56 protein-coding genes and 1 tRNA gene (2 of these 57 cut by a window edge) are annotated in these 57,032 nt (G+C 68.9%); 24 read left to right on the top strand and 33 right to left on the bottom strand.

Translation table 11 applies throughout. The annotated features are described in order from the left end of the window. Positions 1-695 carry the 5' portion of a serine hydrolase domain-containing protein gene (locus ACZ5Y0_RS22700; protein WP_469130502.1) on the bottom strand. Its footprint begins 691 nt before the window's first position, so the window shows 695 of its 1,386 coding nt (coding positions 1-695); it begins with the start codon at positions 693-695; the stop codon falls past the left edge of the window. A 59-nt stretch (positions 696-754) separates the two neighbouring features. Then, positions 755-2,230 carry a replicative DNA helicase gene (gene dnaB / locus ACZ5Y0_RS22695; protein ID WP_469130501.1) on the bottom strand — a complete coding sequence of 492 codons (1,476 nt, stop codon included), beginning with the start codon at positions 2,228-2,230 and terminating at the stop codon, positions 755-757. A 460-nt stretch (positions 2,231-2,690) separates the two neighbouring features. Here dnaB and ACZ5Y0_RS22690 point away from each other — a divergent pair, with 460 nt between their 5' ends. Further along, entirely contained in the window at positions 2,691-4,028 is a 1,338-nt protein-coding gene (locus tag ACZ5Y0_RS22690) for an MATE family efflux transporter (RefSeq protein WP_469130500.1), read from the top strand. A gap of 140 nt (positions 4,029-4,168) precedes the next feature. On the opposite strand, the gene rplI is transcribed toward ACZ5Y0_RS22690, so the two are convergent. The 4 genes from rplI to rpsF all read right to left on the bottom strand — a co-directional run bounded on the left by rplI (position 4,169) and on the right by rpsF (position 5,928). Further along, positions 4,169-4,615: a 50S ribosomal protein L9 gene (rplI, locus tag ACZ5Y0_RS22685; RefSeq protein WP_469130499.1), complete on the bottom strand. Its 447-nt coding sequence runs from the start codon at positions 4,613-4,615 to the stop codon at positions 4,169-4,171. An 18-nt stretch (positions 4,616-4,633) separates the two neighbouring features. Then, a complete protein-coding gene (gene rpsR / locus ACZ5Y0_RS22680; protein WP_020130672.1) occupies positions 4,634-4,870 on the bottom strand; it encodes a 30S ribosomal protein S18 in 237 nt (78 codons plus the stop codon). Between the two features lie 81 nt (positions 4,871-4,951). Beyond that, positions 4,952-5,557: a single-stranded DNA-binding protein gene (locus ACZ5Y0_RS22675; RefSeq protein ID WP_469130498.1), complete on the bottom strand. Its 606-nt coding sequence runs from the start codon at positions 5,555-5,557 to the stop codon at positions 4,952-4,954. 80 nt (positions 5,558-5,637) lie between these two features. Next, a complete protein-coding gene (rpsF, locus tag ACZ5Y0_RS22670; RefSeq protein WP_359463672.1) occupies positions 5,638-5,928 on the bottom strand; it encodes a 30S ribosomal protein S6 in 291 nt (96 codons plus the stop codon). Positions 5,929-6,214: 286 nt separating this feature from the next. On the opposite strand from rpsF, the gene ACZ5Y0_RS22665 reads away from it, so the two are divergent. The 3 genes from ACZ5Y0_RS22665 to ACZ5Y0_RS22655 all read left to right on the top strand — a co-directional run bounded on the left by ACZ5Y0_RS22665 (position 6,215) and on the right by ACZ5Y0_RS22655 (position 8,983). After that, positions 6,215-6,526 carry a hypothetical protein gene (locus tag ACZ5Y0_RS22665; protein WP_469130497.1) on the top strand — a complete coding sequence of 104 codons (312 nt, stop codon included), beginning with the start codon at positions 6,215-6,217 and terminating at the stop codon, positions 6,524-6,526. A gap of 213 nt (positions 6,527-6,739) precedes the next feature. Then, positions 6,740-7,861 carry a peptidoglycan bridge formation glycyltransferase FemX gene (femX, locus tag ACZ5Y0_RS22660; RefSeq protein WP_467509526.1) on the top strand — a complete coding sequence of 374 codons (1,122 nt, stop codon included), beginning with the start codon at positions 6,740-6,742 and terminating at the stop codon, positions 7,859-7,861. Between the two features lie 90 nt (positions 7,862-7,951). Further along, entirely contained in the window at positions 7,952-8,983 is a 1,032-nt protein-coding gene (locus ACZ5Y0_RS22655) for an alanine racemase (protein ID WP_469130496.1), read from the top strand. Between the two features lie 77 nt (positions 8,984-9,060). On the opposite strand, the gene ACZ5Y0_RS22650 is transcribed toward ACZ5Y0_RS22655, so the two are convergent. Together ACZ5Y0_RS22650 and ACZ5Y0_RS22645 are read right to left on the bottom strand one after the other, a co-directional pair. Beyond that, positions 9,061-10,560 carry a glycosyltransferase family 87 protein gene (locus ACZ5Y0_RS22650; protein ID WP_469130495.1) on the bottom strand — a complete coding sequence of 500 codons (1,500 nt, stop codon included), beginning with the start codon at positions 10,558-10,560 and terminating at the stop codon, positions 9,061-9,063. Between the two features lie 131 nt (positions 10,561-10,691). Beyond that, the gene (locus ACZ5Y0_RS22645) at positions 10,692-13,382 is read right to left on the bottom strand and encodes a transglycosylase domain-containing protein (RefSeq protein WP_469130494.1); all 2,691 of its coding nucleotides are present in this window, start codon (positions 13,380-13,382) and stop codon (positions 10,692-10,694) included. 384 nt (positions 13,383-13,766) lie between these two features. On the opposite strand from ACZ5Y0_RS22645, the gene ACZ5Y0_RS22640 reads away from it, so the two are divergent. The 4 genes from ACZ5Y0_RS22640 to ACZ5Y0_RS22625 all read left to right on the top strand — a co-directional run bounded on the left by ACZ5Y0_RS22640 (position 13,767) and on the right by ACZ5Y0_RS22625 (position 17,635). Beyond that, positions 13,767-14,450: a PadR family transcriptional regulator gene (locus ACZ5Y0_RS22640; RefSeq protein ID WP_469130493.1), complete on the top strand. Its 684-nt coding sequence runs from the start codon at positions 13,767-13,769 to the stop codon at positions 14,448-14,450. Between the two features lie 44 nt (positions 14,451-14,494). Further along, positions 14,495-15,577, top strand: a complete 1,083-nt coding sequence (locus ACZ5Y0_RS22635) for an inositol-3-phosphate synthase (protein WP_469130492.1) — start codon at positions 14,495-14,497, stop codon at positions 15,575-15,577. Between the two features lie 163 nt (positions 15,578-15,740). Then, positions 15,741-17,003, top strand: a complete 1,263-nt coding sequence (locus ACZ5Y0_RS22630; protein WP_469130491.1) for an MFS transporter — start codon at positions 15,741-15,743, stop codon at positions 17,001-17,003. 125 nt (positions 17,004-17,128) lie between these two features. Then, positions 17,129-17,635, top strand: a complete 507-nt coding sequence (locus ACZ5Y0_RS22625; protein ID WP_469130490.1) for an LppU/SCO3897 family protein — start codon at positions 17,129-17,131, stop codon at positions 17,633-17,635. A 103-nt stretch (positions 17,636-17,738) separates the two neighbouring features. On the opposite strand, the gene ACZ5Y0_RS22620 is transcribed toward ACZ5Y0_RS22625, so the two are convergent. Continuing rightward, the gene (locus ACZ5Y0_RS22620; RefSeq protein ID WP_469130489.1) at positions 17,739-19,205 is read right to left on the bottom strand and encodes a CCA tRNA nucleotidyltransferase; all 1,467 of its coding nucleotides are present in this window, start codon (positions 19,203-19,205) and stop codon (positions 17,739-17,741) included. A gap of 257 nt (positions 19,206-19,462) precedes the next feature. Here ACZ5Y0_RS22620 and ACZ5Y0_RS22615 point away from each other — a divergent pair, with 257 nt between their 5' ends. The 7 genes from ACZ5Y0_RS22615 to trxA all read left to right on the top strand — a co-directional run bounded on the left by ACZ5Y0_RS22615 (position 19,463) and on the right by trxA (position 29,197). Next, a complete protein-coding gene (locus ACZ5Y0_RS22615) occupies positions 19,463-21,850 on the top strand; it encodes a DUF6049 family protein (RefSeq protein WP_469130488.1) in 2,388 nt (795 codons plus the stop codon). A 44-nt stretch (positions 21,851-21,894) separates the two neighbouring features. Beyond that, on the top strand, positions 21,895-24,186 hold the full coding sequence (murJ, locus tag ACZ5Y0_RS22610; RefSeq protein WP_469130487.1) for a murein biosynthesis integral membrane protein MurJ: 2,292 nt from the start codon (positions 21,895-21,897) through the stop codon (positions 24,184-24,186). 136 nt (positions 24,187-24,322) lie between these two features. Continuing rightward, positions 24,323-26,038, top strand: coding sequence for a protein kinase family protein (locus ACZ5Y0_RS22605; RefSeq protein ID WP_469130486.1), 1,716 nt, complete (start codon positions 24,323-24,325; stop codon positions 26,036-26,038). Positions 26,039-26,066: 28 nt separating this feature from the next. Beyond that, entirely contained in the window at positions 26,067-26,792 is a 726-nt protein-coding gene (gene sigM, locus ACZ5Y0_RS22600; RefSeq protein WP_469130485.1) for an RNA polymerase sigma factor SigM, read from the top strand. Beyond that, positions 26,789-27,688: an anti-sigma factor gene (locus ACZ5Y0_RS22595; protein WP_469130484.1), complete on the top strand. Its 900-nt coding sequence runs from the start codon at positions 26,789-26,791 to the stop codon at positions 27,686-27,688. The genes sigM and ACZ5Y0_RS22595 overlap by 4 nt, the downstream gene beginning before the upstream one ends. Positions 27,689-27,855: 167 nt before the next feature. Beyond that, positions 27,856-28,824, top strand: coding sequence for a thioredoxin-disulfide reductase (trxB, locus tag ACZ5Y0_RS22590; protein WP_469130483.1), 969 nt, complete (start codon positions 27,856-27,858; stop codon positions 28,822-28,824). 43 nt (positions 28,825-28,867) lie between these two features. Beyond that, positions 28,868-29,197, top strand: coding sequence for a thioredoxin (gene trxA, locus ACZ5Y0_RS22585; RefSeq protein WP_073491213.1), 330 nt, complete (start codon positions 28,868-28,870; stop codon positions 29,195-29,197). A gap of 138 nt (positions 29,198-29,335) precedes the next feature. On the opposite strand, the gene ACZ5Y0_RS22580 is transcribed toward trxA, so the two are convergent. From ACZ5Y0_RS22580 to rpmH, 9 genes are all read right to left on the bottom strand, one after another. Beyond that, complete coding sequence (locus ACZ5Y0_RS22580; RefSeq protein WP_469130482.1) at positions 29,336-29,953, bottom strand: GNAT family N-acetyltransferase; 618 nt, start codon at positions 29,951-29,953, stop codon at positions 29,336-29,338. Between the two features lie 326 nt (positions 29,954-30,279). Then, positions 30,280-31,380, bottom strand: a complete 1,101-nt coding sequence (locus ACZ5Y0_RS22575; RefSeq protein WP_469130481.1) for a ParB/RepB/Spo0J family partition protein — start codon at positions 31,378-31,380, stop codon at positions 30,280-30,282. Then, positions 31,377-32,447: a ParA family protein gene (locus tag ACZ5Y0_RS22570; protein WP_469130575.1), complete on the bottom strand. Its 1,071-nt coding sequence runs from the start codon at positions 32,445-32,447 to the stop codon at positions 31,377-31,379. The genes ACZ5Y0_RS22575 and ACZ5Y0_RS22570 overlap by 4 nt, the downstream gene beginning before the upstream one ends. Positions 32,448-32,709: 262 nt before the next feature. Continuing rightward, positions 32,710-33,426, bottom strand: a complete 717-nt coding sequence (rsmG, locus tag ACZ5Y0_RS22565; protein WP_469130480.1) for a 16S rRNA (guanine(527)-N(7))-methyltransferase RsmG — start codon at positions 33,424-33,426, stop codon at positions 32,710-32,712. Between the two features lie 118 nt (positions 33,427-33,544). Further along, a complete protein-coding gene (locus tag ACZ5Y0_RS22560; RefSeq protein WP_469130479.1) occupies positions 33,545-34,057 on the bottom strand; it encodes a Jag family protein in 513 nt (170 codons plus the stop codon). Between the two features lie 15 nt (positions 34,058-34,072). Next, on the bottom strand, positions 34,073-35,332 hold the full coding sequence (yidC, locus tag ACZ5Y0_RS22555; RefSeq protein ID WP_469130478.1) for a membrane protein insertase YidC: 1,260 nt from the start codon (positions 35,330-35,332) through the stop codon (positions 34,073-34,075). Positions 35,333-35,335: 3 nt separating this feature from the next. Next, positions 35,336-35,689, bottom strand: a complete 354-nt coding sequence (gene yidD / locus ACZ5Y0_RS22550) for a membrane protein insertion efficiency factor YidD (protein ID WP_469130477.1) — start codon at positions 35,687-35,689, stop codon at positions 35,336-35,338. Continuing rightward, positions 35,686-36,057 (bottom strand): ribonuclease P protein component, encoded by a 372-nt coding sequence (gene rnpA, locus ACZ5Y0_RS22545; RefSeq protein WP_073491208.1) that lies wholly within the window; start codon positions 36,055-36,057, stop codon positions 35,686-35,688. The genes yidD and rnpA overlap by 4 nt, the downstream gene beginning before the upstream one ends. A gap of 21 nt (positions 36,058-36,078) precedes the next feature. Next, positions 36,079-36,216 carry a 50S ribosomal protein L34 gene (gene rpmH, locus ACZ5Y0_RS22540; RefSeq protein WP_018846094.1) on the bottom strand — a complete coding sequence of 46 codons (138 nt, stop codon included), beginning with the start codon at positions 36,214-36,216 and terminating at the stop codon, positions 36,079-36,081. Positions 36,217-36,594: 378 nt separating this feature from the next. On the opposite strand from rpmH, the gene dnaA reads away from it, so the two are divergent. From dnaA to ACZ5Y0_RS22495, 9 genes are all read left to right on the top strand, one after another. Beyond that, a complete protein-coding gene (gene dnaA / locus ACZ5Y0_RS22535; protein WP_469130476.1) occupies positions 36,595-38,544 on the top strand; it encodes a chromosomal replication initiator protein DnaA in 1,950 nt (649 codons plus the stop codon). 869 nt (positions 38,545-39,413) lie between these two features. Then, positions 39,414-40,544, top strand: a complete 1,131-nt coding sequence (dnaN, locus tag ACZ5Y0_RS22530) for a DNA polymerase III subunit beta (RefSeq protein WP_469130475.1) — start codon at positions 39,414-39,416, stop codon at positions 40,542-40,544. A 189-nt stretch (positions 40,545-40,733) separates the two neighbouring features. Further along, positions 40,734-41,609: a phosphogluconate dehydrogenase (NAD(+)-dependent, decarboxylating) gene (gene gnd, locus ACZ5Y0_RS22525; RefSeq protein ID WP_252544939.1), complete on the top strand. Its 876-nt coding sequence runs from the start codon at positions 40,734-40,736 to the stop codon at positions 41,607-41,609. Between the two features lie 78 nt (positions 41,610-41,687). Then, positions 41,688-42,809 carry a DNA replication/repair protein RecF gene (recF, locus tag ACZ5Y0_RS22520; protein WP_469130474.1) on the top strand — a complete coding sequence of 374 codons (1,122 nt, stop codon included), beginning with the start codon at positions 41,688-41,690 and terminating at the stop codon, positions 42,807-42,809. After that, complete coding sequence (locus ACZ5Y0_RS22515) at positions 42,806-43,336, top strand: DciA family protein (protein WP_469130473.1); 531 nt, start codon at positions 42,806-42,808, stop codon at positions 43,334-43,336. Before recF ends, ACZ5Y0_RS22515 begins: the two co-directional genes overlap by 4 nt. Before the next feature lie 426 nt (positions 43,337-43,762). Next, a complete protein-coding gene (gene gyrB / locus ACZ5Y0_RS22510) occupies positions 43,763-45,847 on the top strand; it encodes a DNA topoisomerase (ATP-hydrolyzing) subunit B (RefSeq protein ID WP_469130472.1) in 2,085 nt (694 codons plus the stop codon). Between the two features lie 42 nt (positions 45,848-45,889). Beyond that, complete coding sequence (gene gyrA, locus ACZ5Y0_RS22505) at positions 45,890-48,484, top strand: DNA gyrase subunit A (RefSeq protein ID WP_469130471.1); 2,595 nt, start codon at positions 45,890-45,892, stop codon at positions 48,482-48,484. Between the two features lie 18 nt (positions 48,485-48,502). After that, positions 48,503-49,393 carry a DUF3566 domain-containing protein gene (locus ACZ5Y0_RS22500; RefSeq protein ID WP_469130470.1) on the top strand — a complete coding sequence of 297 codons (891 nt, stop codon included), beginning with the start codon at positions 48,503-48,505 and terminating at the stop codon, positions 49,391-49,393. A 122-nt stretch (positions 49,394-49,515) separates the two neighbouring features. Then, positions 49,516-49,592: transfer RNA gene (locus tag ACZ5Y0_RS22495), tRNA-Ile, on the top strand. A 55-nt stretch (positions 49,593-49,647) separates the two neighbouring features. On the opposite strand, the gene ACZ5Y0_RS22490 is transcribed toward ACZ5Y0_RS22495, so the two are convergent. The 15 genes from ACZ5Y0_RS22490 to ACZ5Y0_RS22420 form a co-directional block, all read right to left on the bottom strand. After that, a complete protein-coding gene (locus tag ACZ5Y0_RS22490) occupies positions 49,648-50,805 on the bottom strand; it encodes a tyrosine-type recombinase/integrase (RefSeq protein ID WP_469130469.1) in 1,158 nt (385 codons plus the stop codon). Further along, on the bottom strand, positions 50,805-50,993 hold the full coding sequence (locus tag ACZ5Y0_RS22485; RefSeq protein ID WP_366058292.1) for a helix-turn-helix domain-containing protein: 189 nt from the start codon (positions 50,991-50,993) through the stop codon (positions 50,805-50,807). Before ACZ5Y0_RS22485 ends, ACZ5Y0_RS22490 begins: the two co-directional genes overlap by 1 nt. After that, a complete protein-coding gene (gene repSA / locus ACZ5Y0_RS22480; protein ID WP_469130468.1) occupies positions 50,990-52,381 on the bottom strand; it encodes a replication initiator protein RepSA in 1,392 nt (463 codons plus the stop codon). Before repSA ends, ACZ5Y0_RS22485 begins: the two co-directional genes overlap by 4 nt. Next, the gene (locus tag ACZ5Y0_RS22475) at positions 52,378-53,043 is read right to left on the bottom strand and encodes a methyltransferase domain-containing protein (RefSeq protein WP_469130467.1); all 666 of its coding nucleotides are present in this window, start codon (positions 53,041-53,043) and stop codon (positions 52,378-52,380) included. Before ACZ5Y0_RS22475 ends, repSA begins: the two co-directional genes overlap by 4 nt. Next, positions 53,040-53,210 carry a hypothetical protein gene (locus tag ACZ5Y0_RS22470; protein WP_469130466.1) on the bottom strand — a complete coding sequence of 57 codons (171 nt, stop codon included), beginning with the start codon at positions 53,208-53,210 and terminating at the stop codon, positions 53,040-53,042. Before ACZ5Y0_RS22470 ends, ACZ5Y0_RS22475 begins: the two co-directional genes overlap by 4 nt. Before the next feature lie 5 nt (positions 53,211-53,215). Beyond that, positions 53,216-53,395: a hypothetical protein gene (locus tag ACZ5Y0_RS22465; RefSeq protein ID WP_469130465.1), complete on the bottom strand. Its 180-nt coding sequence runs from the start codon at positions 53,393-53,395 to the stop codon at positions 53,216-53,218. Between the two features lie 94 nt (positions 53,396-53,489). Then, positions 53,490-53,726 carry a hypothetical protein gene (locus ACZ5Y0_RS22460; RefSeq protein ID WP_469130464.1) on the bottom strand — a complete coding sequence of 79 codons (237 nt, stop codon included), beginning with the start codon at positions 53,724-53,726 and terminating at the stop codon, positions 53,490-53,492. Between the two features lie 18 nt (positions 53,727-53,744). Beyond that, the gene (locus ACZ5Y0_RS22455; RefSeq protein WP_469130463.1) at positions 53,745-54,290 is read right to left on the bottom strand and encodes a GGDEF domain-containing protein; all 546 of its coding nucleotides are present in this window, start codon (positions 54,288-54,290) and stop codon (positions 53,745-53,747) included. Positions 54,291-54,293: 3 nt separating this feature from the next. Then, positions 54,294-54,602, bottom strand: coding sequence for a SpdD protein (locus tag ACZ5Y0_RS22450; RefSeq protein WP_469130462.1), 309 nt, complete (start codon positions 54,600-54,602; stop codon positions 54,294-54,296). 18 nt (positions 54,603-54,620) lie between these two features. Continuing rightward, entirely contained in the window at positions 54,621-54,776 is a 156-nt protein-coding gene (locus ACZ5Y0_RS22445; RefSeq protein ID WP_366058296.1) for a hypothetical protein, read from the bottom strand. 10 nt (positions 54,777-54,786) lie between these two features. Beyond that, positions 54,787-54,975, bottom strand: coding sequence for a mobile element transfer protein (locus tag ACZ5Y0_RS22440; protein ID WP_469130461.1), 189 nt, complete (start codon positions 54,973-54,975; stop codon positions 54,787-54,789). Between the two features lie 18 nt (positions 54,976-54,993). Further along, positions 54,994-55,653 (bottom strand): DUF2637 domain-containing protein, encoded by a 660-nt coding sequence (locus tag ACZ5Y0_RS22435; RefSeq protein ID WP_469130460.1) that lies wholly within the window; start codon positions 55,651-55,653, stop codon positions 54,994-54,996. A gap of 78 nt (positions 55,654-55,731) precedes the next feature. Next, on the bottom strand, positions 55,732-55,899 hold the full coding sequence (locus ACZ5Y0_RS22430) for a hypothetical protein (protein ID WP_469130459.1): 168 nt from the start codon (positions 55,897-55,899) through the stop codon (positions 55,732-55,734). A gap of 5 nt (positions 55,900-55,904) precedes the next feature. Then, positions 55,905-56,123: a hypothetical protein gene (locus tag ACZ5Y0_RS22425; RefSeq protein ID WP_386710264.1), complete on the bottom strand. Its 219-nt coding sequence runs from the start codon at positions 56,121-56,123 to the stop codon at positions 55,905-55,907. An 80-nt stretch (positions 56,124-56,203) separates the two neighbouring features. Continuing rightward, positions 56,204-57,032, bottom strand: partial view of an FtsK/SpoIIIE domain-containing protein gene (locus ACZ5Y0_RS22420; protein ID WP_469130458.1) — the 3' portion only. Its footprint extends 512 nt past the window's final position; 829 of the gene's 1,341 nt are visible here — the last part of the coding sequence; its start codon lies off the right edge, out of view; it ends in the stop codon at positions 56,204-56,206.

Genomic DNA, 57,032 nt, shown 5'->3' with positions numbered 1-57,032 from the left:
GTGGACCAGAGCTGCCCCGCTGCCGCCATCCGGCCGAAGTCCTCGGTGGGTTCGGGAAGCATCACGTCGGCCCAGGGGTGCACCGCCCAGCCCCCGGCGTGCGGAGCCACCGGCCGTGCACTCGTTCGATCCAGGCCCAGGGGTTCGAGCACCTCCCGACGTAGTACCTCCTCCCACGGAGCACCGCGGAATTCTTCGACGAGAGCGCCGAGCAGGCTGTATCCGGGGTTGGAATAGTGGAAGCGACGCCCCGGCGGGTGCAGAGCGGGTTGGGCACCGAGGACGTCGGAGAGGCCAGGACGCAACGAGCCAGGAGTCCGCTCCCACCAGGGACCGGGCGACTCGGCTGGCAGACCGCCCGTATGAGCGAGAAGTTGGGCGATGGTCGCCTCCCCTGCGCCCGAGCCCGGCAGATGCTTGTCCAGCGGGTCCTCGAGATCGAGCGCCCCTTCGTCACGCAGTCGCAGCACGAGAACGGCGGTAAAGGTCTTGGTGATGGAGCCGATCCGGTACTGCACGTGCTCGTCCGGTGCGTGCCCGTCGACCGAGGTCCGCGCCCCGTGCCACACGGCCCGCCCGTCCCGCACCACCGCCGCGACGAGCGAGGGCGCCCGCCCCTCGGACTGGGCCACGGCGATCCGGTGCAGCAGGGCCCGCCGGGTACCGGGAAGCAGCTCTTCCAGAGGTGTCGTCATGAGCCCAGTCCACCCGGCGACCCGGCCGGCGTCGAGCCCATTTCGCCGAGGGCACGCGATCAGGTCTGTGCCATGTCCACGAAGCGCGAGTAGTGCCCCTGGAAGGCCACGGTGATCGTGGCCGTCGGACCGTTACGGTGCTTGCCCACGATGATGTCCGCCTCGCCCGCGCGCGGTGACTCCTTCTCGTACGCGTCCTCGCGGTGCAGCAGGATGACCATGTCGGCGTCCTGCTCGATGGATCCGGACTCACGCAGGTCGGACACCATCGGCTTCTTGTCCGTGCGCTGCTCGGGACCGCGGTTGAGCTGGGAGAGCGCGATCACCGGGACCTCCAGCTCCTTGGCCAGGAGCTTGAGGTTACGGGACATGTCCGATACCTCCTGCTGACGGCTCTCGGAACGTTTGGAGCCGCCGGCCTGCATCAGCTGGAGGTAGTCGATGATCACCAGCTTGATGTCGTTGCGCTGCTTCAGCCGTCGGCACTTTGCGCGGATCTCCATCATCGACAGGTTCGGCGAGTCGTCGATGTAGAGCGGCGCGGACGAGACCTCCGGCATCCGGCGGGCCAGACGGGTCCAGTCCTCGTCCGTCATCGTGCCGGAGCGCATGTGGTGCAGGGCGACACGGGCCTCGGCGGACAGCAGGCGCATCGCGATCTCGTTGCGCCCCATCTCCAGGGAGAAGATCACGCTGGGCAGATTGTGCTTGATCGAGGCCGCGCGGGCGAAGTCCAGGGCGAGCGTGGACTTACCCATGGCGGGTCGCGCAGCGATGACGATCATCTGGCCGGGGTGCAGCCCGTTGGTGAGCGAGTCGAGGTCGGTGAAGCCCGTGGGCACACCGGTCATCTCGCCGCTGCGCGAGCCGATCGCCTCGATCTCGTCGAGGGCGCCCTCCATGATGTCGCCGAGCGGGAGGTAGTCCTCACTGGTGCGCTGTTCCGTGACGGCGTAGATCTCGGCCTGGGCGCGGTTGACGATCTCGTCGACGTCGTCGTCGCCCGCGTATCCCATCTGGGTGATGCGGGTGCCGGCCTCGACCAGACGGCGCAGAACCGCGCGCTCGTGCACGATCTCCGCGTAGTACTCGGCGTTCGCCGCCGTCGGCACGGTCTGGACGAGCGTATGCAGATACGAGGCGCCGCCGACCTTGTTGATCTCGCCGCGCTTGGTGAGTTCGGCGGCGATCGTGATGGGGTCGGCCGGCTCACCCTTGGCATAGATGTCGAGGACGGCCTGGTAGATCGTCTCGTGCGCCGGTTTGTAGAAGTCGTGGCCCTTGAGGATCTCGACGACGTCGGCGATGGCGTCCTTCGACAGGAGCATGCCCCCGAGCACGGACTGCTCGGCGTCGAGATCCTGCGGCGGCACCCGCTCGAAGGGTGTCCCGCCCCCGTCCCATTCGCCGCTGTCCCGGCCCCGGTCGTGCTGCTCGTCCCGCCCGCGGCCCCCGTCGCGCCGACGGGAGTGGGGCAGACGATCACTGGGACCGCTGTCGGCCCACGGATCGTCCAAGGGCTCGGAAATGCTCAACCGAGCCACCTCCTCCCGTCCGCGGAGCGGACCTCGCCGTGCCCCTTATTTCTACGGCACGGCACTGACAACTAAGAGGCCCAACTCCGGTTCGAGCACGTCGGTTTTGTGTGGCTTTCACAGCCGAGGAACGGAGCGGGCGCCGGACCACCGTAGGCCCGTGGGCGACGTCAGCCAATCTGGTTATCCACAGGCCATGTGGACGACGGGCCCGATGCTGTGGAGAACTGCGCAAAACCTGTGCACGACCCGGTGGACAGCCCTGTGAACAAGCCCTCGCGTTTTCCCACCCGACGGCACTGACCAGCAGGTTTCCCATCCACCGGCTGTGCAGAAGAAAAACTTTTCCCGTCGGATCAAGATTGCCGCGAAGGGTGCAGGGGAGCACGCACAGGGAGTCACCAAGTAAGGGTCGTTACACGATTGCATCTCTTACCTGTGGACGATTAGATTGGTGGCCATGACACCGGCTCCCGCGATCCCCAAGGCCACTCGGCGACAGCACGATCGAGAGATCGTGGCACTGGCCGTCCCGGCCTTCGGCGCCCTCGTCGCCGAGCCCCTCTTCGTCCTCGCCGACAGCGCCATCGTGGGCCACCTCGGCACCGCGCAACTCGCCGGACTCGGTGTGGCCTCCGCTCTCCTGACCACCGCCGTCAGCATCTTCGTCTTCCTCGCCTACGCCACCACGGCAGCCGTCGCACGCCGCGTGGGCGCCGGCGATCTCCCGGCAGCCATCCGCCAGGGCATGGACGGCATCTGGCTGGCACTGCTGCTCGGCGCGGCCGTGATCGCCCTCGTTCTTCCCACCGCCCCCTGGCTCGTGGACCTGTTCGGCGCCTCCGACACAGCGGCCCCGTTCGCGATCACGTATCTGCGCATCTCGGCACTGGGCATCCCGGCCATGCTGGTCGTCCTGGCCGCGACCGGTGTGCTGCGCGGACTCCAGGACACGAAGACACCTCTCTACGTCGCTGTCGCGGGCTTCGTCGTCAACGCCCTTCTGAACGTCGGTCTCGTCTACGGCGCGGACCTCGGTATCGCGGGCTCCGCGTGGGGCACGGTCATCGCCCAGTGCGGCATGGCCGCGGCCTACCTGGTCGTGGTGGTCCGGGGCGCCCGTAGACACAGCGCCTCGCTGCGCCCGGACGCCACGGGTATCCGCGCCTCGGCCCAGGCCGGCGTGCCCCTGTTGGTGCGCACCCTGTCCCTACGGGCCGTTCTGATGATCGCCACCGCCGTTGCCGCCCGCCTCGGTGACACGGACATCGCGGCCCATCAGATCGTCCTGTCGCTGTGGAGCCTGCTGGCCTTCGCCCTCGATGCCATCGCCATCGCCGGACAGGCGATCATCGGTCGTTATCTCGGCGCCGGCGATCCCCGGGGGGCCCAGGCCGTCTGCCGCCGGATGGTGGAGTGGGGAATCGCCGTGGGTGTCGTCCTGGCCCTGCTCGTGGTGCTGGCCCGGCCGCTGTTCCTGCCCCTGTTCACCGGGGACCCCGGGGTCCAGGGAGCCGCGCTGCCCGCGCTGCTGGTGGTGGCCCTGTCCCAGCCGGTGTGTGCCATCGTCTTCGTCCTGGACGGCGTGTTGATGGGTGCCGGCGACGGCCCCTACCTCGCCTGGGCGATGGTCCTCACCCTGGCGGTCTTCGCTCCGGTCGCCCTGCTGGTCCCCGCTCTCGGCGGCGGACTCACCGCGCTGTGGGGAGCGATGACCCTGATGATGGTGGTCCGGATGCTGACCCTCTGGCTGCGCACCCGCTCGGGGCACTGGCTGGTCACCGGCGCGACCCGTTGACCGTTTCACGTGAAACCGGCGTTTCACGTGAAGCGTCGCACCGCTGATCGGCCACTCCGCGGATTCGGCCGAGGCATGCGGAAGGGGCCGCACCCCTGAGGGTGCGGCCCCTTCTCAGCTCTACAAGCCGAACGCAGCGATCAGGCCGCGACGACCTCGAGGTTGACCTTGGCGGCAACCTCGGGGTGCAGACGCACGGACGTCTCGTGGGCGCCCAGGGTCTTGATCGGCGCGCCCAGCTCGATGCGGCGCTTGTCGACCTCGGGGCCACCGGAAGCCTTGATCGCCGAGGCGATGTCGGCCGGGGTGACGGAACCGAAGAGGCGACCGGCGTCGCCGGAGCGGACGGCCAGGCGGACCTTGACGCCCTCGAGCTGGGCCTTCACAGCGTTGGCCTGCTCGATGGTCTGGATCTCGTGGATCTTGCGAGCGCGACGGATCTGCTCGACGTCCTTCTCGCCACCCTTGGTCCAGCGGATCGCGAAGTTCCGCGGGATCAGGTAGTTGCGAGCGTAGCCGTCCTTGACGTCTACGACGTCGCCGGCGGCACCGAGGCCGGAGACCTCGTGGGTGAGGATGATCTTCATTTTTCGGTCACCCTTCCCTTATCGCGCCTGGGCGGTGTACGGCAGCAGCGCCATCTCACGGCTGTTCTTCACGGCCGTGGCGACGTCACGCTGGTGCTGCGTGCAGTTGCCGGTCACGCGGCGGGCACGGATCTTGCCGCGGTCGGAAATGAACTTCCGCAGCATGTTCGTGTCCTTGTAGTCCACGTACGTGACCTTGTCCTTGCAGAATGCGCAGACCTTCTTCTTCGGCTTGCGCACAGGCGGCTTCGCCATGGTGATTCTCCTGTGTGATCAAGAAGTTGGGATACGACCCGCCCTCGACCCGAACAGGCCCGGATGCCCGGACCCGAAGGCCTAGAAGGGGGGCTCGTCCGAGTAGCCGCCGCCGGCACCGCCGCCGGAGTTTCCACCCCAGCCGCCGCCACCACCGCCGCCCTGGTTGCCACCTGCGGGAGCACTGGTCGCCCACGGGTCGTCGGCGGGAGCGCCGCCGCCCTGCTGACCGCCGCCGGGGCTACCGCCCCAGCCGCCGCCCTGGGCGCCACCGCCACCACCGGCGCCGCCGAAGCCACCGCCACCACCCTGTCCACCGCGGCCGGCGGTCTTGGTGACCTTGGCCGTGGCATTGCGCAGGCTGGGACCGACTTCCTCGACGTCCAGCTCGTAGACCGTGCGCTTGACGCCCTCGCGGTCCTCGTAGGACCGCTGCTTCAGCCGGCCCTGCACGAGGACGCGCATGCCTCGCTGGAGCGACTCGGCGACGTTCTCGGCCGCCTGACGCCAGACCGAGCAGGTCAGGAACAGGCTCTCGCCGTCCTTCCACTCGTTCGTCTGACGGTCGAAGGTGCGGGGAGTGGACGCGACACGGAACTTCGCGACCGCCGCACCGGAGGGGGTGAAGCGCAGCTCGGGGTCGTCGACAAGATTGCCGATGACCGTGATGACGGTCTCGCCTGCCATGGGGGAACCTCTCGGCGGGTTTGCTGCTGCTGGCTGCTGGTGCTGCTACTCGAATCCCGAGACCGGCTGAGCGGGGAAGCTCAGTGGTTCTCGGGGCGGAGGACCTTGGTCCGGAGGACCGACTCGTTCAGGTTCATCTGGCGGTCGAGCTCCTTGACGACCGCAGGCTCGGCCTGAAGGTCGATGACCGAGTAGATGCCCTCGGGCTTCTTCTTGATCTCGTACGAGAGACGACGACGGCCCCAGGTGTCGACCTTCTCCACCTTTCCGTTGCCCTCACGGACGACGGAGAGGAAGTTCTCGATCAGCGGGGAGACAGCGCGCTCCTCGAGATCGGGGTCGAGGATGACCATCACTTCGTAGTGACGCATGTGGAACCCACCTCCTTTGGACTCAACGGCCACGGTCGTTCCGTGGCAGGAGGGTTGTGATGCGTACGCAACGGTATAGGCCGCCACTGACAGTCGGGGGTCGCGTCGCGACTTCCCGTCCTGAGCTGGGCGGAGTCCCTGGCTGTGCCTGGGCAGACACCGGTGCAGAGGGTACAGAGTACCTGCACACCGGCTTCCGGTTGAAATCCGGGCCGGGAGGCCGTCAATCTGTACACATCGGGTGTGTACGGCGCTACGATGCGCCGCTTTCCGCAGGAGGTGCCTCATGGCACAGGCATTGCGACCCAACACCGCCGGTTCTCTCCTCGCCACCGACGGCAGGCCCCATCCGCTCCAGGACACGCTCTTGGCCGTCACTCTGGTGCTGGGCGCGGTGGCCTTGATCACGGCGATGTTCCACAGCCTCCACCTGCTCAGCTCGTGGGCCGGCCTGGTGGGAATCCTCACCGGTGCGTACGGGCAGTGGGTCTCCGAGACCACTCGTGAGCGCTTCGGGCTGATTTTGGGCCTCGGTGCCTCCGGCATCGGCTTCTTCCTCGGCATGGCCCACGGCGGCCTCTTCGGCGGCCTGTGGTGACCTGACCCACGCCCGTCCGGCACGCCACCGCGGCGGTCGCCGGCCCGCGCCGCACAGGACCGGCTCCGCCCCGGCGGAACGCCCCGGCCGTCCATGGGCCGGGGCGAAGGTGCCGTACGCCCAGTCGGGGCGCTCGCAAGGCGCAGTAGGCTTCGGCGCGAGAGCCGGAGCCCCTGTACCCATGGGGACACACCAGCCCGAGGAGCGCCCCGAATGAGCCTGACCCTGAGGACGATCAGCCGCGAGCAGCATCTGGCATACATCCAGAGCCTGCCGGCGGCGAGCCACATGCAGGTTCCGGCCTGGGCCGATGTCAAGGCCGAGTGGCGGTCGGAGAGCCTCGGCTGGTTCGACGGCAGGACCGGTGAACTCGTCGGTGCCGGCCTCGTCCTCTACCGCCAGCTTCCCAAGATCAAGCGTTACCTCGCCTATCTGCCCGAGGGACCGGTCATCAACTGGTACGCGCCGAATCTGACCGAGTGGCTGGAACCGATGCTCGCGCACCTCAAGCAGCAGGGCGCCTTCTCCGTGAAGATGGGTCCGCCGGTGATCATCCGGCGCTGGGAGGCCGCCTCCATCAAGGCGGGCATCCAGAACCCGGACGTGAAGCGACTGCGGGACATCGAGGCCGACTTCATCGAGCCGCGAGCCTTCGAGGTGGCCGACAAGCTGCGTCGGATGGGCTGGCAGCAGGGCGAGGACGGCGGTGCCGGCTTCGGCGACGTCCAACCGCGCTACGTCTACCAGGTGCCGCTGGCGAACCGTTCCCTGGAAGAGGTCCACAGGAACTTCAACCAGCTCTGGCGGCGCAACATCAAGAAGGCCGAGAAGGCCGGTGTCGAGGTCGTCCAGGGCGGCTACCACGACCTCGAGGAGTGGCAGCGGCTCTACGAGATCACGGCTGTGCGCGACCATTTCCGGCCTCGCCCGCTGTCGTACTTCCAGCGCATGTGGACGGCCCTCAACACCGAGGACCCCAACCGCATGCGGCTGTACTTCGCCCGCCACAACGGCGTGAACCTCTCGGCGGCGACCATGTTGATCGTCGGCGGGCATGTCTGGTACTCCTACGGCGCCTCCGACAACATCGGCCGGGAGTTCCGCCCCTCGAACGCGATGCAGTGGCGGATGCTGCGCGACGCCTACGCCCTCGGGGCCTCCGTCTACGACCTGCGCGGCATCTCCGACTCGCTGGACGAGTCGGATCACCTGTTCGGCCTGATCCAGTTCAAGGTCGGCACGGGCGGACAGGCCGCCGAGTACCTGGGCGAGTGGGACTTCCCGCTGAACAAACTGCTCCACAAGGCGCTCGACATGTACATGTCGCGCCGCTGAGCATCCGTCAGCTGCTTCGATGCGTCATACGTCTCGACAGCTCCCCACCTCTGACACACCGCAGCCACGAGAAAGGTTCCAGGTCCGGCCATGGCGCTCACGCTCTACGTCGACACCGCGCGCTGGCGGGCGCACCACAAGCACGTGCAGGAGCAGTTCCCCGGGCTCGTCCCGGTCTGCAAGGGCAACGGCTACGGCTTCGGGCACGAGCGGCTGGCGGAGGAGGCCACCCGGCTGGGGTCGGACATCCTCGCTGTCGGCACGACCTACGAGGCCGCGCGCATCAAGGACTTCTTCAGCGGTGACCTGCTGGTGCTGACGCCGTACCGGCGCGGCGAGGAGCCCGTCCCGCTGCCCGACCGGGTGGTGCGGTCGGTGTCGTCCATCGACGGTGTCTACGGCCTCGTGGGTGCGCGCGTGGTGATCGAGGTGATGTCCTCGATGAAGCGACACGGCATCAGCGAGCAGGACCTGCCGCAGCTGCACGCCGCCATAGAGAACGTCCGCCTGGAGGGCTTCGCCATCCATCTGCCGCTGGACCGTACCGACGGCTCGGACGCCGTCGAAGAGGTCATCGGCTGGATGGACCGGCTGCGCGCGGCCAGGCTGCCGTTGCACACGATGTTCGTGAGCCACCTCAAGGCCGACGAACTCGCCCGTTTGCAGCAGCAGTTCCCGCAGACCCGCTTCCGTGCCCGCATCGGCACCCGGCTGTGGCTGGGCGACCACGAGGCCACCGAATACCGTGGCGCCGTCCTGGACGTCACCCGCGTCACCAAGGGAGACCGCTTCGGCTACCGACAGCAGAAGGCGGCCTCAGACGGCTTTCTGGTGGTCGTGGCGGGCGGCACGTCGCACGGGGTGGGCCTGGAGGCCCCCAAGGCCCTGCACGGCGTCATGCCGCGCGCCAAGGGCGTCGCCCGCGCCGGCCTGGCCACGGTGAACCGGAACCTCTCGCCGTTCGTCTGGGGCGGCAAGCAGCGCTGGTTCGCCGAGCCGCCGCACATGCAGGTGTCCATCCTCTTCGTCCCCTCGGACGCGCCGGAGCCGACGGTCGGCGACGAACTGGTGGCCCATCTGCGGCACACCACCACGCAGTTCGACCGCATCGTGGACCGCTGAGCACCACACGACGACGTCAGGCCGTACACGGGGCTCCGTGTACGGCCTGACGTCTGACCGGGCCGGATCGCGTTCGCTCAGGGCGAACGGTCGGCGGTGTCCCGCTTGCCCCACTCCAACTGTGGCCCGTCGGAGGGGGCGGCGTGCCGGGCGGGATGTGCCGCGGCGCCCAGGACGAACACGTCCTCCGCCCCGTCGAGCACGCCGCCCGAGGGGTCGTCGTCCCCGGCCTGTCGGACCACGTCCCGCTCGGGCATCAGGATGTCCCGCACCACCATGACGCTCAGGTAGAGCGTTCCGAGCAGGTGCACGCCGATGGCCCAGTGGTAGCCGTCGGTCGGCAGTCCCTTGTGGGCGTCTCCGCTGGTCGTGTAGGCGAGGTACAGCCAGATACCGAGGAAGTACGTCACCTCGCAGGCCTGCCAGATCAGGAAGTCCCGCCACTTCGGCCGGGCCAGTACGGCCAACGGCACGAGCCACAGGACGTACTGCGGCGAGTAGACCTTGTTGGTGAGGATGAAGGCCGCCACGATCAGGAACGCCAGTTGGGCGAAGCGCGGGCGGCGCGGAGCGGTCAGCGTCAGCGCACCGATGCCCAGTCCGCACACCACGACCAGGAGGGTGGCGAGGGTGTTGACGCTGTCGGTGGTGAGCGGATCGCTGGAGTTCTGGGCCAGGATCAGCCAGAACGAACCGAAGTCGACGCCCCGCTCCTGGCTGAACGTGTAGAACTTCGACCAGCCCTCGAAGGCGAAGAGCATCACCGGCAGGTTCACCACCAGCCAGGCGACGACCGCACCGCCCAGTGCCGTGCCGAAGTCCCGCCATTTGCCCGCCCGCCAGCACAGGACGAACAGGGGGCCCAGCAGGAAGACCGGGTAGAGCTTGGCGGCGGTGGCGAGCCCCAGCAGAACGCCGAAGGCGAGCGTCCGTCCGCGTGACCACATCAGCATCGCCGAGGCGGTCAGAGCGACCGCCAGGAGATCCCAGTTGATGGTGGCGGTGAGCGCGAACGCGGGCGCCAGGGCCACCAGCAGACCGTCCCAGGGCCGCCGGGCATGCGTCCGGGCCACGCAGACGGCCATGACGGCCGCGCACGCCATCAGCATTCCGGCGTTGACCATCCAGTACCACTGACCCTGGTGCTGGGCACTGCCGCTGCCCGGCGTCAGCCAGGCGGCCACCTCCATGAACACTCCGGTCAGCACCGGGTATTCGAGGTACTGCATGTCGCCGGGAAGCCTGTCGAAGTACGGCACGAGCCCGTCGGCGAATCCGCGTCCCTGGTACAGGTGCGGGATGTCCGAGTAGCACGCGTGCGTGTACTGGGAGACGGCGCCGAAGAACCAACCGCCGTTGTAGCAGGGCGCCTTCTGGATCAGGCCGAGGGCGAACATCCCGATGGCCACGAGCGCGACGACCCGGACGGGCGAGAGCCAGTTCGTCCCGGTCACAGCTCGCCGCCCCAGAGGGCCGCCGATCAGCTCACTGCCGGCCGCGGCCACCTCGTCGTTCCTGGTCGGCTGCACCGGATCCGGGTCGTGCACGCGCGCTGGCGTCGATTCTGCACTGGGCATGGCCCACATCCTGCCGTACGGGCCTGGCAAGACGCCGAGGGCCGCCTCACCTGGTTCGGTGAGGCGGCCCTCGTTTCACGTGAAACGTCCGCCTGTTTCACGTGAAACGCCCGTACGGGGTGATTGCCCGGCTATCCGCTCGCTCCTCCGAAGAAGCCCCCGCCGTTGGCATTGCCTCTGGTGTCCTCTCCGGTGTCGCTGGGGGAGGGCGAGGGACTCGTCTCCCCGGTGCCGCCGTTGTTGCCTCCGCCGTTCACACCGCCCGAGTTTTCCTCACAACCGAAGAAGCTGTTGCAGGTGTCGCTCGGGGAGGGCGACGGCTCCGTCGTCGTCTTACTGGGGGTAGGGGACGGCGAAGGGCTCGTCTCCTCCGTCTCTGTGATCGTCGGAGTGGGCGACGGGGGGATCGGGTCCTGGTTGACGACCTCGCCGATGGGCTCGGGGGTCGGGAACCTCTTCTTCGGCAGGTTCTTCATGGCCTCGGCCATGTAGTCGTGCCAGATCTCCGCCGGGAACGAGGCACCGTGGATCTTCTTCTGCCCACCCGTCCCGAACATCTCCAGGAAGGTGCGGTTCTTCTTGGTCTCGTCGTCGTCGTACCGGAACATCGTGATCGCCGTCGACAGCTGCGGCGTGTAGCCGACGAACCAGGCCGACTTGTTGCCGTCGGTGGTGCCGGTCTTGCCGGCCACGTCACGACCTGGCAGCTGCGCGGCGGTACCCGTTCCCTTCTCGACCACGGTCTTCAGCACGTCCGTGACGTTGTCGGCGACCTTCGACGTGAACGCCGGCTTCGTCTCGGTCTTGTGCGTGTAGATCACACCGTTCTGGCTCGTGACCTTCTGGACCGAGTAGGGGTCACGCTGCTTGCCGCTCGCCGCGAAGGTGGCGTAGGAGCCCGCCATCCGGATCGCACTCGGGTCGGAGATGCCGATCGAGAACGACGGGAAGTCGGAGCCGGTGAGGCTTCCCGGCTTGAGACCGGCGTCTTCTGCGGCCTCTTTTACCTTGTCCAGACCGACGTCCATGCCCAGCTGGACGAAGGCGGAGTTCACCGACTCGCGCATCGCCTCACGCAGGTCGATCTTGAAGTTGGGCGGGCTGCCGTAGGAGGCCTGGCCGTCGTTGGTCTGTAGCCACTCCTCGCCCTTCTCGTTCTTCCAGATCGTCCCGTCGTATTCCTTGATCTTCAGCTTGTTCTTGCCGCTGAACAGGCTCTTCGGGGAGACGATGGTGCGCTCGTCCTGGGCCTGCGACGATCCCAGGTCCTTGTCCCGTACTCCCCAGTTCATCGCCGCCGCGAGGACGAACGGCTTGAACGTCGAACCCACCTGGGCACCGGTCTGGTCGGCGTTGTTGGTGAAGTGCTTGGTCGCGTCCTCACCGCCGTAGATCGCCTCGATCGCTCCGGAAGCCGGGTTCACGGAGGCCCCGCCGAACTGGACGTGTGTGTCCGTCTCGGGACGTTCCTTCGGCTTGATGTTGGCGTCCCGGACCTTCGTGACCGCCGTCTCCAGTTTTCTGACCTTGACCCTGTCGAAGGTCGTGTAGATCGAGTAGCCGCCCTGCTGGAGCTTGTCCTGGGTGATCCCCGTTTCCTTGCTGTGGGTGATCACATAGCTGTTGGCGAGGTCGACGAGGTAGCCGATCTGACCGCTCAGCTGGGTGTTCGAGCGAGGGTTCTCCAGCTCGGGCAGCGTGGTGTACTTGGCCCGCCTCGAGGCGTCCAGGTGCTTGTACTCGACCATCTTGTCGAGGGTGTCCTGCATCTGGTTCAGAGCCCGCCGACTGTTGGCCGTCGCCGTCGCGGAGGGGTCGATGGAGGTGGCGCCTGCCGGGTCGTAGTAGGTGGCGCCCTTCAGCGTGGCGGCCAGGAAGGCACACTCACCCTCGTTGAGTTTGATGGCGTCCTTGTCGAAGTACGCGCGGGCCGCCGCCTGGATGCCGTAGGCGTTGCGCCCGTAGTACGCCGAGTTCAGGTAGCCCTCGATGATGTCGTCCTTGTCCTCCTCCGCCCCGACCTTGATCGAGACGAAGATCTCCTTGAACTTCCTGGAGAGCGTCTGGGACTGGTCGTTCAGCATGGCGTTCTTGACGTACTGCTGGGTGATGGTCGAGCCACCCTGCGTCTGTCCGCCCCGCGCCATGTTGAAGACGGCGCGCGCGATGCCCTTGGGGTCGATGCCGCTGTCGTCGTAGAACGTCTTGTTCTCCTGCGAGATCACCGCCCAGCGCATCGCCTCGGGGATCTGCGAGAGATCGATGATCTGGCGATTCGTCTCACCACCGGTGGCAACCATCTGGGTGCCGTCACTCCAGTAGTAGACGTTGTTCTGCGCCGTGGCCGTCTCGTCGACCTTGGGGACGGCGACCATGGCGTACCCGACGCCCGCCACCGCGACCAGACTGCCCATGAAGCCGACGAACACGCCGGTGACGAGCTTCCAGGACGGCACCCAGCGCCGCCAGCCGTGCTTGCCGGCACGCGGATAGTCGATCAGACGCTTCTGGGCGGGCGCCGAGCGCCCCCTGCCCCGGCCCGGAGGGCCGGACGGGTCGCCTCGGCGGCCTCCCGCCGGCTCGGCGGCTCTGCGCCGACCACCCGCGCTCCTCTGCGCCGTGCGCCGGGCGTCGGCACGGCCACCGGACGACGGCTCTTCGCCTCCCGGCCCGTAGAAGCCCGACCCGTACGAGTCGGAAGGAGACCCGGTGGCGCCTCGCGGTGCCGCACGGCGGCCGGAGGACGAGCCGGGCTGGCCGCGTCGGGCCGCGGCACGTCCGCCTTCCTGCGGCTGCGGCGGTTTGCGACGGTGCTCACTCATCGAACGACTACTCCTCGGGCAGGCGCATCCGTACGCGCCTGGAAACGGCGGCTGGTTTCCTGTCCCCCCGAAGTACGGATGCGGTTGCTGGCGCATTCACCCGTACTGCACCGGGGAACTCGACGCCCCCCGGCGTCACGCGAGTCCCCGTGGTTTGCATGGCGCACAGACTACGCACCGCCGAAACCCCCCGAGCCCCGAAGTTCACCCCAATCCCGGCAAGTTGCCTGCAACGGGTTCGCGATGTGATCCCGTTCACTACCGCCCCCCTTGTCCCAGCCGGAAGGCCGTTCTATCGTGCTGATGTATCGAGTCGATACATCAGCACGGCATAAGACCGTCAACGGGCCCGTCACCACGGGTCGCGGCAGAGAGGAGGCGACGATGAGCCGGCGTTCCGGGATCCTCGAGTTCGCCGTCCTCGGCCTGCTCCGCGAGTCCCCGATGCACGGCTACGAGCTGCGCAAGCGACTCAATACCTCGCTGGGCGTGTTCCGTGCCTTCAGCTACGGAACCCTTTACCCCTGCCTCAAGACGCTCGTCGCCAATGGCTGGTTGATCGAAGAAGCAGGGAACAGCCCGGAGGACGCCCTCGCCGCTCCTCTCACCGGGCGCCGCGCCAAGATCGTCTACCGGCTCACGGCGGAAGGTAAGGAGCACTTCGAGGAGTTGCTCTCCCAGACGGGCCCGGACGCGTACGAGGACGAGACCTTCGCCGCACGCTTCGCCTTCTTCGGGCAGACCTCCCGCGATGTGCGCATGCGCGTCCTGGAGGGCCGCCGCAGTCGCCTGGAGGAGCGTCTCGAGAAGATGCGCGCCTCGCTGGCGCGCACCAGGGAGCGCCTCGACGACTACACGCTTGAGCTCCAGCGCCACGGAATGGAGTCCGTGGAGCGCGAAGTGCGCTGGCTGAACGAGCTCATCGAGAGCGAGCGGGCCGGACGGGACCTGAAGGGTTCCGGCTTCGGGGGGCCCGCTCAGCAGAACACCACATCTGGATCGACGGGCGGCCTGCCCCGTCACGGAGACACCTCCGGGACGGATACGCCCGACGAAACCGCCACGTGAGCGCCCACTAAGGGCCTCACTCGTACACACAGGGAGCAACCGGAATGGGTTCGGTTCGCGTAGCCATCGTCGGCGTGGGCAACTGCGCGGCGTCGCTGGTGCAGGGCGTCGAGTACTACAAGGACGCCGACCCGGCGTCCAAGGTCCCGGGCCTGATGCACGTGCAGTTCGGGGACTACCACGTCGGTGACGTCGAGTTCGTCGCCGCCTTCGACGTCGACGCGAAGAAGGTCGGCCTCGACCTCTCGGACGCCATCGGTGCCAGCGAGAACAACACCATCAAGATCTGCGACGTGCCCAACAAGGGCGTCACGGTCCAGCGCGGCCACACCCTCGACGGTCTCGGCAAGTACTACCGCCAGACCATCGAGGAGTCCGCCGAGGAGCCGGTGGACATCGTCCAGGTCCTGAAGGACAAGCAGGTCGACGTCCTCGTCTGCTACCTGCCCGTCGGTTCCGAGGACGCGGCGAAGTTCTACGCCCAGTGCGCCATCGACGCCAAGGTCGCCTTCGTCAACGCCCTTCCGGTCTTCATCGCCGGCACCAAGTCGTGGGCGGACAAGTTCACCGAGGCCGGCGTCCCGATCGTCGGTGACGACATCAAGTCGCAGGTCGGCGCCACCATCACCCACCGTGTGATGGCGAAGCTGTTCGAGGACCGCGGAGTCCGCCTCGAGCGCACCATGCAGCTCAACGTCGGCGGCAACATGGACTTCAAGAACATGCTGGAGCGCGATCGCCTCGAGTCCAAGAAGATCTCGAAGACGCAGGCCGTCACCTCGCAGATCCCCGACCGCGACATGGGCGAGAAGAACGTCCACATCGGTCCCTCGGACTACGTGGCCTGGCTCGACGACCGCAAGTGGGCGTACGTCCGTCTCGAGGGCCGCGCCTTCGGTGACGTCCCGCTGAACCTGGAGTACAAGCTCGAGGTCTGGGACTCCCCGAACTCCGCGGGTGTCATCATCGACGCCCTGCGCGCCGCGAAGATCGCCAAGGACCGCGGCATCGGCGGCCCGATCCTGTCGGCGTCGAGCTACTTCATGAAGTCCCCGCCGGTCCAGTACTTCGACGACGAGGCCTACGAGAACGTCGAGAAGTTCATCCGCGGCGAGGTCGAGCGCTGATCCGGCGGAGTACGGCGCGCAGACCCCGCCGAGGGTCGCGCGCCGGATCGGCACAGCACACCGCGCTGCTTTCGGCAGCGCTGAACATTCGCTCCTGCCAGGGCTGACGAGGGCCCCCGGGTCGTGTGATCCGGGGGCTTCGCCGTGTGTGAGGCTGTCCCCCATGGCCGTCGTCCGCGATCTGCGCGTCCTGCTGCACTTCGGCAACTTCCGGCGCCTGCTCTCCGTACGACTCCTCTCCCAGTGCGCCGACGGCGTCTACCAGGTCGCGCTCGCGGCATATGTCGTGTTCTCGCCGGAGAAACAGACCTCCGCCACCGCGATCGCCTCGGCGATGGCGGTCCTGCTGCTCCCGTACTCCCTGGTCGGTCCCTTCGCCGGCGTCCTGCTGGACCGCTGGCGCCGCCGCCAGGTGTTCCTCTACGGAAACCTCCTGCGCGCCCTGCTGGCCTCGGTCACGGCCGTCCTGATCATCGGCGGCGTTCCCGACTGGCTCTTCTACGCCTCCGCTCTCTGTGTCACCGCGGTCAACCGCTTCGTCCTGGCCGGTCTGTCGGCGGCGCTGCCGCGGGTGGTCGACTCCGAGCGCCTGGTCATCGCCAACTCCCTCTCGCCGACGGCCGGAACGCTCGCCGCGACCGCGGGAGGAGGTCTCGCCTTCGTGATGCGGCTGCTGGTCGGGGACTCCGATGCCGCCGTCGTCCTGATGGGCTCGGCGCTGTACCTGTGCGCCGCCCTGGTGTCCCTGCGCCTGGCGGTGGACCTGCTCGGCCCCGAGCGGGAGCGGGTCCCGCCCCGTCTCACCGTCGCCCTCCGGGGAACGGCCCGCGGCCTGGCGGCCGGTCTGCGTCACCTCGCCGAGCCGGGGCGCCGACCGGCCGCCCGGGCGCTCTGCGCGATCACGCTGATGCGGTTCTGCTACGGCGCCCTGACCGTCATGATGCTGATGCTCTGCCGGTACGCCTGGTCCTCCGACCCGGAGGAGGGTCTGGCACTTCTGGGGCTGGTGGTGGGTATCGCCGGCGCCGGGTTCTTCGTGGCGGCCTTGGTGACCCCGTCGGCGGCCGGGCGACTGGGTCCGGGCCGCTGGATCGCCGTCTGCTCGGCCGTCGCCGCCGTCCTGGAACCCGCCCTGATGCTCCGGTTCACCGAAGCCACCGCGTTCGTCGCGGCCTTCGTCCTGGGGCTCGCCACTCAGGGCGCGAAGATCGCCACGGACACCATCGTCCAGTCCTCCGTGGAGGACGGCTTCCGCGGCCGCGGTTTCTCCCTCTACGACGTGCTCTTCAACGTCGCTTTCGTCGGCGCCGCCGGAGTGGCTGCCGTGATGCTGCCGCCGGACGGGCGTTCGACAGTTCTGGTGGTCACGGTCGCCGTTATCTACGGAGCCGTTTCTCTGGCTTTGGCCCGTTTTGAACGTCAGTAAGTGTCACATCAATGCCACAGACTTCCCCTGGGCTACAAGGTTGTCAGTGGTGGCCGGTAATTTACGTGCGTCTTATCTCGCGTCTCACACGCGTCGCACATCCATGTTCTTTAGGGGGACCCCCAGTGACGACTCCGCCGCCCCAGGGCCAGAATCCGTTCGCGCAGCAGGGCCAGCAGCCCTACGGCCAGCCCCAGGGCCAGGCTCCGTACCCGCCGCAGCCCGGCCAGCCCGGCTTCCCGCAGCAGCCCACCGCCCCCTATGGCGCGGTCCCCCCGGCGCCGCCCGCCCGCAAGGTCAGCTTCAAGCTGATCAAGAACATCGTGATCGTCCTGGCCGTCATCGGTGTGGGCATCGGCGTCTTCATGACGAGCCGGGACGACGCCAACACGGCGGCTGTCGGCGACTGCATGCACCGCGGCAGCACCGACGACAACGACCCCGATCTCGAAGTCGTCGAGTGCAGCTCCTCGAAGGCTCAGTACGTGGTGCTGGCGAAGGTCAAGGGGGACTTCTCCTCGATCAGCGCGGAGACCAAGTGCACGGAGAAGGCCAAGGACTTCCAGTACTCGTACACCGAGACCGGGGACGGCAGTAACTTCCTGCTCTGCCTGAAGGACTACTCGAAGTAAGGCAGTCGTAGAGCAAGGGCGGTGTTTCACGTGAAACACCGCCCTTCGGCGTATCCGCGCCGGGGTCATGTTTCACGTGAAACATGACCCCGCTCCACGGGCCTCAGCCCTCCTTGGCCCACCACTCCCGGAGCGCCTCCACCGCCGCGTCGTACTCCATCGGTCCGTTCTCCAGCCGTAGTTCGAGCAGGTGCTTGTACGCCTTGCCGACGGCGGGGCCGGGACCGACGTTCAGGATCTTCATGATCTGGTTGCCGTCGAGGTCCGGGCGGATCGCGTCCAGCTCCTCTTGCTCCTTCAGCTCCTCGATGCGCTCCTCCAGCCCGTCGTACGCACGCGAGAGCGCGGCCGCCCTGCGCTTGTTGCGCGTCGTGCAGTCCGAGCGGGTCAGCTTGTGCAACCGATCGAGGAGCGGTCCGGCGTCCCGCACGTACCTGCGGACAGCGGAGTCCGTCCATTCACCGGTGCCGTAGCCATGGAACCGCAGGTGGAGCTCGACGAGGCGCGAGACGTCCTTCACCAGTTCGTTGGAGTACTTCAGCGCGGTCATACGCTTCTTGGTCATCTTCGCTCCGACCACCTCGTGGTGGTGGAAGGAGACCCGGCCGTCCTGCTCGAACCGACGGGTGCGCGGCTTGCCGATGTCGTGCAGCAGTGCGGCCAGACGAAGGATGAGGTCCGGGCCGTCCTCCTCCAGTGCGATCGCCTGCTCCAGAACGATCAGCGTGTGCTCGTAGACGTCCTTGTGCCGGTGGTGCTCGTCGCTCTCCAGCCGCAGAGCGGGCAGCTCCGGCAGCACGTACTCGGCGAGCCCGGTGTCGACCAGCAGCGTCAGCCCCTTGCGGGGGTGTGTGGAGAGGATCAGCTTGTTCAGCTCGTCGCGGACCCGCTCGGCCGAGACGATCTCGAGTCGGCCGGCCATCTCGGTCATCGCCGTGATGACCTCCGGGGCCACCTCGAAGTCGAGCTGGGCGGCGAAGCGGGCGGCGCGCATCATCCGCAGCGGGTCGTCCGAGAAAGACTCCTCGGGCGTGCCCGGGGTGCGCAGCACCCGTGCGGCGAGGTCATGGAGGCCGCCGTGCGGATCGATGAACTCCTTCTCGGGAAGCGCTACAGCCATCGCGTTCACCGTGAAGTCCCGCCGGACCAGATCCTGCTCGATGGAGTCGCCGTAGGACACCTCGGGCTTGCGCGAGGTCCGGTCGTAGGCCTCCGACCGGTAGGTGGTCACCTCGATCTGGAAGCTTCGATCGGCGTCTCCGACGCGGGCGTCCTTCTGCGCGCCCACCGTGCCGAACGCGATCCCGACCTCCCACACGGCGTCCGCCCAGGGCCGGATGATCTTCAGCACGTCCTCGGGACGAGCGTCCGTCGTGAAGTCGAGGTCGTTGCCGAGCCGGCCGAGCAGCGCGTCCCGGACCGAGCCGCCGACCAGGGCGAGCGAGAACCCCGCCTCCTGGAATCGACGGGCGAGGTCGTCGGCGACAGGAGCCACCCGCAGCAGTTCACTCACCGCTCGGTGCTGCACCTGGTTCAGGGCACTGAGGTTGTCTTCGTTGGCGTTCGGCACAACAGAAGAGAGTACGTGGCTCGGCATGGCGCGAGCGCCCCTATTGATAGGGACCGCCACCTCCCTCGAAAGCCGGACAAGACCAGCCTTTGCGACTTACGAGAACCCTCCACTTCACACGCGCACATAGGGGATGCCGCCCCCGTCGTACCTGATCTTGTGGAGCGGACCGCGGCACTTCCCCTCCGCGGGCATCGTTACCATGCGTGGACGCACATTCCGACGACCACTGACGACGACGAGGGACGGACGAGCGCGTGGCCGAGGCGGCAGACTTCCCGGGGATGGCTCCCTCACCTGCCCGCCGGTGGCTGCGGCGCACCGGAGCACTGCTCGCGGGTGCGCCTCTGCTGGCCGGTCTGCTCCAGCTGCCCGTGCCCTCGGCGCATGCCGCCGAACAGACCTCCACCAGGGAAGCCTCCGACACGGGCACGGTGTCCGTCGCCATCGACTCGCTCAGCCCCAGCGTCCCCACCGAGGGTGACACGCTGACCGTGTCCGGCACGGTGACCAACAAGGGCAAGCAGGCCGTCACGGACGCACACGTGGACCTGCGTGTGGGGTCGGCGCTGACCACCCGTTCGGCGATCGACAGGACCGCCAAACGCCCCGACGACCTGTCGAGCTCCACCGGATCCGAGGTGGGCGACAAGTACGTCGCCGAGTTCGCCAAGCTCACTCCGGGGGTCTCCCAGCAGTTCAGCATCTCCGTACCGGTCGACGAACTCGACCTCGGAGCCGGCGGTGTGTATCCGCTGGGCGTCTCCCTCTCGGGTGAGACGTCCGCCAAGCCCTGGGAGCAGTTGCTCGGCATCCAGCGGACGTTCCTGCCGTGGCTGCCCGACGAGGCCGATACCCGGACCCGTACCACCGTGCTGTGGCCGCTGGTCTCCGGCGTCCACATGACGGCCGAGACAGGATCGAACGAACGGCAGACGCCGGTCTTCCTCGACGACGACCTCGCCGCGGAGATCTCTCCCGGCGGCCGCCTCGACCAGCTCCTGAGGCTCGGCAAGACCCTCGATGTCACCTGGGTGATCGACCCGGACCTGCTGGCCTCCGTCGACGCCATGACCGAGCGGTACGACATCCTCGCCGGCGACACCACGACGGCCGGCAAGCACCAGGCCGTCGCCGGTCGGTGGCTCGCCGAGCTCCAGCGGGCCGTGCAGGGCAAGCAGGTCGTGGCCCTGCCCTACGCCGACCCCGACCTGGCCTCCCTCGCCCACAGCGGTACCAGCGTCACCGGCTCCCTGAGCCAGCTCAAGGCCGCCACCGACGTCGCCGCCAGCACGGTGGAAACCGTGCTCCATGTGACCCCGAGCACCGAATTCGCCTGGCCGGTGGAGGGCGCCGTCGACCCGTCGATCGTCAAGGTGGCCACCTCCGCGGGCGCCGACAAGGTGATCGCGCGCAGCGACAGCCTGCCGGAGAGCGGCGACCTCTCGTACACGCCCTCCGCGGCCCGCCCCATCGGCGGCGGCACCACGGCGGTCGTCGCGGACTCCCAGCTGTCGCAGACGTTCCGGGGCGATCTGACGACGGCATCCGCGTCCACACTCGCCGTGCAGGAGTTCCTCGCGCAGAGCCTGGCGCTGAACCTCCAGACGGACAAGCAGCGCAGCATCGTCGTGGCCCCCCAGCGCATGCCGACCGCGAGGCAGGCCCAGACGATGGCGGAAGCGGTCACCGCCCTTCAGGGCGGGACCTGGTCGCAGGCACAGCAGCTCGCGGCGGCCGCCACGGCCAAGCCCGATCCGGGCGCCACGACGAAGGTGCCGTCCCGGTCGGCCTACCGCTCCTCGCTCGTCAAGCGGGAGCTGCCGAGGTCGGCCTTCGTGGACATCGCCACCACGCAGGACCGGCTCGACAACTTCAAGGTGATCCTGACCGACGAGTCCCGGGTGGTGACCCCCTTCGGGCGAGCCGTCAACCGTGAGATGTCGACGTCCTGGCGCGGCCGGACCGCCGCGGCGAGCAGCTTCCGGCAGGGCGTCCAGGCCTACCTCACCACGCTCGCCGGCCAGGTCAAACTGATCGACAAGTCGGAGCTCAAGCTCTCCGGACGCAGCGCCACGATCCCGGTGACCGTCCAGAACAACCTCGTACAGGGCGTCGACCGCCTCGTGCTGCGGCTCACCTCGACCAATCCGACCCGTCTCGAGATCGGCGGCAAGGCCTACGACGAGCAGCCCATCGCGGTCGCCGGCGGGCACAGCACGACGGTGAAGTTCACCACCTCGGCCAACGCCAACGGCCAGGCCGCGGTCGTCGCCCAGCTGTACACCGAGGACGGCAGGGCGTACGGCGCGCCGGTGACCTTCGACGTGAAGGTCACCGAGATCACGGCCACCGTGATGCTCGTCATCGGAGGCGGTGTCCTGCTGCTGGTGCTCGCCGGCTTCCGGATGTACACCCAGCGCAAGCGCGCCGCGGCCCGGGGGACCGAGGACGACGGCGGGCCCGACGAAGCGGCCCCGTCAGCCGACGGGGCCGGGACCGGGCAACACTTCGCGAACCGTCCCGCCGAAGAGTCGGACGCCCGGTCCGGGGCGGACAACCCGGTGCAGCCGAGTGACGGGGCACCGGACACCGCAGCGGAAAGCCCCGACCCGTCCGGGACGGGTGAGAGAGTGGACCGTTGAGGATGTCGTGGCCGGACGGCCCGGAACGATGAGGTGGGGTAACCATGAACGCGCCGTACGACGGTGACCGCGGCCAGGCCGCGGGCAGCTCGGGTCACCCCGAGGGCCCGCCGCCCGACCACGGCCAGGTGCCGCCGCAGCATCCCGCGGACATGTACCTCCAGGACGCCTACGACCAGGACCCGTACCGATCCCAGGACCTCACGTCGCAGGATCCGGTCGCCGAGGCGCTCTACGACCGTGCCGCGCACCCCCCGCCGCCACCCGCCGCCTACCCTCCCCAACAGCCGCTCTACGGGCAGCCGCAGCAGTCCCCGTACGCGCCCGACCCTCGCGTGTGGGCCCCCACGCCGGCGCCCGAGCCGGAGGGCCCGACGCAGTACCTGCCGTACGGCGACGACCCCCGCACGACCCAGTACGTGGGCGTGGACGACCTCGTCACGCACTCCGGTGAGGAGCGTCACGAACCCGACGCCTTCGCTCACCTCTTCCGCGACCAGCAGCAGGGCGGCACCCGCTCACCGATGGACGCACCCTCGGTACCGGGACCGGCGCACGCTCCGGGCGGGCAGGGTCCGGCGACGCAGCACCAGGCACCCGTCGCCGCGTATGCGTCGGAGCCCGCGGGTTCGGCGTCCGGAGCCGACCAGACCATGAACCTCACCGCCACCCCTGCGGCGGCCCCGGCGCAGCCTGCGAAGAAGGGCGGGCGCGCCACGGGGTTGCTGAAGTCGAGCGCGGTGATGGCGGCGGGCACCATGGTCTCGCGTCTGACCGGGTTCATCCGGTCGGCGATGATCGTCGCCGCCCTGGGCCTCGGCTTTCTCGGCGACTCCTTCCAGGTCGCCTACCAGCTTCCGACGATGATCTACATCCTGACCGTCGGCGGCGGCCTCAACTCCGTCTTCGTGCCGCAGCTCGTCCGTGCCATGAAGGAGGACGACGACGGCGGCGAGGCCTACGCCAATCGCCTCCTGACCCTCGTGATGGTGGCCCTGGCCGCGCTCACCGGCCTCGCGATGTTCGCCGCGCCGCTCCTGGTCCGCATGCTGGCGAACCCCGTCGCCAACAACCCCGCGGCCAACGACGTCGCCGTCACCTTCACGCGCTACTTCCTGCCCTCGATCTTCTTCATGGGCGTCCACGTGGTGATGGGGCAGATCCTCAACGCCCGTGGGAAGTTCGGCGCGATGATGTGGACCCCGGTCCTGAACAACATCGTCATCATCGTGACGCTCGGCATGTTCCTGTGGGTGTACGGCACCGCGGCGGACTCCCACATGAGCGTCACGAACATCCCGCCGCAGGGCCAGCGGCTGCTCGGCATCGGCATCCTGCTCGGCCTGGTCGTCCAGGCCCTCGCGATGATCCCGTACCTGCGCGAGACCGGCTTCCGGATGCGGCTGCGCTTCGACTGGAAGGGCCACGGCCTCGGCAAGGCCGCCATGCTGGCCAAGTGGACGATCCTGTTCGTCCTCGCCAACCAGGCGGGTGCGCTGGTGGTCACCCAGTTGTCCACCGCCGCCGGCATCGATTCGGGCGTCAGGGGAACCGGTTTCGCCGCCTACGCCAACGCCCAGCTGATCTGGGGTCTGCCACAGGCCATCATCACCGTGTCGCTGATGGCCGCCCTGCTGCCCCGTATCTCGCGCTCGGCGGCCGAGCAGGACTCGGGCGCCGTCCGCGACGACATCTCCCAGGGGCTGCGCACCACGGCCGTCGCCATCGTGCCCATCGCCTTCGGCTTCATCGCGCTCGGCGTCCCCATGTGCACCCTGATCTTCGGCTCCTCGGGTATCAGCGAGGCCACCAACATGGGGTTCATGCTGATGGCCTTCGGCCTCGGCCTGATCCCCTACTCCGTGCAGTACGTCGTCCTGCGTGCCTTCTACGCGTACGAGGACACGCGCACCCCCTTCTACAACACGGTGATCGTGGCGGCCGTCAACGCCGCCGCCTCCGCCGCCTGCTACCTCGTGCTTCCGGCCCGCTGGGCCGTGGTCGGCATGGCCGCCTCCTACGGCCTGGCCTACGTCATCGGTGTCGGCGTCGCCTGGAACCGGCTGCGCAAGCGGCTCGGCGGGGACCTGGACGGTGCCCGCGTGCTGCGGACGTACGCGCGACTGTGCATCGCCGCCGTACCGGCCGCCCTGCTCAGCGGAGCTGCCTGCTACGGCATCGCCCAGACCCTCGGCCAGGGCGTCCTCGGCTCCTTCGCCGCCCTGCTGGCCGGCGGAGTCGTCCTGCTCGGCGTCTTCTTCGTCGCCGCCCGCCGTATGCGTATCGAGGAACTGAACTCGCTCGTCGGCATGGTTCGCGGGCGCCTGGGGCGTTGACGCACGAGGAGGCGCACAACCATCGTCCGCCGCCGCGTGTCGTGCATAGCGGCGGACTGTGGGCACAATTGGTTTCGGCGTCGGACGGCGCGCACGAGGTCGGACGGCGCGCATGGATGGGGAGGCAGGAACGACGGTGGCGGAACGGAGTACGGCTGCCGTCGACGTGGCAGACAACAGCGGTGACGAGCCGCTGACCGCACAGGCGGACCAGTCCACGGCCGACGGTGTGGCCACGAACCGGGAGCGGGACACGGACAGCGACGAGGCACAGGGGAGTAGCGGGACCGAGGGTCCCGGGAAGGCCTCGACGCCAGAACTGCACAGCGGCCACAAGCTCGCCAGGCGCTACCGACTCGAGGACTGCGTCACCCGTCTGGACGGCTTCAGCAGTTGGCGTGCGGTCGACGAGAAACTCCGCCGTGCCGTCGGCGTCCATGTTCTGCCCGCGGATCACACGCGGGCCCGTTCCGTCCTGGCGGCGGCCCGGTCCTCCGCCCTGCTCGGCGACCCTCGCTTCGTCCAGGTCCTGGACGCCGTCGAAGAGAACGACCTCGTCTACGTCGTCCACGAGTGGCTGCCCGACGCCACCGAACTGACCACCCTCCTCGCCTCCGGACCGCTGGAGCCGCACGACGCGTACCAGATGGTGAGTCAGATCGCCTCGGCCATGGCGGCCGCCCACCGCGAAGGGCTCGCCCACCTGCGGTTGAACCCCAACGCGGTGCTGCGTACCTCCACCGGGCAGTGGCGTATCCGCGGCCTCGCGGTGAACGCGGCGCTGCGCGGCATCAGCTCCGACACTCCCCAGCGCACCGACACCGAAGCGATCGGCGCCCTGCTGTACGCGGCACTCACCCAGCGCTGGCCGTACGAGAACGCCGCCTACGGCCTGTCCGGGCTGCCCAAGGACATCGGGCTGATCGCCCCCGACCAGGTACGTGCCGGCGTCCACCGCGGCCTGTCGGAGCTGACGATGCGCGCTCTCGTCAACGACGGGGCGACCGCCTCCCGGCACGAGTCGGCCTGCACCACTCCGGAGGAACTGGTCAAGGCCATCGGTGAGATGCCCCGCATCCGCCCGCCGGAGCCCGCGTTCACCGCTCCCCCCGAGTACCAGCGCACGACGTACCAGCAGGGCAGCTACGGACGTCCCGCGACCCACCCGGGCGCCACCCAGCCGGTGCAGAGCCCGCCTCCCCCGTTGCAGAGCCGCACCGGCAAGGCGCTCAAGTGGGCGGTCTCCGCGCTGCTGATCGCGGCCCTCGGCCTCGGCAGCTGGCAGCTGGCGGACGCCCTGATGGACCAGGGCGACTCCGACGACACGAACCAGACGCAGACGACGGACGGCGACGACAACAACAGCGCCGCGCCCAGGCCGGTCCAGCAGCTCAAGATCCAGAGCTCGCAGGAGTACGTCGCCAGCGGTGCCGCCCAGGCACCGGAGGACGTCGCCAACACCTATGACGGCGACAGCTCCACCTACTGGCGGACGAAGCGCTACGACGACGGCCCTGAACTCGCTCCGTACAAGCCCGGAGTGGGCATCGTGTACGACCTCGGATCGGCACAGGAGGTCTCCGCGGCGTCGATAGGACTCCGGTACGTCGGCGACCACACGACCGTGAAGCTCTACGCCACGGACTCGCTCACCCCTTCCACAGGCATCAGCGGGATGCGGGAGATCGGCACGGCCGACGCCAGCGGGAGCTCGCTCACGGTGAAGGCGTCGAAGACCGTGAGGACCCAGTACGTGCTGCTCTGGATCACCGCCGTCCCGTTCGCCCCCACCGACGGCTTCAGCGGCTCCGGCTACAAACAGGCCATCACCGACGTGAAGTTCACGGGCTGAGATCTCACCCGATGGGGAGGGGGGTCCGATGACACCAGGTGCCGGGTACGGCGGAATCAGCGATCAGGACCTCCTCGCCCGCCACGTGGCGGGCGATCCCGACGCCTTCGGTGAGCTTGTGCGGCGTCACCGTGACCGGCTGTGGGCCGTGGCCCTGAAAACGTTGGGAGACCGCGAGGAGGCCGCTGACGCGGTCCAGGACGCTCTCGTGTCCGCCTACCGCGCCGCCCACACCTTCCGCGGCCAGTCCGCCGTGACCACCTGGCTGCACCGGATCACCGTGAACGCCTGCCTGGACCGGGCCCGCAAGGCGGCCTCCCGCAAAACCTCCCCGGTCGACGACACCGAGCGCCTGGAGCTGTTGCTGGAGCCTCACGAGTCGGCCTCGGCACCCGCCGAACGCAACGACCTGCACCGCCAGCTCCTCGAAGCTCTCGGCACTCTCCCGCCCGAGCAGCGTGCGGCGCTCGTCCTGGTCGACATGCAGGGCTACCCGGTCGCCGATGCCGCCCGCATGCTCGACGTTCCCGCAGGGACGGTGAAGAGCCGCTGCGCCCGCGGCAGAGCGAGACTCCTGCCTTTGCTCACCCATCTGCGGCCCGCGGCTTCCGGCGAGGCGACAGAAAGCGGTCGAGAACGGAACCGGGCGCAGGGGACATCCGTCCCACCGGCAGCGGGTCCTCGGGCCGAGGACCCGGACGGCGCCGGCACCGGCGATTCAACTGCTGTGAAGGGCGGAGGTGGGCGAACGTGACATCGACGACGGACACGGCCGGGCACCCGGACGTCGCGGAGATCTCCGACTTCACCGAGGGTCTGCTCCTCCCCTCTCGCAGTGCGGAGGTACGGCGCCATCTGGACACCTGCGTGCTCTGCGCGGACGTCCACGCGTCGCTGGAGGAGATCAGAGGCCTCCTCGGGACACTGCCCGGGCCGACCCGGATGCCGGACGATGTCGCCCAGCGCATCGATGCCGCACTGGCCGCCGACGCCTTGATCAGTGCCACGGCTCCGGAACCGCTGGCCACGGCGGGGTCTGCCGCTCCAGCCGCGGACCACGCCACTGCTCATGTTCCACGTGAAACATCGGCGACGCGACCGCGGCCCGCCGGGCATGCCCGTAGCACCACCACCGGACCGGGCCGCAAGAATCGCCCACCGGGCGGGCGCCGCAGGATCGCCGCACTCGGGACCGCCCTCGCCGTCGCCGCCCTGGGCCTCGGGTCGGTTCTGGTGTCGTCGCTGACCGGCGACGAGGGGCCGGGGACCTCGGCGCCCGGCCGGCGGGCCACCGTCGCGGACACCTTCTCCGAGAACGGTCTGGAACAGAAGGTCGCTGGTCTCCTGGCCGCCTCCCCCCACTCCAGTCCGCACACGCTGGGAATGCAGGGCGAGCCCGAGACCAACAGTCCCCGGATCTTGCAGCAACCCACGGTGCCCGGCTGCATCCAGAAGGGCATCGATCGGAAGAACGCGGCTCTGGCCGCCGAGAAGGGCACATACCAGGGGAAGGAAGCTTTCCTCGTGGTTCTGCCCGAAGGCTCCGACAGCAGCCGGGTCACCGCGTACCTCATGGATGCGACCTGCGTCAGGCAGCCGTCGTCCGGCACGGCGACAATCCTTCTGAAGGTCTCCTACGCCCGCCGGTGACGCTTCGCGCTTCGTCCTCGTCGTGCGTGGTATCCCGTACGGCGCGGGCCCTTTCGTGTGCCCGGACACACCGGGAATGCACGCCCCTTAGGATCCGTTGGGTGGGGTGAGAGTTCCCAGACGCTCCCCCGGTCGATCGACACAGACCAGAGACGAGGAATCAAGCCGTGAGCGACGTCCGAAACGTGATCATCATCGGCTCCGGGCCCGCCGGCTACACGGCGGCGCTCTACACGGCCCGCGCTTCGCTGAAGCCGCTGGTGTTCGAAGGAGCCGTCACCGCGGGCGGCGCCCTGATGAACACCACTGAGGTGGAGAACTTCCCTGGCTTCCAGGACGGCATCATGGGCCCGGAGCTCATGGACAACATGCGCGCCCAGGCCGAGCGCTTCGGGGCCGAGCTGATCCCCGACGACGTCGTCTCCGTCGACCTCAGCGGTGAGATCAAGACGGTGACCGACACGGCCGGCACTGTGCACCGGGCCAAGGCTGTCATCGTCACCACCGGCTCTCAGCACCGCAAGCTCGGCCTGCCCAACGAGGACGCCCTCTCGGGCCGCGGTGTCTCGTGGTGTGCCACGTGCGACGGCTTCTTCTTCAAGGACCAGGACATCGCCGTGATCGGCGGCGGGGACACCGCGATGGAGGAGGCCACATTCCTCTCGCGCTTCGCCAAGTCCGTGACGATCGTCCACCGGCGTGACACCCTGCGCGCCTCCAAGGCGATGCAGGAGCGTGCCTTCGCCGACCCGAAGATCAGCTTCGTCTGGGACAGCGAGGTCGCCGAGATCCAGGGTGATCCCAAGCTGGCCGGTCTGAAGCTGCGCAATCTCAAGACCGGTGAACTCTCCGACCTGCCGGTGACGGGCCTGTTCATCGCGATCGGCCACGACCCGCGCACCGAGCTCTTCAAGGGACAGCTCGAGCTGGACGAGGAGGGTTACCTCAAGGTTGCCGCCCCGTCCACCCGGACGAACGTGACGGGCGTCTTCGCCGCCGGAGACGTCGTCGACCACACCTACCGTCAGGCGATCACCGCGGCCGGCACCGGCTGCTCCGCCGCCCTGGACGCCGAGCGCTACCTCGCCGCCCTCGCGGACGAGGAGCAGGCCGAGCCCGAGAAGACCGCCGTCTGACCCCCTCCCGCCCCACCGCACACATCAGTTAAAGGAGCCCGCCGTGGCCGACCTCAAGCACGTAACCGACGACTCCTTCGAGCAGGACGTCCTCAAGAGCGAGAAGCCCGTCCTGGTGGACTTCTGGGCTGCCTGGTGCGGCCCGTGCCGCCAGATCGCTCCGTCTCTCGAAGCGATCGCGGCCGAGTACGGCGACAAGATCGAGGTCGTCAAGCTCAACATCGACGAGAACCCGGGTACGGCCGCCAAGTACGGCGTGATGTCCATCCCGACCCTGAACGTCTACCAGAACGGCGAGGTCGCCAAGACGATCGTCGGCGCCAAGCCCAAGGCCGCGCTCGTCCGCGACCTCGAGGACTTCATCGCCGAGTGACCTTCTGGCGCTCCAACGCCGGATGTTTCACGTGAAACAGGAGTGGGCCGACCCGGAGGGTCGGCCCACTCGCTTGTCACGAACCGGGCACTCAAGGCCGATCGCATGAATCCAGTCACGCGAACCCGGTCCCAACCATTACAGCGGTCGCAGCGCCGGCTCCTTCTGCACGGCCCCCAGCAGTCGGTCGAGCGCCATCTCCACGTCTTCCTTCCAGGAGAGGGTGGTGCGCAGCTCCAGTCTCAACCGCGGGTGAGAGGGGTGCGGCCGGACCGTCTTGAAGCCCACCGCCAGCAGATGATCGGCCGGCAGAAGGCAGGCGGGGTCCTTCCAGCGGGCGTCTCCAAATGCCTCGACCGCTTTGAAGCCTCGGCGCAGCAGATCCTTGGCAACCGTCTGGACCATCACTCGGCCGAGCCCTTGGCCCTGGTAGCCCGGCATGATGAACGCGGTCATCAGCTGCACCGCGTCCGGGGAGACGGGGCTTGTGGGGAACGCCGTCGAGCGGGCAACGTACGCGGGCGGAGCGTAGAGCACGTAGCCCACCGGGACGTCATCGACATAAACGACCCGGCCGCAGGAGCCCCAGTCGAGCAGGACGGCGGAGATCCAGGCCTCCTTCTCCACCGTCGCCGTGCCAGCTCCTATCGCTGCCTCACCGCTGACGGGGTCCAGCTCCCAGAAGACACACGAGCGGCAGCGCTGGGGAAGGTCCTGAAGATTGTCCAGTGTGAGCGGTACGAGCCGGCGCCCCATGAAGGCTGATCCTCGCTTCCTTCGCCCGCGGCATCGCGAGCGGCTGTCAGAGCGCTCCGTTCCCTGAGCAGGCTGCCGACGAACCCGCCGACCGCACCGAGCCCCAAGGCAGCACCCATCAGTCTGGTCCGGCTCATCGTTCGCATGGCCCCTGCCTCCTACTCAGAGGTGTCATCAGGTGGTCGCGCCATACCTCATCGCATCGTATCCACGACGCCATGGCCTCGACACCGCCTGACCGCAAAGAGCGAGCCGCGTTCCGCAGACACCGGAGGCGGCTCGCTCTTGGCAGTCGGCGGGACGGTACAGCCCGGCCAGGGGACGGCTCAGTCGTCCGCTTCCTCGGACTCACCCTCCACGAGGCCCCTCTGGAGAACGGGCCCTTCGCCGGGAGCCAAGCTGTCGAGGATCCGCTCAAGATCTTCCATGGAGGCGAACTCGACGGTGATCTTGCCCTTCTTCTGTCCCAGGTCGACCTTCACTCGGGTCTCGAAGCGGTCCGAGAGCCGGGTGGCGAGGTCGGACAGCGCCGGCGAGACCCGGCCTCCGGCGCGGGGGCCCTTGGATCGCTGAGGAGCCTGAGGGTGCGCACCCATCAGGGTCACGATCTCCTCGACCGCCCGCACGGACAGCCCTTCCGCCACAATGCGGTGGGCCAGCCTGTCCTGCTCCTCCGAGTCATTGACGGAGAGCAGGGCTCGGGCATGGCCGGCCGAAAGCACACCAGCCGCCACCCGGCGCTGGACCGCCGGGGAGAGCCTCAGCAGCCGCAGCGTGTTGGAGACCTGGGGACGCGAGCGTCCGATCCGGTCGGCCAACTGGTCATGCGTGCAGTTGAAGTCCTTCAGCAACTGGTCGTACGCGGCAGCCTCCTCCAACGGGTTCAGCTGAGCCCGGTGGAGGTTCTCCAGCAACGCGTCCAGAAGGAGCTTCTCGTCCTCCGTGGCCCGGACGATCGCCGGAATCGCCTCCAGGCCGGCTTCACGACAGGCCCGCCAACGCCGCTCGCCCATGATCAGCTCGTAACGCGCGGGGCCGATCTGCCGCACGACGACCGGCTGGAGGAGGCCGACCTCCCTGATGGAGGTGATCAGCTCCTGGAGCGCGTCCTCGTCGAATACCTCACGCGGCTGGCGCGGGTTCGGGGTGATCGAGTCGAGCGGAAGTTCCGCGAAGTGGGCGCCCATGGGCGGGGCGGGCACGTCCGCACCACCGTTCGCCGAGAGCCCCTCGGTTTCACGTGGAACAGGCGGCAGCGTGGCCACCTTCGCTGCGGCCACCCCACGGTCGGTCGTCAGAACCGGAACACCGGCGGACGACGTGGAGGCCACGCCTCCCACGGCGGTCTGCGCCGGTGTCCTCTCGGTCGGTGCAGCAGGGATCAGTGCACCGAGACCACGACCCAGCCCCCTCCGTCGATCACTCACTGGATCCCCTCCATGGTCGGATTGTTCTGGGCGCCGAGATGGGCGTGCGCAGCGTCGTAGGTGACGCCGACACCCCTCAGCGCGATCTCTCGGGCTGCTTCAAGGTAGGACAGGGCACCGCTCGATCCAGGGTCGTAGGTGAGCACCGTCTGCCCATAGCTCGGCGCCTCGGAGATGCGGACCGAGCGAGGAATGCTCGTCCGCAGCACCTCGTCGCCGAAGTGGGTGCGCACCTCCTCGGCGACCTGCGATGCGAGGCGCGTCCGGCCGTCGTACATGGTGAGCAGGATGGTCGACACATGGAGCGTGGGGTTGAGGTGCCCCCGCACCAGGTCGACGTTGCGCAGCAGCTGACCCAGTCCCTCCAGTGCGTAGTACTCGCACTGGATCGGGATGAGGACCTCCTGGCCGGCAACGAGCGCGTTGACCGTCAGCAGGCCGAGTGAGGGAGGACAGTCGATGAGGACATAGTCCAGCGGCTGCTCGTACGCCTGGATGGCTCGCTCGAGCCGGCTCTCGCGAGCCACCAGCGACACCAGCTCGATCTCCGCACCGGCGAGGTCGATCGTGGCGGGGGCGCAGAAGAGGCCTTCGACATCGGGGACCGGTTGGACCACTTCCGCCAGAGGGCGGCTCTCGACCAACACGTCGTAGATGGATGGAACCTCGGCGTGATGGTCGATCCCGAGGGCGGTGGACGCATTGCCCTGCGGGTCAAGGTCGATCACCAGGACACGACCACCGTGCAGCGCCAGCGAAGCGGCAAGGTTGACGGTCGTCGTCGTCTTGCCCACGCCGCCCTTCTGGTTGGCGACCACGATGATGCGGGTCTGCTCAGGCCGCGGCAGGTCTTCGCCGGCGCGGCCGAGAGCCTCCACCGCCAGTTGGGCAGCACGACCGATCGGAGTGTCGTCCATCGGAGGCGGTGTTTCACGTGAAACATCCTCCCCCATCGACTCGGTACGGGGACCGGGGACCGGATCGGTCATCGGTCCCGCGATGTTGGCGTCGGACCGCAACGATTCACTCTCCTCGACTTCAGGCTCGCAATGAACAGAGCCTCCCATGCCTTCGGGGTGGTGAACCAGTGAGGCCTGGTCTTCTGTGGAGAAATCCACCTCTGTGGACAACTCTGCCCCCTTGACGAGTGAGCCGAGAGGCTTTCGGTCGCGGGGTTCGGCCGCAGCGCGTCCGCGACTGATGATGCCGTGCAGCAATGAGCGATGTTTCACGTGAAACACGATGCACAGCGGCCGTGACCGAAATGCCGCGACACTCCGTCATGCGCAGAACGGGCAGCTTGTGTGGAGTAGGGCTGCCTCAGCCCCGTCATCGGCGACGGCGCGTCCGCCCTGTCCGGGCCGCCTTGGCGCGCTTCGCGGCGAACCTCACACCGCCGGGGCTCTCCCCGACCTCGACCCGCACGACCGTGGAGAGCGGATCGACCACTCCCTCACCGACGTGAAGAATCGAGGTGCTCACCGCACCGAGCTTGCTGAGTGCGGTGGCCGCGCTCTTCAGTTCCTCCTCTGCGGTGTCGCCCTTCAGCGCGAGCATCTCACCGTAGGGGCGCAGCAGGGGGATGCCCCAGGCGGCCAGCCGGTCCAGGGGGGCCACGGCGCGTGCGGTCACGACGTGGACAGGCGGCAGCTTGCCCATGACTTCCTCGGCCCGGCCGCGAACGACCGTCACATGGTCCAAGCCGAGGAGCTCGACGACCTCGGTGAGAAAATTGGTGCGCCGCAGGAGGGGCTCCAGCAGCGTGATCTTCAAATCCTCCCGCACCAGGGCCAGGGGAATGCCGGGCAGGCCGGCGCCGGACCCGACGTCGCAGACCGTCACATCCTCGGGCACGGCTTCGGAGAGCACCGCACAGTTCAGAATGTGCCTCTCCCACAGCCGGGGCACCTCCCGCGGACCGATGAGCCCACGCTGCACACCTGCCTCGGCCAGGAGCTCGGCGTACCGGACCGCATCCGCGAAGCGATCACCGAATACCTCGCGTGCTTGCTCGGGCGCAGGGGGGAGCTCCGCTGCCTCCGTCACGGGGACCGTCCTTCCGTACCGCATCGACGCGTTCAGCGCCGACCACCAGAACTACCAGGCTGACAAAGACCGGCCCCGCCTGCGCGACAGACGGGGCCGGTGATACGTACGTACTGAATCAGTTGGGCAGCACGACGACGAAGCGCTGCGGCTCCTCGCCCTCGGACGCGCTGCGCAGACCGGCCGCCTTGACCGCGTCGTGGACGACCTTGCGCTCGAAAGGCGTCATCGGGTTCAGCTTGACCGGCTCCCCGCTGTTCTGCGCGTCGGCCGCGGCCTTGGCGCCCAGCTCGGAGAGTTCGGTGCGCTTCTTGGCCCGGTAACCCGCGATGTCCAGCATCAGGCGGCTGCGGTCGCCGGTCTCCCGGTGCACGGCAAGACGCGTCAGCTCCTGCAACGCCTCCAGCACCTCACCGTCCCGGCCGACGAGCTTGTAGAGATCGCGGCCACCGGCGTCGCTGATGATCGACACCGAAGCGCGGTCGGCCTCGACATCCATGTCGATGTCGCCGTCGAGGTCGGCGATGTCCAGCAGACCCTCAAGGTAGTCCGCCGCGATCTCGCCTTCCTGCTCCAGGCGGGTCAGGGTGTCTGTACCCTCGGCGGCGGCGGAGGTGGTGCCTTCCGTCACGGGATCGGCTCCTTCTTACTTCTTGGACGGGGACTTGGGGCGCTGCGGGCCGCCCTTGCGCTGCCCGGACTGGGCCTTGCTGCGCCCACCGGAGCCCGGTTTCGGCTTGGCGGCGCCGACGGGCTTGGCGTCCTGCGGCTGGTCGGACTTGGTCAGCGAGGTGGGCTCGCCGGCCGCCTTCGTGGCTCCGGACTGGCGCTGGGACTTGCTCTGGCGCTTGGGCTGCTGTCGCCGGGCCGTCGCCGTCGTGCCCTCGCCGTCCTCGGTCAGGAGGGCGGTCTGGGTCTCGCCCTTCGTCACGGTGCCGTCGGGCTGGGCCGCGAAACCCGCCTTGTTCAGACCGTTGATGAACTTGCGCTCGTAGTCGTTGCGGTCGCGGCCCTTGGCCACGATCGCCTTGACGATGGCCTTCTGACCGCGGCCGCGCGTCTTGCCGTGGTGCGTGACGTGCTTGTACAGGCGCTCCAGGTAAGCGGCCTGAGCCTTGGAACCCGGGGTCGGGTTGTTGCGGATGACGTACATCTGCTGGCCCATGGTCCACACGTTGGTGGTCAGCCAGTAGACGAGGACACCGACCGGGAAGTTGATGCCGAAGACGGCGAACATGACGGGGAAGACGTACATCAGCATCTTCTGCTGCTGCATGAACGGCGTCTTCACCGAGGTGTCGACGTTCTTCGTCATCAGCTGACGCTGGGTGAAGAACTGCGAGGCCGACATCAGGACGATCATGATGGCGGTGACCACGCGGACGTCCGTCAGCGTGGCGCCGAGCGCCTCCACCTTCGAGGCGCCGTCGGTGAACTTCGCGGCCAACGGAGCGCCGAAGATGTGCGCCTTCCGCGCGCTCTCGAGCAGCTGCTCGTCGATGACGCCGATCTTGTCGCCCGACGCGATGCCGCTGAGCACGTGGTACAGGGCGAAGAAGAACGGGGACTGCGCCAGGATGGGCAGGCACGAGGAGAGCGGGTTGGTACCCGTCTCCTTGTACAGCTTCATCATCTCTTCGGACTGGCGCTGTTTGTCGTTCTTGTAGCGCTCCTGGATCTTCTTCATCTCGGGCTGCAGTGTCTGCATCGCCCGTGTCGCCTTGATCTGCTTCACGAAGAGCGGGATCAGGCAGATCCGGATCAGGATCACCAGGGACACGATGGACAGGCCCCAGGCCCACCCGGTGTCCGGACCGAAGAGGGCGCCGTACACCTTGTGGAACTGGACGATGACCCAGGAGACGGGTGTGGTGATGAAACTGAAGAGGCTGGCAATCGTGTCCACTAATCATGCTCCTTGGGCATGGGACGGGGTCTCTGCGGCCGGGCTTGAAGAAGGATTCTCTTCGGTGGCCGTTTCGGCGGCGGAGGGCCCGCCCTTGCGTGCGCGCCATGTGTTGCGCAGCATCTCGTGCCACCGCGGACGCTTGCGCGGCGGGACATGGTCCACGCCGCCGAGCGACCACGGATTGCATCGCAGGATGCGCCAGGCGGTGAGGGCCGTTCCCTTGATGGCACCGTGCCGGTCGATGGCGGTGTAGCCGTAGTGGGAGCACGACGGGTAGTACTTGCACACCGGCCCGAGCAGCGGACTGATCGTCCACTGGTAGAGCTTGATCAAGGCCAGCAGCGGGTACTTCATCGCGCGCCCCCTCCCAGTAGCCGTTGAAGGGCGGCATCGAGGTCTTGGGCCAGCTGTGCGTGGTCGGCATCGCCCGCACCGGGCAGCGCCCGTACGACTACCAGGCTACCGGGGGGGAGGAGGGCGACACGGTCGCGCATCAGGTGGCGCAGTCTGCGCTTCACTGTGTTGCGCACGACCGCTCCGCCCACGGCCTTGCTCACGACGAAACCCGCACGCGTCGGGGGAGCGCTCTCCCCAGGCGCGTGCGGGTCCGTTGCACCGCTTCGAAGATGGACGACGAGAGTCGGGCGGCCTGCCCGACGACCCCGTCGTACCGCGGTCGCGAAGTCCTCGCGCCGCCTCAGCCGATGCTCGGTAGGCAGCACGACGTCATGACCTGATCAGGCTCAGGCGGACAGGTTGGCGCGGCCCTTGCTGCGGCGGTTCGCGAGAATCGCGCGGCCGGCACGGGTGCGCATCCGCAGGCGGAAGCCGTGGGTCTTGGCGCGACGACGGTTGTTCGGCTGGAAGGTGCGCTTGCTCACTCGGGGGCTCCAGAAATCAATCGGTGGTGGCGGGGTGCCGTCCTGGCTGTCACCGTGCGCCCACGAGGTAGCTCGCGGTCAACGCCCGAGTGCACCGCTTCCCGATCACCTGACGCGATCTGTGCCCATCGGAGGCAGGCGGCAGCAGCCATCGACAACTCGACCTGGTCACGGTACGCGCGGCTACGCCATCCGGTCAAACCGGCGGCCGTCGGGAGACACTGTCCACAGGCTGGGGACAACAACTTGAACCGCAGCCGTCGCCCTGACTACCGTGGCTGAACTCCGATTCGTTCCTTTGTCCCTGCCCCCACCCGATGCGAATCCCCAACCGTCCCACCGTCACACGAACGTGGGACCCACGAGAGAGCGTGCCCTGTGGCTGACGTACCTGCCGATCTTGCCGCAGTGTGGCCACGAGTACTGGAGCAGCTCCTCGGTGAGGGCCGCGGCCAGGGTGTCGAGGTGAAGGACGAGCACTGGATCAGGCGCTGCCAGCCGCTCGCCCTGGTCGCGGACACCGCCCTGCTCGCCGTGCCGAACGAATTCGCGAAGGGCGTCCTGGAAGGCCGCCTCGCCCCGGTCGTCAGCGAGACGCTGAGCCGGGAGTGCGGTCGGCCGATCCGGATCGCGATCACCGTCGACGACTCCGCGGGCGAACCTCCCGCCTCGTCGGCGCCTTCACGCTACGACGAATCCGAACGCCAGTCCGGCCAGTACGACGGCGGTCCGCGTGACAACCCCTACCAGGGCTACGGCCGCCACCGCGCCGATCAGCCTCAGGGGGGCGGCGACCAGGGCTCCCGCCAGGACCAGCTGCCGACCGCGCGGCCGGCCTATCCGTCGGAGTACCAGCGGCCCGAGCCCGGCGCCTGGCCCCGGCCGGGACAGGACGAGTACGGCTGGCAGCAGCAGCGCCTCGGTTTCCCCGAGCGCGACCCGTACGCGTCGCCGTCCCAGGACTCCTACGGCGGCCCCTCCGGGCAGGACCCGTACGGCCCGCCGGCCCAGGACGGGTACGGGCCGCAGGACCAGGACTCCTACGGCCCGCCCTCGCAGGACTACCGGCCGCAGGCCATGGAGCGGCCGTCCTACGACCGCTCGCCTTACGAGCAGAAGCGTTCCGAGTACCAGCAGTCACGCCCGGAGTACGACCAGCGCGACCCCACCCGCCGGGAGATGCCGGAGTCCTCGGGCGGCGGGCGTCCGCACCGGGGCCCGGCCGGCCACGGTCAGTCCGGTGGGTCCGGTGCGCCGGGCGCCAAGCCCGCGTCGGCGAGCGGACCCGGTGAGCCCACGGCCAGGCTCAACCCGAAGTACCTCTTCGACACGTTCGTCATCGGCGCCTCCAACCGCTTCGCGCACGCGGCGGCGGTCGCCGTCGCCGAGGCGCCCGCGAAGGCGTACAACCCCTTGTTCATCTACGGGGAGTCGGGGCTCGGCAAGACGCACCTGCTGCACGCCATCGGGCACTACGCGCGCAGTCTCTATCCGGGCACGCGGGTGCGGTACGTCAGCTCGGAGGAGTTCACCAACGAGTTCATCAACTCCATCCGCGACGGCAAGGGCGACAGCTTCCGCAAGCGGTACCGCGAGATGGACATCCTGCTCGTCGACGACATCCAGTTCCTGGCGGACAAGGAGTCGACGCAGGAGGAGTTCTTCCACACCTTCAACACGCTCCACAACGCCAACAAGCAGATCGTGCTGTCCTCCGACCGGCCGCCCAAGCAGCTGGTGACGCTGGAGGACCGGCTGCGGAACCGTTTCGAGTGGGGTCTGATCACGGACGTCCAGCCGCCCGAGCTGGAGACGCGGATCGCGATCCTGCGCAAGAAGGCGGTGCAGGAGCAGCTCAACGCCCCGCCCGAGGTGTTGGAGTTCATCGCGTCCCGCATCTCGCGCAACATCCGCGAGCTGGAGGGCGCGCTGATCCGGGTGACGGCCTTCGCGTCGCTCAACCGGCAGCCGGTGGATCTGGGCCTGACCGAGATCGTCCTGAAGGACCTGATGCCGGGCGGCGACGACTCGGCGCCCGAGATCACCTCGACAGCCATCATGGGCGCGACCGCCGACTACTTCGGGCTCACGGTCGAGGACCTGTGCGGCACCTCGCGGGGCCGGGCGCTGGTGACGGCCCGGCAGATCGCCATGTACCTGTGCCGCGAGCTGACGGACCTCTCGCTGCCGAAGATCGGCGCCCTGTTCGGCGGACGCGACCACACGACGGTCATGCACGCGGACCGCAAGATCCGCAATCTGATGGCCGAGCGGCGCTCCATCTACAACCAGGTGACCGAGCTGACGAACCGCATCAAGGCGGGCTGACAGAGCTTCACGGATGTGTCGAGGGCGCCCCGGGACCCGGTCCCGGGGCGCCCTTCTTGGTGCGGTGGGTCGCCGGCCGGTCATCCGCTGTTCGAATACGCGGCGGGTTACGGCCACTCTCCACAGATTCGGTGACTTTCTGCCGTCCACAACCTGGGGACTGCCAAGTTGTCCAGATCGTGTCCACAGGCGCCTCGGGTGGAAGAGAATCAGGGCAGGTCACCTGGCTGTGGATCGGTGGACAAAAGATTTCCACAGCCTGTGGACAGAAACTTCGTCCACAGGCTGTGCACGGAGTTGTCCACCGGCCGCCCACAGGCTGCGGGCGGTTGTCCCCAGCGATCACCGGCTTCTCCACACGGCTGTCCACTGTTCGGCAACCCGCCGCGCCTCCTCATCCGGTGGAGTGAAAGGCGTCACACGAAGGTGCCGGGTTGGGCTGTGGGAAAGCCGGGTAAACCTGGGGACGCACCTGGGGAGAAGTCGCCTCACCCTGTGCACGGCGTGTGCAGAACTTTTTGTTCTCCACAGAACACCCCAGTTGTCCACCGCCTCCGTCCCCAGGACCAGTGGACAAAATCTCGCCTCTGAGCTGCGGAAACAGGGTTATCCACGGTATCCACAGCCCCTACTACTACTCCCGACTAGAGAGAGCGAGAAATCCGGTTCGAAGGGGGTGCTGTGCACAACTCGCCGTCCGGGCCCCGGCTGCCCCTCGTCACGACTTGACCCGAGGGGCACCTACTGTCAGTGCGGTGCGTCAGACTGGTCCCCGGTGGTCCTTCCCCTCACAGGGGCCGACGACACCGAGACAGACGACGAAGGCCAGGCAGAGCGAGAAGCGCCGGCAACAGCAGGAGGCGGCAAGAGTGAAGATCCGGGTGGAACGCGACGTACTCGCGGAGGCAGTGGCCTGGGCGGCGCGCAGCCTCCCGGCCCGTCCGCCGGCGCCTGTCCTCGCCGGCCTCCTGCTGAAGGCCGAGGACGGAGCCCTCAGCCTCTCCAGCTTCGACTACGAGGTCTCCGCACGCGTGTCGGTGGAGACCGAGGTCGAGGAGGAGGGCACGGTCCTCGTCTCCGGCCGGTTGCTCGCGGACATCTGCCGCGCCCTCCCCAACCGTCCGGTGGAGATTTCCACGGACGGGGTACGGGCCACGGTGGTCTGCGGCTCCTCGCGGTTCACACTCCACACACTGCCTGTGGAGGAGTACCCGTCGCTGCCCCAGATGCCGAACGCGACGGGCACGGTCCCCGGCGAGGTCTTCGCCTCCGCCGCCGCCCAGGTCGCCATCGCGGCCGGCCGCGACGACACCCTGCCCGTCCTCACCGGTGTGCGCATCGAGATCGAGGGCGACTCCGTGACGCTGGCGTCCACCGACCGCTACCGCTTCGCGGTCCGCGAGTTCCTGTGGAAGCCGGAGAACCCGGACGCCTCCGCGGTCGCCCTGGTGCCCGCCAAGACGCTCCTGGACACCGCCAAGGCGCTCACGAGCGGCGACAGCGTCACCATCGCGCTGTCCGGCTCGGGCGCGGGCGAGGGCCTGATCGGTTTCGAGGGCGCCGGCCGCCGTACGACGACCCGGCTGCTGGAGGGCGACCTCCCGAAGTACCGCACGCTGTTCCCGACGGAGTTCAACTCCATCGCCGTGATCGAGACCGCCCCCTTCGTGGAGGCCGTCAAGCGTGTCGCCCTGGTCGCCGAGCGCAACACCCCGGTGCGGCTCAGCTTCGAGCAGGGCGTGCTCATCCTGGAGGCCGGCTCCAGCGACGACGCACAGGCTGTGGAGAGGGTCGACGCCCAGCTGGACGGTGACGACATCTCGATCGCCTTCAACCCGACCTTCCTGCTGGACGGCCTCAGCGCCATCGACTCCCCGGTGGCCCAGCTGTCCTTCACGACGTCCACCAAGCCCGCGCTGCTGAGCGGCAGGCCGGCGGTCGACGCCGAGGCGGACGAGGCCTACAAGTACCTGATCATGCCGGTCCGCCTCAGCGGCTGAGCCGCCCGCACCTGTCCACAGGCCGTGGAGCAACGCCTCCCGGCCTGTGGGTGAAGCCGCAGGTGAGCCCGCGGATGGGCCGTACGTCTGAGCGCGTGTGCCCACAGGTGTGCGTGACGGTCCGGGTTTAGGCTCGGACATGGGTACGAAGGTGCCCCACACGCCACACAGCGACCTAAGGAACAACTGATGGAGCTCGGTCTCGTCGGCCTCGGCAAGATGGGCGGCAACATGCGTGAGCGGATCCGCCGCGCAGGTCACACCGTCGTCGGATACGACCGCAACCCGGACCTCGCCGATGTCCACAGCCTCTCTGAGCTTGTGGGCAAGCTCAAGGGCCCGCGGGTCGTCTGGGTGATGGTCCCGGCCGGTGCCGCCACCCAGTCGACCGTCGACGAGCTGGGCGAACTGCTGGAGCCGGGGGACGTCGTCGTGGACGGCGGCAACTCCCGCTGGACGGACGACGAGAAGCACGCCGAGGAGCTGGCCGCCAAGGGCATCGGTTTCGTCGACTGCGGAGTCTCCGGAGGCGTCTGGGGCCTGGAGAACGGCTACGCGCTGATGTACGGCGGCGACGCGGAGAACGTCGCCAAGGTGCAGCCGGTCTTCGACGCGCTCAAGCCCGAGGGCGACTTCGGGGCGGTGCACGCCGGCAAGGTCGGCGCCGGCCACTTCGCGAAGATGGTCCACAACGGCATCGAGTACGCCATGATGCAGGCCTACGCCGAGGGCTGGGAGCTGCTGGAGAAGGTCGACTCGGTCACCGACGTCCGCGAGGTCTTCCGCTCCTGGCAGGAGGGCACGGTCATCCGGTCCTGGCTCCTCGACCTGGCGGTCAACGCCCTCGACGAGGACGAGCACCTCGACAAGCTGCGCGGCTACGCACAGGACTCCGGCGAGGGCCGCTGGACCGTGGAGGCCGCGATCGACAACGCCGTCCCGCTGCCCGCGATCACGGCGTCCCTGTTCGCGCGGTTCGCCTCCCGCCAGGAGGACTCGCCGCAGATGAAGATGATCGCCGCGCTCCGCAACCAGTTCGGCGGCCACGCCGTAGAGAAGAAGTAGTCCACAGGACCGTTCCGGCGGTCCGTCCCAGGACCGTACCGGCGGTCCACGACGCCGCGGGAGGTCGGCGATACGACCATGCACGTCACGCATCTGTCGCTGGCCGACTTCCGCTCGTACGCCCGGGTCGAAGTCCCGCTCGACCCGGGCGTCACCGCTTTCGTGGGCCCCAACGGGCAGGGCAAGACGAACCTCGTCGAGGCGGTCGGCTATCTCGCCACCCTCGGCAGTCACCGGGTCGCCTCCGACGCGCCCCTGGTCCGCATGGGCGCCGACCGCGCCGTCGTCCGGGCGCAGGTCCGGCAGGGCGAGCGGCAGCAACTGGTCGAGCTGGAGCTGAACCCCGGCAGGGCCAACCGTGCCCGCATCAACCGGTCCTCGCAGGTCAAGCCGCGTGACGTGCTGGGGATCGTGCGGACCGTGCTGTTCGCGCCCGAGGATCTCGCTCTGGTGAAGGGGGACCCGGGTGAGCGGCGCCGGTTCCTCGACGAGCTGATCACCGCGCGCTCTCCGCGGATGGCGGGCGTGCGCTCCGACTACGAACGGGTGCTCAGGCAGCGCAACACCCTGTTGAAGTCCGCCGCGCTGGCCCGTCGGCACGGTGGGCGGACCCTGGACCTGTCCACGCTCGACGTGTGGGACCAGCACCTCGCGCGCGTGGGTGCCGAGCTGCTCGCCCAGCGTCTCGACCTGGTGGCCGCGATCCAGCCGCTCGCCGACAAGGCGTACGAGCAGCTGGCTCCCGGCGGCGGTCCGGTCGCGCTGGAGTACAAGGCGTCGGCGCCGGGCGAGGCGCACACGCGCGAGGACCTCTACGAGCAGTTGCTGGGCGCGCTCGCCGACGTCCGCAAGCAGGAGATCGAGCGGGGTGTCACCCTCGCGGGCCCCCACCGGGACGACGTGCTGCTCAAACTCGGTCAGCTGCCCGCCAAGGGGTACGCCTCCCACGGCGAGTCCTGGTCCTACGCGCTCTCCCTGCGGCTGGCCTCCTACGACCTGCTACGGGCCGAGGGCAACGAGCCGGTCCTCATCCTCGACGACGTCTTCGCGGAGCTGGACACCCGGCGGCGGGAGCGGCTGGCGGAGCTGGTCGCTCCGGGCGAGCAGGTGCTGGTCACCGCCGCCGTGGACGACGACGTACCGCATGTGCTCGCGGGCGCGCGGTACGCCGTGGCGGAGGGGACGGTGGAGCGCGTATGACGACGCAGGAGCCGAAGAAGACGCCCGAGCCCTCCGGTGTCGACCTCGCACGCGTGGCACTGCGGGCGGCGCGCGAGCAGGCACGCGCGCGTGGAGACGCGGCACAGCAGAAGAAGCAGGCGCGGCGCGGGGGCGGCCTGCGGTCCGGCGCGCGCGCGGACGGCCGCGATCCCATGGCGCTCGGTGCGGCGATCAACCGGCTCCTCACCGAGCGCGGCTGGGAGGCGCCGGCCGCGGTGGGCGGGGTGACGGGGCGCTGGCCGCAGATCGTCGGCGAGGACGTCGCCAAGCACTGCGAACCGGAGCGGTACGACGAGGACGAGCGGGTGCTGTTCGTGCGCTGCGACTCCACGGCCTGGGCGACGAACCTGCGGCTGCTCGCCCCGACCCTGGTCGCCCGCCTCAACGAGGACCTCGGCCAGGGCAGGGTGCGGCAGATCAGGGTCCAGGGACCGGCGGGTCCGCCGCGGCGCTACGGCCCTCTGCGGGCCCCGGGCAGCAAGGGCCCCGGCGACACCTACGGGTGACTTGTGTCACGCCCTCCGGCCGGGGGCGTGCGGTACTGCCGCTCCGGCCGTCGCCCTGTACGGCCCTGTGCCGCCCGCGCGGGGTCCGGACCCGGTTCGGACGGGCCCGTCAACGCTGCGGACGGGGCGGCGAATCCGGAGCTTACTGGCCCGTAGCCAAGGGTTGACACCCGGAAGCGCTGAGTGCCTCCGTGAGCCTCTTGGAGCCCCGCTCCGTATATGGGGACCCGGTGGATGCCGGTTGAGGGCGGCACATGCGTACTGAGGTACCCGCAAACCCCCATCACTGTCGGCGCTACCGGTAGACTGGAAGCCAATCCCGCCCCAAACGTGGGGACCGCCCGGGAAACGCTGAGCAACGCTGATCAAGGCTTACCAACGCAACATGCCGCAGCCGCTCCGGCAACCCGCCGACGAGCCCGGCTCGTGCTGTGCCAGAAAGGGCGCTTCGTGGCCGATTCCGGCAACCCCAACGAGAACATCCCGTCCACCGACGCCGGCGTCACCAGCGAGGCCGCGACCTCCAGCAGCGAGGTCACGGCCTCCTACGACGCCAGCGCCATCACCGTCCTCGAGGGCCTGGACGCAGTCCGCAAGCGACCCGGTATGTACATCGGCTCCACGGGTGAGCGCGGCCTGCACCACCTGGTGCAGGAGGTCGTCGACAACTCCGTCGACGAGGCGCTGGCCGGGCACGCGGACACCATCGACGTGACGATCCTGGCCGACGGCGGTGTCCGTGTCGTCGACAACGGCCGTGGCATCCCGGTGGGCATCGTCCCCTCCGAGGGGAAGCCGGCCGTCGAGGTCGTGCTGACCGTGCTGCACGCGGGCGGCAAGTTCGGCGGCGGCGGCTACGCGGTCTCCGGTGGTCTGCACGGCGTGGGCGTCTCCGTCGTGAACGCCCTGTCGTCCAAGGTCTCCGTCGAGGTCAAGACCGACGGACACCGCTGGACGCAGGACTACAAGATGGGTGTCCCGACGGCCCCGCTGGCCAAGCACGAGGCCACCGAGGAGACCGGCACGTCGGTCACCTTCTGGGCCGACGGCGACATCTTCGAGACCACGGAGTACTCCTTCGAGACGCTGTCCCGGCGTTTCCAGGAGATGGCGTTCCTCAACAAGGGTTTGACGATCAAGCTCACTGACGAGCGCGAGTCGGCGAAGGCCGTGACGGGTGCGGACGAGGCGGGCGCCGACGCGAAGGACGAGGTCAAGACCGTCACGTACCACTACGAGGGCGGCATCGTCGACTTCGTGAAGTACCTCAACTCCCGCAAGGGAGACGTGGTGCACCCCACCGTCATCGACCTCGAGGCCGAGGACAAGGACAAGGCCCTGTCCCTCGAGGTGGCCTTGCAGTGGAACAGCGGCTACAGCGAGGGTGTGTACTCGTTCGCCAACATCATCCACACGCACGAGGGCGGTACGCACGAGGAGGGCTTCCGCGCGGCGCTGACCAACCTGGTCAACAAGTACGCGCGCGACAAGAGGCTGCTGCGCGAGAAGGACGACAACCTCACGGGTGACGACATCCGCGAGGGTCTGACCGCGATCATCTCGGTGAAGTTGAGCGAACCCCAGTTCGAGGGCCAGACCAAGACCAAGCTGGGCAACACGGAGGCGAAGACCTTCGTCCAGAAGGCGGTCTACGAGCACCTCAACGACTGGCTGGACCGCAATCCGGTCGAGGCGGCCGACATCGTCCGCAAGGGCATCCAGGCGGCCACCGCGCGCGTGGCGGCCCGCAAGGCCCGCGACCTCACGCGCCGCAAGGGCCTGCTGGAGTCGGCGTCCCTGCCGGGCAAGCTCTCCGACTGCCAGTCGAACGACCCCACCAAGTGCGAGATCTTCATCGTCGAGGGTGACTCCGCCGGCGGCTCGGCCAAGTCCGGCCGAAACCCGCAGTACCAGGCGATCCTTCCGATCCGCGGCAAGATCCTCAACGTCGAGAAGGCCAGGATCGACAAGATCCTCCAGAACCAGGAGATCCAGGCACTGATCTCCGCCTTCGGCACCGGCGTGCACGAGGACTTCGACATCGAGAAGCTCCGCTACCACAAGATCATCCTGATGGCGGACGCCGACGTCGACGGCCAGCACATCAGCACCCTGCTGCTGACCTTCCTGTTCCGCTTCATGCGGCCGCTGGTCGAGGCCGGGCACGTGTACCTCTCGCGTCCCCCGCTCTACAAGATCAAGTGGGGCCGGGACGACATCGAGTACGCCTACTCCGACCGCGAGCGCGACGCGCTGATCGAGATGGGCCGCCAGCGCGGCAAGCGGGTGCGCGAGGACTCCATCCAGCGCTTCAAGGGTCTCGGCGAGATGAACGCCGAGGAGCTGCGCATCACGACGATGGACCAGGAGCACCGCGTCCTCGGCCAGGTCACCCTGGACGACGCCGCCCAGGCCGACGACCTGTTCTCGGTCCTGATGGGCGAGGACGTCGAGGCGCGTCGCGCCTTCATCCAGCGCAACGCCAAGGACGTCCGCTTCCTCGACATCTGAGTCGGTCTCAGCTGACCGGACCAGGAAGGATCAACACCAGCAATGACCGACGAGAACACTCCCGTCACCCCTGAAGAGGGCGGCGACATCGCCATGCGCATCGAGCCCGTCGGGCTCGAGACGGAGATGCAGCGCTCGTACCTCGACTACGCGATGTCCGTCATCGTCTCGCGTGCGCTGCCGGACGTGCGGGACGGCCTCAAGCCCGTCCACCGCCGCGTCCTGTACGCCATGTACGACGGCGGCTACCGCCCCGAGCGCGGCTTCTACAAGTGCGCCCGCGTGGTCGGCGACGTCATGGGCAACTACCACCCGCACGGCGACTCCTCGATCTACGACGCGCTGGTCCGCCTCGCGCAGCCGTGGTCGATGCGCATGCCGCTCGTGGACTCCAACGGCAACTTCGGCTCGCCGGGCAACGACCCGGCGGCGGCCATGCGGTACACCGAGTGCAAGATGGCGCCCCTGTCGATGGAGATGGTCCGCGACATCGACGAGGAGACCGTCGACTTCACGGACAACTACGACGGCCGCTCCCAGGAGCCGACCGTCCTGCCGGCCCGCTTCCCGAACCTGCTGATCAACGGTTCGGCCGGTATCGCGGTCGGTATGGCGACCAACATCCCCGCGCACAACCTGCGCGAGGTCGCGGCCGGTGCCCAGTGGTACCTGGAGAATCCGGAGGCCTCGCACGAGGAGCTGCTGGACGCGCTGATCGAGCGCATCAAGGGCCCCGACTTCCCGACCGGCGCCCTCGTCGTCGGCCGCAAGGGCATCGAGGAGGCGTACCGCACGGGCCGTGGCTCCATCACCATGCGCGCGGTCGTCGAGGTCGAGGAGATCCAGAACCGCCAGTGCCTGGTGGTCACCGAGCTGCCCTACCAGGTCAACCCGGACAACCTCGCGCAGAAGATCGCCGACCTGGTGAAGGACGGCAAGATCGGCGGCATCGCGGACGTCCGGGACGAGACCTCGTCGCGCACGGGTCAGCGCCTGGTGATCGTCCTCAAGCGGGACGCGGTCGCCAAGGTCGTCCTGAACAACCTCTACAAGCACACCGACCTCCAGACGAACTTCGGCGCCAACATGCTGGCGCTGGTCGACGGCGTGCCGCGCACGCTCTCCCTGGACGCGTTCATCCGGCACTGGGTGACGCACCAGATCGAGGTCATCGTCCGGCGTACGAGGTTCCGGCTGCGCAAGGCCGAGGAGCGGGCGCACATCCTGCGGGGTCTGCTGAAGGCCCTGGACGCCATCGACGAGGTCATCGCGCTGATCCGGCGCAGCGACACCGTCGACATCGCGCGCACGGGCCTGATGGACCTCCTGGAGATCGACGAGATCCAGGCGAACGCCATCCTCGAGATGCAGTTGCGCCGCCTGGCCGCCCTCGAGCGCCAGAAGATCGTCCAGGAGCACGACGAACTCCAGGCGAAGATCACCGAGTACAACGAGATCCTCGCCTCGCCGGTCCGTCAGCGCGGCATCGTCAGCGCGGAGCTGGCCGCGATCGTCGAGAAGTACGGCGACGAGCGCAAGACCCAGCTGATCCCCTACGACGGTGACATGTCCATCGAGGACCTCATCGCCGAGGAGGACATCGTCGTCACCGTCACGCGCGGTGGCTACGTCAAGCGGACCAAGACCGACGACTACCGGGCGCAGAAGCGCGGCGGCAAGGGCGTACGGGGCGCGAAGCTGAAGGAAGACGACATCGTCGACCACTTCTTCGTCTCCACCACGCACCACTGGCTGCTGTTCTTCACGAACAAGGGCCGCGTCTACCGCGCGAAGGCGTACGAGCTGCCCGACGCCGGGCGGGACGCGCGTGGACAGCACGTGGCGAACCTGCTGGCCTTCCAGCCGGACGAGGCGATCGCCGAGATCCTCGCGATCCGCGACTACGAGGCAGCGCCGTACCTGGTCCTGGCCACCAAGGGCGGTCTGGTCAAGAAGACGCCTCTGAAGGATTACGATTCGCCGCGTTCCGGCGGTGTCATCGCGATCAACCTGCGGGAGCGGGAGGACGGATCCGACGACGAGCTGATCGGAGCCGAACTGGTCTCGGCCGACGATGATCTGCTGCTGATCAGCAAGAAGGCTCAATCGATCAGGTTCACCGCCTCGGACGACACACTGCGCCCGATGGGCCGCGCCACCTCCGGCGTGAAGGGCATGAGTTTCCGTTCGAGCGACGAGCTGCTCTCGATGAATGTTGTTCGACCCGGTACGTTCGTGTTCACTGCCACAGACGGCGGGTACGCGAAGCGCACCAACGTCGACGAGTACCGCGTCCAGGGTCGCGGCGGCCTCGGCATCAAGGCTGCCAAGATCGTCGAGGACCGCGGCTCACTGGTCGGCGCGCTGATCGTCGAGGAGACTGACGAGATCCTCGCCATCTCGCTGTCCGGCGGTGTGATTCGTACGCGAGTCAACGAGGTCAGGGAGACGGGCCGTGACACCATGGGCGTCCAACTGATCAACCTGGGCAAGCGCGATGCCGTGGTCGGCATCGCACGTAACGCCGAGGCGGGGCGCGAGGCGGAGGAGGTCGACGGCGACATCGCCGTGGACGACATCGCCGAGGACGCCGCGACCAGCGGCACGGACGAGGGTGAGGCGCCCTCGACCGAGTAGCACGAGGAGTGAGTCATCGTGAGCGGAGCCACGGGCGCCGGTTCGGTCGGAACATCGGCCGGCACCTCTGCCGGCCCTTCGGCCGGCACCTCTGCCGGTAAGGAAACGGACGGCGGCCGTGGCTCCGCCGCGGTGGACAAGGACGCGCGTACGGCCGACGCGCGTCCCACCGACGGGCGGGGAACCGACGCCCGAGCGGCCGACGCGCGCGTGACGGATCCGCACACGACCAACCTCCAGGCGATCAAGTCCCCCGCGACCGACTCGCACTCGCCCGACACGCATGGATCCCAGGGGGTAACCGTGACGGACACCCGAGGCTCGCAGACCCAGCAGTACGCCGCCGGAGCGGGCCAGGCCGCCGCCGGCGCCAAGGCGCAGCCGCAGGCCGGTCCCGAGACCCAGCAGGTCTCCCCGCTGCCCGGCGAACGCCAGGGGCAGCAGCCCGCCGGGCCCTACCACCCGCCGCAGGCCTACTCGACTCCCGCCCCGGCCGACGCGGTCCGCCGACCGCGCACCGGCGCCCGGACCACGCCCCGGGTGCGCAAGGCCCGGCTGCGGGTGGCGAAGGCCGACCCGTGGTCGGTGATGAAGGTCAGCTTCCTGCTCTCGATCGCGCTGGGCATCTGCACGATCATCGCGGCCGCCGTGCTGTGGATGGTCATGGACGCGATGGGCGTCTTCTCGACGGTCGGCGGCACGATCTCGGAGGCGACCGGCTCCAACGAGTCGAACGGCTTCGACCTCCAGTCCTTCCTCTCCCTGCCCAACGTCCTGCTGTTCACGGCGATCATCGCGGTCATCGACGTCGTCCTGGCGACGGCCCTCGCGACGCTCGGCGCGTTCATCTACAACCTCTCCGCGGGCTTCGTGGGCGGCGTCGAGCTGACCCTCGCCGAAGACGAGTGACGTGGTGGCCACCGTCGTTCCTGACTCCGCCGAGCCTCGGGCGAGAACCGATTTTGGGACTGCCCGCGTCGTGCGCTAATCTTCAGGGGTCAGCGCGCGGGACACACACCGCAAAGCGCGGCGGGGCTATAGCTCAGTTGGTTAGAGCGCATCCCTGATAAGGATGAGGCCACAGGTTCAAATCCTGTTAGCCCCACCAGCGAGAAGACCCCCAGTCGATACCGGCTGGGGGTCTTTGACATCCATGGCTGACATCAGCCGATGAGTGGATCTTCCAGAAGCTCGGCGAGCATGCCGACAGCTTCCCGCTCACTGTCGCCGACGACGTGCGTGTAGACGTCCATGGTCATGCTGATCTGGCTGTGCCGGAGGATCGCCTGGGCGACCTTGGGATGCACCTTCAGGAAGGCGAGCAGGGTCCCGCAGGTGTGTCGGGCGAGGCGGACCGTGATCCGGCGCACACCGGCCCGCTTGACGAGCCTGTCGAAGGTGCGGGAGAAGCCCACCGGGTCGATCATCCCGCCGTCTTCGGAGGAGAAGATCAGGTCCTGGCCCGGCTCCTGCGCCCAGCGCTCACCGGCGATCTTCCGTTCCAGCTCCTGAAGCTCCCGGCGCTCCTCGAGGACACGGGCGCAGAACGCCGGGAGCGGGAGCACAGCCTGTGAGGACTCCGTCTTGAGGTCCTTGAGGACCAGGCCCACGCCCTTGACTCGCTGCACCTGCTTGACCGGGATGAAGCGGCCGGCCTCGAAGTCGATGTCCTGCCAGCGCAGCCCGAGCACCTCGCTGCGGCGCAGCCCGAGGACCAGGACCAGGACGCAGGCCGCATAGAGGCGGTGAGCGCGGACTGAGCGAAGGAACGCGATCGCTTCCCGCGCGTTCCACGCCGTGCCCTTGTCCTTGCTCACCTTGGGCATGTCGACCAGGAGGGCGACGTTGCGCGTGACCAGCTCCTCGCGCATGGCCCGGTTGAGAGCGTTACGGAGGACGCGGAGCACCTCGAAGCGGGCCGAGGCGCCGACCTTCTCCCGCGTCAGCGTGGCCATGAAGGCGCGGATCTGCGCAGGGGTGAGTTTGACCAGTGGCTTCTTCCCGAGGTGAGGCATTAGGTAGAGCCGCACCTTGGACTCGTACTTCACGTACGTGTTGTGCTCGCGTTCCGGGGCGACGATGTGCTCCAGCCAGTAGGCCAGCCACTCGCCGAGCGTCCAGGACCGGGACGGCACCGGGATGCCGTTGCGCTCCTGGTCCTGGAGCTTGCCGAGCTTCTCGTTCGCCTCATCCCACGTGGCCCCGTAGACGTACTTCCGTACGCGATTGCCGTCCGTGTCAGTGACGTACGCGGCCCCCTGATAGCGGCCGTCCTTGCGCTTGGTGATGGTGCCCCCGCCGTTGGGGCGACGCTTGGCCATCAGGCAGCCTCCCCGATCCGGCTGGTGATGAAGTCGCGCACCGCGTCACTCGGGATGCGCCGGCACCCGTCGACCTTGATGGAGACCAGGCGGTGAGTACGGATCAGGTCGTAGACCTTGGTCCGGCCGACCTTGAGCCGCGCCATCACCTCCGGCACGGTCAGCAGCTCCGGGACAGCGGAGGTCATGTGGCAGCTCCTTCCAGGTCGAGCAGGCCGGGTAGCTCTTCGCGGGCGGTCTCGCGGTTGTGTTGGATGTCGCGGCGGATGTTGGCGGCGAGCCAGGATTCGCCGGGGGTGTGGCCGTGGCCGGCGTAGGTCCAGTGGGCGAGGGTCAGGGTGGTTGCCTCCGGGGCGTCAGGGTCGGGCAGGCCGAGGGCTTCGCGCTGCTGGGCTGCGCGGTAGTCGGCGCGGGTCTGGCGGAGGGCGCCGAGGGTGGTGGAGTAGCGGCGGGACTTGGTGGAGAAGTGGCCGCGGAAGCCGAGCATGTGGGCCCAGTCGCGGAGCTTGCGGTCGGGGTAGAGCGCGTGGAGGTCGAGGCAGGCGGCGATGAGCCGGGCCGGGTGGTTGGGGACGCCGAGGAGGGCGAGGGCCTCTTTGTTGCCGATGCGGCGGTCCACGGTGCCGGTGGTCTCGGCGGCTTTGGTGGCGTACTTGGCGAGGTAGGAGGCCACGGCCTGTTCGGTGATCTCCTCGCCGTCGCCGAAGGCGCGGATGGTGCGCACGTCGAGCTGGGTGCCCCAGCGCAGGGTGCGGGCGGGCTGGTCACCGGCCGGGGGCACGTCGACGGCGACGCGGGCGGCGGCGGCCCGGATGGCGTCGGTGAGGAGGTCGAGGGTGGCCCAGACCGGGGGCGGGGAGTCCGGTCCGTCGGGTCCGTCGAAGCGGATCACGGCATGGAAGTGGACGGCCCCGCGCTTTTGGTACTCGGCGACCTTGCCGAAGGAGACGCGGGACTGTTCGTGGGCGTCCTTCTGGGTGAGGCCGGTGCGGCGGGCGATCTCGCGGCGCAGGTAGATCGTGAAGTACCGCCACAGGTCGGGGGCGTGGTTGTTCCACAGCACCGCGCCCGCGTAGTCGTAGGTGCTCGGGTCGAGGGGGGTGCCGAGTTCGGGCGCGTCCTCGGCGTGGCGGGTGCCGCAGCGGCAGGGCCGGGTGCCGGGGCGGTTGTGGACCGGGCCGAAGGAGGGGGCGGTGAGGGTGGCGAAGACGCGGGGGTGATCCCGGATGGTCTGCGGGGTGCCCTTGGCCAGGTCGCCGACGAGGCCGGCACGGATGAGGTGGTACGTGTCGCCGGCGTAGGTCCAGGCGCAGGCGGGGCAGCGGGAGGCGCGGCGGTTGCCGCAGGCGATCCGGAGCCGTCCGCCGGGTTCGGTGTCGGTGGAGTAGTGGTGCAGGACGTGGCCGGTGGCGCGGTCGCGGGTGACGGTGGAGCCGTGCAGGTGGATGGGGGCGGCGCAGCCTCCGGTGCGGCGGAGCTGTTCCTGGAGGCGGTCGAAGCCGGTGGACCCGGCCAGCCTCAGCACGTCGGCGAGGGTGGCCGGGTCCAGGCCTGCCGCGGTGGCGGCATCGGTCACGCGGCGACCTCCAGCAGGGAGGCATACAGGGCGTGGCCGATCCATTCGGTGTAGGCGGGTGGGATGCACTCGCGGATGCCGTCGCGGTTCATCCAGGGCACGCGCATGTCGTCGCGGGCCTCCTGGACGCCGGAGAAGTTGCCGACGTAGTGGGCGAAGTGCCCCTCAGCGCGAGGGCGGCCCATCTTGGTCAGGGGCGCGGTGTGCTTGCGGTGGCGGGGCGGGGTGAAGGTGAAGCCGCCGCCGGTCTCGAAGAGCCGGTGGCGGTAGGTGTGCATCCCGAACACGGCCGCGCACAGGGTGATTGGGACCCGAAGTTCGGGGGCCGCTTCTTCCACGTTTTCGATCACCCACGGCCGGCCGGTGGCCTCCAGGACGGTGCGGGTGGGGGCGATCAGGTCGGGGTGTTCTCGGTGCTGGATGCGCTGCGCGAGGGTGTAGCGCTGGCAGGGCGGCGAGGCGTGGATGAAGTCGAACTCGGCGCCGTGTTTGCGGACGAAGGAGAGGGCGTCGGTCTGGATGAAGCGGAAGGGGTAGCGGGGCTGCGGGGTGAGGTCGACGCCGGTCACGTCGAAGCCGGCGAGGTGGTAGCCCATGCTGGCGCCGCCCTGGCAGCAGAAGAGGTCCAGTACCCGCAGGCCGTTGGGGAGCGCGATATTCACTGGTTGTCCTCCTTCAGCGGGTGGCGGTCGAACCAGTCCTCGGCGCACACCTTGTGGACGGGTTTGCCCCGGTCCGAGCGCAACGGGGTCGGCTTGTCGCAGAGCACACACGGCTGGTCGCCGGTGTGGTCGAAGTGCTCCGGGGAGCGCCAGTCGAGGAGAGCCACGGCCGCTACCTCCCGGTCCGGGCGAGGGCGGCGGGACGGTTGTGGCCCGTGCCCCGGCAGGCGGAGCAGGCGACGGTGAACGTCTGGCGGGTGCCGTCCGGCAGGCGCAGGCCGGTGGTGACGGCGACGGTCGGGAAGCCGTCGCAGTCGCGGCAGACGGGCGTGTTCGGGGCGTGCTGGGGCATGATGGGGCTTCCCTTTCGGGTCCGTTGGATCTGGAAGGCGGGAAGGCGCCCGGAGTGGCGGAAGTTTGGCGACCGAGGCCGCTCCGGGTGCCGGTTACCGGCGGCGGTTGCGTCCGCGGGGGATCGGCGGGATGGCGTCGTAGGAGTCCTGGCCGGCGCGGAAGTCGCGGAGGTCGGTGACGTCTTTGTCGGTGCCGATCTCGCGCATGATGCGGTTCATGGCCCGGGTGTCGCGGTGGCGGCGGGCGATGGCGTAGTCACGGCCCAGTTCGGCCATGCGGTCGTCGCGGGCGGGTTCGGTGTCGTTGTTCTTGCGGCTGAAGAGGCCCATGGATCCTTCTTTCCGAGGTCAGTGGTGGGTGTTGCGGCGGCCGTGGCCCTTGACCGCGTACATCGCGGCATCGGCGGCCGTGAGGGCGTCGGTGAGGGCGGGCACGGGCAGGTCGGCGCGGTGGCAGGCGCCGACGGAGGCGGAGACCGGCAGGAGGCTGCCGTCGCGCGGGACGGGCCGGGCCAGAGCGGTGCGCAGGGCGGCGAGGCCGGGGGTGTGGTGGGGGTCGGTGACGATGGCGGCGAACTCGTCTCCGCCGAGGCGGGCGGCGATGCCGTGGCGGCCGCACCAGTCACGCAGGCGGCGGGCGGTTGCGGTGAGGGCCGCGTCTCCGGCGGCGTGGCCGTGGGTGTCGTTGACGGCCTTGAAGTCGTCCAGGTCGACCAGGAGGACCAGCGCGGCCGGGTGCCGGTGAAGGAGGTGTTCGGCGCGGGCGGTCCATCCGGCGCGGGTGTGCAGGCCGGTCAGGGGGTCGCGGCGAGCGGTGGCCAGGCGGCGGGCGAGGAGACCGCCGTGGACGGCCCAGCCGAGCGCGGGTAACGCGGCGACGATCACGGTGTCCACGGCTCACCGCCCCTTGTGCAGGTCGTTGACGAGCAGACGCAGCACGACGGCGACCACGGCGACCGAGACCCCGGTGATGGCGACCGCCAGCAGGAGCGAGACGAGGACCGCGCCGACAACGAGGACCACGGCGCCTCCGCCGGCGGCGAGAGCGAGCGCGCCGCCGGGGGTGAGGTGGACGACCGGCCGGTGCGAGACCGGGGCCGCGGGGACGACCGGGTCCGGGGCGATGGGGACCGGCGTGTGGGCGGTCGGCGCGGTGGCCGCCGGGGGCGGCGCCATGTCGGGGCGCGGGTACTTGGGCGTGAGCACGAGGGCGGGTCCCTTCTGCTACTTGACGACGGTGCTGACGGCGGGGGCGAGGAAGCTGTCGGCGACGAGGTAGCCGCCCAGGAGGAGCACGGCAATGAGCCACCACGGCGGGCGGGCGAGCTTGATGCCGAGCGCGCCGACGGCGAGCAGGGCGAGCCAGAGCGGAACGTCCACGAGGGTTCTCCTAGGCCTTGCAGCGGTGGGTGCGGGCGGCGAGTTCGGCGGCGGCGCGGCTGTGGTAGTCGGCGGAGAAGCCGCAGCGGGGGGCGGTGCAGGCGGCGGTGTGCATGTCGCGTCCGCGTCCGTCGTAGAAGGTGGCGACCTCGACGGGGCCGATGCGGATGCGGTCGCGGAAGCGGCGACGTACGGGCATGGTCGATCTCCTGTCTGATCAGGTGAGTTGCAGTTGTGCGGCGATGGCGTCGGTCATCGGTGCGGGCAGGCCGAGCCGGGCGGAGAGGACTTCGGCGGGCATGGGGGTGCCGGTCGTCGCCCGGTGGGTGTCGGCGAGCTTGCGGGCGTGGTCCAGCAGCGCGGCCGGGACCGTCGGGGCATCGGGGGCGGGCTGCGCGGGGGCGGGGTCGAGTTCCGGCACGTCCGCGGGCGGGGTCGGGGCTGGGGTGTCGGTGCGGTCCATCTCGACTTCCGGAGCCGCCACTTCGTCCACAGGCTGTGGGCGGGCGGCCGGTGCGGTGGGGGTGTGGACCAGGAGGGTTCCGCCGAGGAAGGCCAGGGCGGGCCATCCGGCGACGAGGATGCGCAGCCAGGCCGGGACGTGGTCGAGGTCGAGGAGTCCGGCGGTGGCGACGTTCGCGCCGAGCGAGGCGATCAGGGCGATGACGAACCAGGTCCAGGCGGAGCCGTCCCCGCGGGCCGTGCGCAGTCGGCGCCAGGCAGCGACCAGGAGGAGATCAACGGAGATCGGGTAGGCCCAGGCTTTCCAGCCGGTCTGTCCGGCGGCTTCGGCCAGGTCGTGCAGGTGGGCGAAGGACAGCGCGCCGGCGATGACGGCTTGGATCAGGACCGCGTCCAGGCGGATCGAGCGGGACATGTGCGGCACCTCCCTTCGAAGGGGAGTCGGGCCGGGGCGGGCGACCAGCGGTGTCCGGTCGCCCGACCCCGGCGGGAGTCATTCGGTCGGGGCTTCACCGGAGCCGAGGCAGTTGAGGCACAGGCCGGTCTGTTCACCGACGGCCCGGCGCTTGCGGCCGACGTGCACGGTCCGAGAGACCTCCCCCGAGCCCTGGCAGACCGGGCAGCTCGGAGGCGCCGGGGTGGTGGTCTTCTTCCTGGGCATGGTGGTCAGGCCTCCAGCCGGGGGTAACCGTGGCCGGCGGGCGGGTAGACACCGGCGGCGCGGTGGGTGAACTCCGCGTCGAAGGCGTCACTGAGCGCGGTGGTGAAGGCGTCCCGCTCGGGGTGGAAGTGCAGGTGATCGAGGAAGGTCTCGAACAGGACCCCGAGCCGGTTGGCGTCGTCGCGTTCGGCCGGGTCGTAGTCGTACCAGTGCTTGCGGGCCATGGGGTTCCTCCCGGTTCCAGGCATGGCGGGGGTAGGGACCAGGCGCGGGAGCGGTCGCGCCGACCGTGGAGCAGGGGGTGTTACTCGGTTACCGGGCGGGCCTTGACCAGCGACGGACCGGGCGCCGGTACCTCAGCGGGCGCGAACGGCCGGAACGGATCCAGGAACGGCAGAGCCGGGACGAGGTGAGCGAACTCCCGGCAGACCGCGACCACTTCGGCCTTGGAGACTTCCGGGGTACGGATCTTCGACCAACCGCCGGAGGCGTCCGCCGCGACAGCGGTACCGGGGCGCTCCATCGGAATCAGGCTCGCGGCCGGGACCGCGTCCGGAGCCACGTCACCGAGGCCCATTTCGGCGGTCTGCTTGTCGTTGACCCGGTGCACGACACGGCCGGTGAGCTGGGCACGCAGCATGGTGGCGCCCTTGCCGAGGTCGGAGCCGAAGCGCTGCCCGCAGATCTCCAGGTAGATGCCGGCCGCGCGCGCCATCTGCGCCAGACGGATCAACGCGGTGACGATCCGCTCGCGCCGTTCCTCATCCTTGCGCGAGGAGATCAGGAAGAGTTCCGCGATCTCGTCGACCAGAACGATCACCGGCACCGGCCGCACCGCGTCGGGCAGCTCCCACAGGTCCGAGGCACCATGTCGGCTCAGCAGGTCGAAGCGGTCTTCCATCTCCGCCACCAAGACCGCCAGCAGCGAAGCCGCCTCATCCGGAGTGGTCGCCAGAGCCGACAAGCGCGGCGCGAAGGCGTACTGCTCCACACCGCGCTTGCAGTCCACGCCGACCAGCGCGACCGGCAGTTGCGCCAAACCCTTGATCAGATTGCGCAAGTACATCGACTTGCCCGACTGGTTGGCGCCGAGGGTGAGCGCCATCGGCGCGTTGCGGTAGTCCCGCTCGAAC

Source organism: Streptomyces sp. NPDC033216 (genome assembly GCF_055577115.1).
Note: the sequence above shows the minus strand (reverse complement) of the source record. Positions and strands in the feature narration are given on the sequence as shown.

Bases quoted from the DNA above. Each gene is read 5' to 3' on its own strand.
- ACZ5Y0_RS22690 (WP_469130500.1), top strand. From the start codon at position 2,691: ATGACACCGGCTCCCGCGATCCCCAAGGCCACTCGGCGACAGCACGAT.
- rplI (WP_469130499.1), bottom strand. From the start codon at position 4,615: ATGAAGATCATCCTCACCCACGAGGTCTCCGGCCTCGGTGCCGCCGGC.
- rpsR (WP_020130672.1), bottom strand. From the start codon at position 4,870: ATGGCGAAGCCGCCTGTGCGCAAGCCGAAGAAGAAGGTCTGCGCATTC.
- ACZ5Y0_RS22675 (WP_469130498.1), bottom strand. From the start codon at position 5,557: ATGGCAGGCGAGACCGTCATCACGGTCATCGGCAATCTTGTCGACGAC.
- rpsF (WP_359463672.1), bottom strand. From the start codon at position 5,928: ATGCGTCACTACGAAGTGATGGTCATCCTCGACCCCGATCTCGAGGAG.
- ACZ5Y0_RS22665 (WP_469130497.1), top strand. From the start codon at position 6,215: ATGGCACAGGCATTGCGACCCAACACCGCCGGTTCTCTCCTCGCCACC.
- femX (WP_467509526.1), top strand. From the start codon at position 6,740: ATGAGCCTGACCCTGAGGACGATCAGCCGCGAGCAGCATCTGGCATAC.
- ACZ5Y0_RS22655 (WP_469130496.1), top strand. From the start codon at position 7,952: ATGGCGCTCACGCTCTACGTCGACACCGCGCGCTGGCGGGCGCACCAC.
- ACZ5Y0_RS22650 (WP_469130495.1), bottom strand. From the start codon at position 10,560: ATGCCCAGTGCAGAATCGACGCCAGCGCGCGTGCACGACCCGGATCCG.
- ACZ5Y0_RS22645 (WP_469130494.1), bottom strand. From the start codon at position 13,382: ATGAGTGAGCACCGTCGCAAACCGCCGCAGCCGCAGGAAGGCGGACGT.
- ACZ5Y0_RS22640 (WP_469130493.1), top strand. From the start codon at position 13,767: ATGAGCCGGCGTTCCGGGATCCTCGAGTTCGCCGTCCTCGGCCTGCTC.
- ACZ5Y0_RS22635 (WP_469130492.1), top strand. From the start codon at position 14,495: ATGGGTTCGGTTCGCGTAGCCATCGTCGGCGTGGGCAACTGCGCGGCG.
- ACZ5Y0_RS22630 (WP_469130491.1), top strand. From the start codon at position 15,741: ATGGCCGTCGTCCGCGATCTGCGCGTCCTGCTGCACTTCGGCAACTTC.
- murJ (WP_469130487.1), top strand. From the start codon at position 21,895: ATGAACGCGCCGTACGACGGTGACCGCGGCCAGGCCGCGGGCAGCTCG.
- sigM (WP_469130485.1), top strand. From the start codon at position 26,067: ATGACACCAGGTGCCGGGTACGGCGGAATCAGCGATCAGGACCTCCTC.
- ACZ5Y0_RS22580 (WP_469130482.1), bottom strand. From the start codon at position 29,953: ATGGGGCGCCGGCTCGTACCGCTCACACTGGACAATCTTCAGGACCTT.
- ACZ5Y0_RS22570 (WP_469130575.1), bottom strand. From the start codon at position 32,447: ATGGGAGGCTCTGTTCATTGCGAGCCTGAAGTCGAGGAGAGTGAATCG.
- yidD (WP_469130477.1), bottom strand. From the start codon at position 35,689: ATGAAGTACCCGCTGCTGGCCTTGATCAAGCTCTACCAGTGGACGATC.
- gnd (WP_252544939.1), top strand. From the start codon at position 40,734: ATGGAGCTCGGTCTCGTCGGCCTCGGCAAGATGGGCGGCAACATGCGT.
- recF (WP_469130474.1), top strand. From the start codon at position 41,688: ATGCACGTCACGCATCTGTCGCTGGCCGACTTCCGCTCGTACGCCCGG.
- ACZ5Y0_RS22515 (WP_469130473.1), top strand. From the start codon at position 42,806: ATGACGACGCAGGAGCCGAAGAAGACGCCCGAGCCCTCCGGTGTCGAC.
- gyrA (WP_469130471.1), top strand. From the start codon at position 45,890: ATGACCGACGAGAACACTCCCGTCACCCCTGAAGAGGGCGGCGACATC.
- ACZ5Y0_RS22490 (WP_469130469.1), bottom strand. From the start codon at position 50,805: ATGGCCAAGCGTCGCCCCAACGGCGGGGGCACCATCACCAAGCGCAAG.
- ACZ5Y0_RS22485 (WP_366058292.1), bottom strand. From the start codon at position 50,993: ATGACCTCCGCTGTCCCGGAGCTGCTGACCGTGCCGGAGGTGATGGCG.
- ACZ5Y0_RS22465 (WP_469130465.1), bottom strand. From the start codon at position 53,395: ATGCCCCAGCACGCCCCGAACACGCCCGTCTGCCGCGACTGCGACGGC.
- ACZ5Y0_RS22460 (WP_469130464.1), bottom strand. From the start codon at position 53,726: ATGGGCCTCTTCAGCCGCAAGAACAACGACACCGAACCCGCCCGCGAC.
- ACZ5Y0_RS22440 (WP_469130461.1), bottom strand. From the start codon at position 54,975: ATGCCCGTACGTCGCCGCTTCCGCGACCGCATCCGCATCGGCCCCGTC.
- ACZ5Y0_RS22435 (WP_469130460.1), bottom strand. From the start codon at position 55,653: ATGTCCCGCTCGATCCGCCTGGACGCGGTCCTGATCCAAGCCGTCATC.
- ACZ5Y0_RS22430 (WP_469130459.1), bottom strand. From the start codon at position 55,899: ATGCCCAGGAAGAAGACCACCACCCCGGCGCCTCCGAGCTGCCCGGTC.
- ACZ5Y0_RS22425 (WP_386710264.1), bottom strand. From the start codon at position 56,123: ATGGCCCGCAAGCACTGGTACGACTACGACCCGGCCGAACGCGACGAC.